This is a genomic window from Waterburya agarophytonicola KI4 (assembly GCF_020640915.1).
GTDB classification, from domain to species: domain Bacteria; phylum Cyanobacteriota; class Cyanobacteriia; order Cyanobacteriales; family Xenococcaceae; genus Waterburya; species Waterburya agarophytonicola.
Genome location: NZ_JADWDC010000033.1, coordinates 1 through 51,633, shown reverse-complemented (window position 1 = coordinate 51,633; position 51,633 = coordinate 1). Strand labels below are relative to the sequence as shown.

At 38.8% G+C, this 51,633-nt stretch carries 39 protein-coding genes; 22 read left to right on the top strand and 17 right to left on the bottom strand.

Annotation, left to right across the window (positions count from 1 at the left end):
* Window positions 1-38: 38 nt before the first annotated feature.
* On the bottom strand, window positions 39-704 hold the full coding sequence (locus I4641_RS13665) for a GntR family transcriptional regulator (RefSeq protein WP_229641092.1): 666 nt from the start codon (window positions 702-704) through the stop codon (window positions 39-41).
* A gap of 126 nt (window positions 705-830) precedes the next feature.
* Between I4641_RS13665 and I4641_RS13660 the strand changes: the two genes are divergently transcribed.
* Window positions 831-3,359 carry a sigma 54-interacting transcriptional regulator gene (locus I4641_RS13660; protein WP_369426789.1) on the top strand — a complete coding sequence of 843 codons (2,529 nt, stop codon included), beginning with the start codon at window positions 831-833 and terminating at the stop codon, window positions 3,357-3,359.
* A 9-nt stretch (window positions 3,360-3,368) separates the two neighbouring features.
* Here I4641_RS13660 and recG read toward each other — a convergent pair whose 3' ends face one another.
* Window positions 3,369-5,837, bottom strand: a complete 2,469-nt coding sequence (gene recG / locus I4641_RS13655; RefSeq protein ID WP_229641090.1) for an ATP-dependent DNA helicase RecG — start codon at window positions 5,835-5,837, stop codon at window positions 3,369-3,371.
* A 117-nt stretch (window positions 5,838-5,954) separates the two neighbouring features.
* Between recG and hemE the strand changes: the two genes are divergently transcribed.
* The 3 genes from hemE to I4641_RS13640 all read left to right on the top strand — a co-directional run bounded on the left by hemE (window position 5,955) and on the right by I4641_RS13640 (window position 9,260).
* The gene (gene hemE, locus I4641_RS13650) at window positions 5,955-7,001 is read left to right on the top strand and encodes a uroporphyrinogen decarboxylase (RefSeq protein ID WP_229641089.1); all 1,047 of its coding nucleotides are present in this window, start codon (window positions 5,955-5,957) and stop codon (window positions 6,999-7,001) included.
* A gap of 196 nt (window positions 7,002-7,197) precedes the next feature.
* Window positions 7,198-8,568, top strand: a complete 1,371-nt coding sequence (locus tag I4641_RS13645; protein ID WP_229641088.1) for a glycoside hydrolase 100 family protein — start codon at window positions 7,198-7,200, stop codon at window positions 8,566-8,568.
* 35 nt (window positions 8,569-8,603) lie between these two features.
* On the top strand, window positions 8,604-9,260 hold the full coding sequence (locus tag I4641_RS13640) for a Coq4 family protein (protein WP_229641087.1): 657 nt from the start codon (window positions 8,604-8,606) through the stop codon (window positions 9,258-9,260).
* A gap of 7 nt (window positions 9,261-9,267) precedes the next feature.
* Here the strand turns inward: I4641_RS13640 and I4641_RS13635 are convergent, their stop codons facing one another.
* On the bottom strand, window positions 9,268-9,930 hold the full coding sequence (locus I4641_RS13635; protein WP_229641086.1) for a lysozyme: 663 nt from the start codon (window positions 9,928-9,930) through the stop codon (window positions 9,268-9,270).
* Window positions 9,931-10,231: 301 nt separating this feature from the next.
* Between I4641_RS13635 and I4641_RS13630 the strand changes: the two genes are divergently transcribed.
* From I4641_RS13630 to I4641_RS13600, 8 genes are all read left to right on the top strand, one after another.
* Window positions 10,232-11,173: a bifunctional riboflavin kinase/FAD synthetase gene (locus I4641_RS13630; protein ID WP_229641085.1), complete on the top strand. Its 942-nt coding sequence runs from the start codon at window positions 10,232-10,234 to the stop codon at window positions 11,171-11,173.
* Between the two features lie 36 nt (window positions 11,174-11,209).
* On the top strand, window positions 11,210-12,142 hold the full coding sequence (locus I4641_RS13625) for an ATP adenylyltransferase family protein (protein ID WP_229641084.1): 933 nt from the start codon (window positions 11,210-11,212) through the stop codon (window positions 12,140-12,142).
* 62 nt (window positions 12,143-12,204) lie between these two features.
* Window positions 12,205-12,927: a hypothetical protein gene (locus tag I4641_RS13620; protein ID WP_229641083.1), complete on the top strand. Its 723-nt coding sequence runs from the start codon at window positions 12,205-12,207 to the stop codon at window positions 12,925-12,927.
* A gap of 39 nt (window positions 12,928-12,966) precedes the next feature.
* Window positions 12,967-13,200: a lipopolysaccharide assembly protein LapA domain-containing protein gene (locus I4641_RS13615; protein WP_229641082.1), complete on the top strand. Its 234-nt coding sequence runs from the start codon at window positions 12,967-12,969 to the stop codon at window positions 13,198-13,200.
* Window positions 13,201-13,307: 107 nt separating this feature from the next.
* Window positions 13,308-16,238 carry an excinuclease ABC subunit UvrA gene (gene uvrA / locus I4641_RS13610; protein WP_229641081.1) on the top strand — a complete coding sequence of 977 codons (2,931 nt, stop codon included), beginning with the start codon at window positions 13,308-13,310 and terminating at the stop codon, window positions 16,236-16,238.
* A gap of 12 nt (window positions 16,239-16,250) precedes the next feature.
* Window positions 16,251-16,385, top strand: coding sequence for a hypothetical protein (locus I4641_RS23825; RefSeq protein WP_263858230.1), 135 nt, complete (start codon window positions 16,251-16,253; stop codon window positions 16,383-16,385).
* A gap of 254 nt (window positions 16,386-16,639) precedes the next feature.
* On the top strand, window positions 16,640-18,079 hold the full coding sequence (locus I4641_RS13605) for an MBOAT family O-acyltransferase (protein ID WP_229641080.1): 1,440 nt from the start codon (window positions 16,640-16,642) through the stop codon (window positions 18,077-18,079).
* A gap of 2 nt (window positions 18,080-18,081) precedes the next feature.
* The gene (locus tag I4641_RS13600; RefSeq protein ID WP_229641079.1) at window positions 18,082-18,999 is read left to right on the top strand and encodes a hypothetical protein; all 918 of its coding nucleotides are present in this window, start codon (window positions 18,082-18,084) and stop codon (window positions 18,997-18,999) included.
* Window positions 19,000-19,115: 116 nt separating this feature from the next.
* Here I4641_RS13600 and ggpS read toward each other — a convergent pair whose 3' ends face one another.
* The gene (gene ggpS / locus I4641_RS13595; RefSeq protein ID WP_229641078.1) at window positions 19,116-20,606 is read right to left on the bottom strand and encodes a glucosylglycerol-phosphate synthase; all 1,491 of its coding nucleotides are present in this window, start codon (window positions 20,604-20,606) and stop codon (window positions 19,116-19,118) included.
* A 273-nt stretch (window positions 20,607-20,879) separates the two neighbouring features.
* Here ggpS and gghA point away from each other — a divergent pair, with 273 nt between their 5' ends.
* Window positions 20,880-23,330 carry a glucosylglycerol hydrolase gene (gghA, locus tag I4641_RS13590; RefSeq protein ID WP_229641077.1) on the top strand — a complete coding sequence of 817 codons (2,451 nt, stop codon included), beginning with the start codon at window positions 20,880-20,882 and terminating at the stop codon, window positions 23,328-23,330.
* Between the two features lie 187 nt (window positions 23,331-23,517).
* Here gghA and I4641_RS13585 read toward each other — a convergent pair whose 3' ends face one another.
* From I4641_RS13585 to I4641_RS13565, 5 genes are all read right to left on the bottom strand, one after another.
* Complete coding sequence (locus I4641_RS13585; protein ID WP_229641076.1) at window positions 23,518-24,252, bottom strand: J domain-containing protein; 735 nt, start codon at window positions 24,250-24,252, stop codon at window positions 23,518-23,520.
* Window positions 24,253-24,347: 95 nt separating this feature from the next.
* Window positions 24,348-25,445: a tetratricopeptide repeat protein gene (locus I4641_RS13580; RefSeq protein ID WP_229641075.1), complete on the bottom strand. Its 1,098-nt coding sequence runs from the start codon at window positions 25,443-25,445 to the stop codon at window positions 24,348-24,350.
* Window positions 25,446-25,531: 86 nt separating this feature from the next.
* Window positions 25,532-28,156: a CHAT domain-containing protein gene (locus I4641_RS13575; protein ID WP_229641074.1), complete on the bottom strand. Its 2,625-nt coding sequence runs from the start codon at window positions 28,154-28,156 to the stop codon at window positions 25,532-25,534.
* An 82-nt stretch (window positions 28,157-28,238) separates the two neighbouring features.
* Entirely contained in the window at window positions 28,239-28,787 is a 549-nt protein-coding gene (locus I4641_RS13570; RefSeq protein WP_229641073.1) for a rhodanese-like domain-containing protein, read from the bottom strand.
* Window positions 28,788-28,800: 13 nt separating this feature from the next.
* Window positions 28,801-31,329, bottom strand: coding sequence for an EAL domain-containing protein (locus I4641_RS13565; RefSeq protein WP_229641072.1), 2,529 nt, complete (start codon window positions 31,327-31,329; stop codon window positions 28,801-28,803).
* 194 nt (window positions 31,330-31,523) lie between these two features.
* Here I4641_RS13565 and I4641_RS13560 point away from each other — a divergent pair, with 194 nt between their 5' ends.
* Window positions 31,524-32,294, top strand: a complete 771-nt coding sequence (locus I4641_RS13560; protein WP_229641071.1) for a DUF928 domain-containing protein — start codon at window positions 31,524-31,526, stop codon at window positions 32,292-32,294.
* Between the two features lie 4 nt (window positions 32,295-32,298).
* On the opposite strand, the gene I4641_RS13555 is transcribed toward I4641_RS13560, so the two are convergent.
* On the bottom strand, window positions 32,299-33,054 hold the full coding sequence (locus tag I4641_RS13555) for a WecB/TagA/CpsF family glycosyltransferase (RefSeq protein ID WP_229641070.1): 756 nt from the start codon (window positions 33,052-33,054) through the stop codon (window positions 32,299-32,301).
* Window positions 33,055-33,102: 48 nt separating this feature from the next.
* Window positions 33,103-33,429 (bottom strand): YbjQ family protein, encoded by a 327-nt coding sequence (locus I4641_RS13550; protein ID WP_229641069.1) that lies wholly within the window; start codon window positions 33,427-33,429, stop codon window positions 33,103-33,105.
* Window positions 33,430-33,508: 79 nt separating this feature from the next.
* On the opposite strand from I4641_RS13550, the gene I4641_RS13545 reads away from it, so the two are divergent.
* Both I4641_RS13545 and I4641_RS13540 read left to right on the top strand, forming a co-directional pair.
* Window positions 33,509-34,486: a hypothetical protein gene (locus I4641_RS13545; RefSeq protein ID WP_229641068.1), complete on the top strand. Its 978-nt coding sequence runs from the start codon at window positions 33,509-33,511 to the stop codon at window positions 34,484-34,486.
* A 169-nt stretch (window positions 34,487-34,655) separates the two neighbouring features.
* Window positions 34,656-37,127 (top strand): HD family phosphohydrolase, encoded by a 2,472-nt coding sequence (locus tag I4641_RS13540; RefSeq protein ID WP_439655348.1) that lies wholly within the window; start codon window positions 34,656-34,658, stop codon window positions 37,125-37,127.
* A gap of 23 nt (window positions 37,128-37,150) precedes the next feature.
* Here I4641_RS13540 and hrcA read toward each other — a convergent pair whose 3' ends face one another.
* Window positions 37,151-38,233: a heat-inducible transcriptional repressor HrcA gene (gene hrcA / locus I4641_RS13535; RefSeq protein ID WP_229641066.1), complete on the bottom strand. Its 1,083-nt coding sequence runs from the start codon at window positions 38,231-38,233 to the stop codon at window positions 37,151-37,153.
* Window positions 38,234-38,319: 86 nt separating this feature from the next.
* On the bottom strand, window positions 38,320-38,670 hold the full coding sequence (locus I4641_RS13530; RefSeq protein WP_229641065.1) for a rhodanese-like domain-containing protein: 351 nt from the start codon (window positions 38,668-38,670) through the stop codon (window positions 38,320-38,322).
* A 136-nt stretch (window positions 38,671-38,806) separates the two neighbouring features.
* Between I4641_RS13530 and I4641_RS13525 the strand changes: the two genes are divergently transcribed.
* The gene (locus I4641_RS13525) at window positions 38,807-39,925 is read left to right on the top strand and encodes a DUF3352 domain-containing protein (protein WP_229641064.1); all 1,119 of its coding nucleotides are present in this window, start codon (window positions 38,807-38,809) and stop codon (window positions 39,923-39,925) included.
* A 3-nt stretch (window positions 39,926-39,928) separates the two neighbouring features.
* On the opposite strand, the gene I4641_RS13520 is transcribed toward I4641_RS13525, so the two are convergent.
* Window positions 39,929-40,915, bottom strand: coding sequence for a tyrosine-type recombinase/integrase (locus tag I4641_RS13520; protein ID WP_229641063.1), 987 nt, complete (start codon window positions 40,913-40,915; stop codon window positions 39,929-39,931).
* A 155-nt stretch (window positions 40,916-41,070) separates the two neighbouring features.
* On the bottom strand, window positions 41,071-42,882 hold the full coding sequence (lepA, locus tag I4641_RS13515) for a translation elongation factor 4 (RefSeq protein WP_229641062.1): 1,812 nt from the start codon (window positions 42,880-42,882) through the stop codon (window positions 41,071-41,073).
* A gap of 173 nt (window positions 42,883-43,055) precedes the next feature.
* Here lepA and I4641_RS13510 point away from each other — a divergent pair, with 173 nt between their 5' ends.
* Window positions 43,056-43,337 carry a hypothetical protein gene (locus tag I4641_RS13510; RefSeq protein WP_229641061.1) on the top strand — a complete coding sequence of 94 codons (282 nt, stop codon included), beginning with the start codon at window positions 43,056-43,058 and terminating at the stop codon, window positions 43,335-43,337.
* 199 nt (window positions 43,338-43,536) lie between these two features.
* Window positions 43,537-45,207: a sensor histidine kinase gene (locus I4641_RS13505; protein ID WP_229641060.1), complete on the top strand. Its 1,671-nt coding sequence runs from the start codon at window positions 43,537-43,539 to the stop codon at window positions 45,205-45,207.
* A gap of 105 nt (window positions 45,208-45,312) precedes the next feature.
* Here I4641_RS13505 and argS read toward each other — a convergent pair whose 3' ends face one another.
* Entirely contained in the window at window positions 45,313-47,070 is a 1,758-nt protein-coding gene (gene argS, locus I4641_RS13500) for an arginine--tRNA ligase (protein WP_229641059.1), read from the bottom strand.
* Between the two features lie 243 nt (window positions 47,071-47,313).
* On the opposite strand from argS, the gene phnC reads away from it, so the two are divergent.
* Genes phnC through phnE form a run of 3 tightly spaced genes read left to right on the top strand, consistent with a single transcriptional unit; the run spans window position 47,314 to window position 50,046 of the window.
* On the top strand, window positions 47,314-48,147 hold the full coding sequence (gene phnC / locus I4641_RS13495; protein ID WP_229641058.1) for a phosphonate ABC transporter ATP-binding protein: 834 nt from the start codon (window positions 47,314-47,316) through the stop codon (window positions 48,145-48,147).
* Between the two features lie 44 nt (window positions 48,148-48,191).
* Window positions 48,192-49,178, top strand: a complete 987-nt coding sequence (gene phnD / locus I4641_RS13490; protein WP_229641057.1) for a phosphonate ABC transporter substrate-binding protein — start codon at window positions 48,192-48,194, stop codon at window positions 49,176-49,178.
* Between the two features lie 34 nt (window positions 49,179-49,212).
* Entirely contained in the window at window positions 49,213-50,046 is an 834-nt protein-coding gene (phnE, locus tag I4641_RS13485; RefSeq protein WP_229641056.1) for a phosphonate ABC transporter, permease protein PhnE, read from the top strand.
* 1 nt (window position 50,047) lies between these two features.
* Here the strand turns inward: phnE and I4641_RS13480 are convergent, their stop codons facing one another.
* Window positions 50,048-51,580: a DUF6798 domain-containing protein gene (locus I4641_RS13480; RefSeq protein WP_229641055.1), complete on the bottom strand. Its 1,533-nt coding sequence runs from the start codon at window positions 51,578-51,580 to the stop codon at window positions 50,048-50,050.
* Window positions 51,581-51,633: the final 53 nt, after the last annotated feature.

Here is a 51,633-nt window from a genome sequence, read left to right as displayed (position 1 = left end):
TATTTTCAAAATAATCATCATTTTACTTTCTTCTGGGCTTAAACAAGAAGTATTGTCACCACTCTGGCTTTACTGGCAATTAAGTGTTCTCTGATAGTCGATCGGGCCAAATCTACATTTTTTAGAGCGATCGTCTGATAAACTTCTCTGTGTTCTAGACGAATTTCTAGAACTTGGGGATTGTGTTTTGTAGTCTGAACTCTGAGCAATGCCATCTTGTCAAAAACCTGTTCTAATAAAGCTAACAGCCATTGATTATTAGAACTTTCTGCTATTAAATGATGAAATTGATAATCTATTTCTAGAAGCTTTGAGCTATCAGATTCACTAGATTCTGATTTTACCGATTTTTCTGCCACCAGTACGCATTTTTCTAGCTGTTTTAGCTGTTTAGAGGTGATTTGTTCGCAGGCATCAGCAACAGAAAGCTGTTCTAAAGCTATACGGCAATCGTAAAGTTGAGCTGCATCAGCAACAGAAAGGGTAGCAACCCTAAAACCACCATTAGGCTTAGATACTATTAGTTGTTCCCGTTTCAACTGACCAATTGCTTCGCGAATAGGGGTACGACTAACCTGTAGCCATTCGGCTAATTTGGTTTCTACTACTCGCTCCCCCGAAGCTAAATCTCCTTTAAGAATAATTTGCTTTAAAGCTTGGTATACTTGCTGTCGTAAAGACTGACTTCTTTGAATAGAAATCATAGTTTTGAGTTTTGACTCACAAGAGACTTTTAAGAGTTGAAAACTTATTTCAACATTTTACAGTATACAGTATACGATATCAGTCTATAAACGCCATTTAAGCACTAATAACTCCAGTAATGCTAAATGATTAAAATGAATTTAGTTGCTTTCCTCCAACAAAAGACCTGCTTGAGCAATTTATCAACAGAAGTTTTACAGGCGATCGCATCTGCATTATCGGAACAAACTATTGCAGCAGATCGAGTTATTATTACTGAGGATAAAGAACCTGATGGTTTATATATAATTCATCAAGGAAAGTTATCTAGCAATAGCAAATTACAATTTGTTGAAAGTAGTTTGCTTTCGGGTACGGTATTAAATTTATATGCTTTATTATTAGAGAAACCAGTAGAATATACCGTAAAAACTCTTACTGAAACCAAAGTTTGGTTTGTTAATAGTTCCGATCTTAGAAAAATAATTAATCGTTATCCCGAAATAGCTCAATCTTTTGCCCGAGAATTAGCAACAGAAGTTAAAGAATTATCAGATGAACTAGAATTTGAACGAGAAAGGCAAATAATATTAAGACCTTATTTAGTTAGTAAGGCAAAACGAGGAGTAATCGGGAAAAGTCGCTACGCAACTAGATTGCGATCGCAAATCAAACAAGCTTCAGAAACCAGAGAATCGGTATTGTTATTTGGCGAACCAGGTCTAGAAAAGGATAATTTAGCAGCACTAATTCATTTTGGTTCGGCATACCGTCGGCAACCAATTATTCTAGTAGACTGTGCCAAATTACAGACAAGTGGAGCAGAATTATTCGGTCGTAGTGGTGGTAAGCCTGGTTTGATTGCTAGCTTGGACCAAGGTACTTTAATTTTAAATAATATTCATTTATTACCCCAGGAGTTGATTAAGGCGATCGCGAATTTAATTCAAAAGTCTGAATATATTCCTGTGATGCGTCTTGGGGGGGAATCGCCAAAAGTAAAAACATCTCAAGCCAGAATTATTTTAATTTCCGAGCAAACAATACATGGGATCAATTGTGTAGTTAAAAATTTAATTAAAGTTCCCCCATTAAGAGTTAGAAAAGCAGATCTAGACGAGCAAATTAATTATTATTTAAACCTAATTGGAAGAAATAAATGCTCCAACAAAACTAACATTACTCCCGAAGCAATTAGAAACTTACAAACTTATGATTTTCCCAATAATTTAAGAGAATTAGAAAGTATTGTCGAACGAGCCTTAACTCAACTACAGGGGTGCGATGATATTACCGAAGAAGTTGTTTGGCAAGGTCAAAGTAAAAAGAAACAATATCGCCTAAATCTACTCAATAAATATCCCCAGTTGCGCTATTTTTTACGTAGCGATCTATTTCCCGATAAAATAAATTATGGCTTTACGGTGATATTTTTTGCTTTCATAGTTTCAGTCCTATTTATTGCACCCCAAAACCGCGAATCCAACTTTGCCCTCAATTTATTTTGGGCTTGGTGGTGGCCCGCTGTTCTAATTTCTTTCCCCTTTGTTGGTCGATTGTGGTGTGCGGTATGTCCTTTTATGATCTATGGCGAAATAACTCAAAAACTGTCTTTAATCTTATTTCCTCGACAGCTTAAAAAATGGCCGAGAAATTCTGCCGACCAGTGGGGAGGTTGGTTTTTATTTGGTTTATTTACTTTAATTCTCCTTTGGGAAGAATTATGGAATTTAGAAAATACCGCTTATCTTTCCGCTTGCTTGCTATTATTAATTACCGCAGGAGCAATGATTTTCTCGACTATTTTTGAGCGTCGTTTTTGGTGTCGCTATTTATGTCCTATTGGAGGAATGAATGGCTTATTTGCCAAACTTTCCATGACAGAATTACGAGCGCAGCAAGGCACTTGTTCGGCAGAATGTACTACCTACCAATGTTATAAAGGCGGTGCAGCCAAGGGAGAAGGACAAGAGACCAATGGTTGTCCCCTCTATTCTCATCCCGCTCAGCTAACGGAAAACCGCGATTGCGTATTGTGCATGACTTGTTTAAAAGCCTGTCCTCATAGATCTGTTGAGTTTAACTTACGCCCACCTGGGATCGAACTATGGACGACTCATACTCCCCGCAGTTATGAAGTAGCTTTATTGTTTCTCTTATTAAACGTTGTCTTTCTCCATCGTTTGCCAGAAATATCAAATAAGTTGAATTTAGATTTGCATTTAGATAACTTCAATTATCATGCCTTAACATCTGCGATCGCTTTGAGTATACCGATCTTAATTCCAATTGTGGCTAATATTGCGATCACATTTCTCGGAAAAGTAAGTCAGCAATATAAACCCCGCCAATTTATCGAATTAGCTTACGGCTATTTACCCCTAGTTTTAGCAGGTAACTTATCCCACTATCTCCGTATGGGTTTAGGAGAAGGCGGTAAAATACTACCCGTGACTATGGCTACCTTCGGTTTAGATGGGGCGAATCTTCCTATATTAATCGCTCATCCTGCGGTCATTGCTTTTTTACAGGGTGCAACTCTGATGGTGGGGGTTTTATTATCGATTATCTTGACTCAAAAAATCGCTCGCCAGCGGGTTAAATATCTTCTACCCCAACATCTCGCTATTGTTACCTTGGCTGTAGGGATGTGGCAAGTTATTGTCGGATTTTAAAGACACGCCCTAATTTAAAATATCTCCCCCCATCAAACGGCGATAGCGAATCTCCAACTCTTGTTTTAAAGAAGGAGAATTATCCAACATTTTGTCCGCTGCAATAATCTTTTCTGCTGCTTCTCTAGCTAAAGTTAGCACTTCTTGGTCTTCTACCAAGCTTGCTAGGGCAAAATCGGGCAATCCCGACTGACGAGTCCCTAATACTGCACCAGGCCCCCGAAAGCGCATATCTGCTTCTGAGATAAAGAAACCATCTTGGGATTCTTCTAGTACTGCTAAACGCTGTCTGGCTTCGACATTTTTGCTGCTACTCATTAGAAAACAAAAAGAACTACTGCTACCCCTGCCTACTCGTCCTCGTAACTGGTGCAATTGCGACAAACCAAAGCGATCGGCGTGTTCGATAACCATTACCGTTGCATTGGGAACATCTACCCCTACTTCAATTACCGTAGTGGAAACAATAATCTGACATTTATTATCGCGGAAGGAATTTAAAGCTGCATCTTTTTCTGCCGAACTCATGCGACCATGTAATAAGGCAATTTGAAATTCAGGAAAGATTGATTCTGATAAACGTTTGTGTTCTTCTGTCGCCGCCTTTAAGTCTAGCTTTTCCGATTCTTCGACTAAGGGAAAAATAATATAAGCCTGTCTGCCTTGGGCAATTTCACGACGAATTAAGTCATAGACTTTTTTGCGATCTGCTTTACCCTTTTTCATCATAGTCTTAATCGGCTGTCTTCCTGGAGGTAGTTCGTCGATCTGACTGACATCAAGATCGCCGTGGAGGGTTAAAGCCAGGGTACGGGGAATAGGTGTTGCAGTCATGGTTAAGACATGGGGAGATTTACCTTTACCTAATAAACGCGCTCTTTGCTGCACCCCAAAGCGATGTTGTTCGTCGATTACCGCCAAACCTAGCTTATGAAATTGAACGGGGTCTTGAATTAAAGCATGAGTGCCGATTAAGAGGGGTAATTCGCCATTAGCTAATTGAGAATGTATATCTCTGCGTTTTGCTGTTTTAGTCGACCCCGTCAGCAACTCTACGGGGAGATGGAGGAGATTAAACCACTCAACCAATTTACGATAGTGTTGTTCTGCCAATACTTCCGTAGGTGCCATGAATGCAGCTTGATAGCCAGACTGAATGGCAGCAAGAATGGCATATACTGCCACAATGGTTTTACCCGAACCTACGTCTCCCTGGACTAAACGATTCATGGGAGTGTCAGCTTTACCTAAATCTCCGAATATTTCATTGACTACTCTTTGTTGGGCATTGGTGAGAGTAAAGGGCAGTATATTATTAAAACTCTCAATGATTTTACCTTCAGGTGCAAAACTTGCTCCTTTTTGCTTTTGTTTTAGCTCTTGGCGACGCTGCAAAAAACCTAGCTGAAGATAAAAGAATTCATCAAATACCAGTCTGCGTCTGGCGTGGGTGAGTTCCTCCCAATTCTCTGGATAATGAATACAGGCGATCGCATTTTTTAATTTGACTAAGCCATATTGATTGCGCAATTCCCTCGGCAAAGGATCTGCTAAATATTTAGCAGCGGGTAAAGCAGCAACTACCGACTTTCTCACAGTATCGGCGGGTACTCCTTCGGTTAGGGCATATACGGGCAACACTCGACCGATCTTAATCGATTCTATACTCGCACCTGCACCATCTAATACTTCGATTTCGGGCTTATCTAAAGTAATGCCATATTTATTTTGCTTGACCAACCCCGATGCAGCCACAATCGAACCGACAGGATACTGATTCCTATATCTAGCCTGGGAACCAGGATTGCCAAACCTCGCACCCATCAAAAACCGATTTAGCTTTAATCTTCCCGTAGGATCGGTTAAAACCAATTCAAAGATGGTCAGGTTTTTATTTTTGGGACTGCTAAAACATTTGCAACTTTTAACGGTACCTATTACAGTTACGGTTTCTCCTGCTTCGAGATGAGTAATTTGTACCTGACGGGCATAGTCTAAATGATCGCGGGGATAATAAAATAATAAGTCCCTGACGGTATATAAACCCAGTCGCTCTAAATAATTACTTCTACGTCCAATATCAATCACCTTACTTAAAGGCATATCTAAACTTATCTCTTGCTTAAAATATGTCTTAGCTTGAGAGCTATTTAAGGCTGCGGTGCGGGGAGTTTTGGGATTGGGTGGTGTGGAAGGGGTTTCGGTTAAAACCTTTTGCTTGTGCAGAAAATTGCGCGTACCAATCACTAATTGCTTTCTTTGGGAAGAACTTAAATTACTATAGTTGGCAAACTTTTGCGCTACATCATGCCACTGGATCTTATCTCCTGTTGAAATATTTTTCGGTGGTTTGCCCAAACTCAGACAGATAAACTCGCTAAAACGATATTGGTTGCCCATTATATCTATATAGCCTCTTTCTGCTTCTACAGACAGTGCTTTTTGCAACCTAATCCAATCTAACGTTTGTTCGTTCATGCCCACTTTTAGCAGTTATCGATCGCGAATTTATATTTTAGACGAGCATTCAAACTAATTACTAATTGGGTATAGATGATATGCTCAAAACTATTGAAATTTTATGACAGAGACTTTATGACAACATCAAGATCGACACCTTTGCTATTACAAGCTGCCCAGGGCAAAGCTGTTGCTCGTCCTCCTGTATGGATGATGCGCCAAGCAGGTAGATATATGAAAGCCTATCAAGATTTGAGCGAAAAGTATCCAGGATTTCGCGAACGTTCGGAAAATCAAGACTTAGCAATTGAAATCTCTTTGCAACCTTGGAAAGCTTTTCAACCCGATGGTGTGATTATGTTTTCTGATATTTTAACTCCCCTTCCTGGTATCGGTATTGATTTTGAAATTAGCGAAAGTCAAGGACCTTTATTTGAACATACAATTCGCACCGCCGAACAAGTCAATAATTTACACGACTTAGATCCCGAATCATCTCTGCCCTTTATTAAAACAATTCTTCAATCCTTGAGGACAGAAGTAGGGGACAAATCTACCGTACTCGGCTTTGTGGGTGCGCCTTGGACTCTGGCTACCTATGCTATTGAAGGCAAGACTTCCAAGACTTATTCCATCATCAAACAGATGGCATTTTCCGACCCCACTATATTACATCAGTTGTTGAGCAAGCTAGCAGATGCGATCGCAATTTATGCTCGCTATCAAATCGACTGTGGAGCGCAAGTTATCCAGTTATTTGACTCTTGGGCTGGTCAATTATGCCCCCAAGATTATGAAATATTTGCCCTCCCCTATCAACAGCAGGTAGTGCGTCAGGTAAAAGAAACTCATCCCGACACCCCTTTAATTCTTTATATCAATGGCAGTGCGGGGATCTTGAAGCAAATGAGCCAATCGGGAGTAGATATTATTAGTTTAGATTGGACGGTCGATATGGCAGAAGCCCGACAGAAATTAGGCAAAGATGTCAAAGTTCAGGGCAATATAGATCCTGGGGTGTTATTTGGCTCTCAAGAGCTAATTCGCGATCGCATTATCAATACTATCCATAAAGCTGGCAAGACGGGTCACATTCTCAATTTAGGACACGGCGTACTGGTGGGAACCCCAGAAGAAAATGTCGGTTACTTCTTTGACACAGTAAAACAGTTTTCTTGGTGAAACTAACATTAATTTTGCACTATTAAAAGCTACTGGGATGTTATTCTATGAGCTTTTAACATAATGCGATCGATTAGATCGAAACTTGGTAAACTTACGATAATAAACCAATCAGCCAGGTTTTTTCGTCCATATTTTAGGTTGAATATTGTGCGTAAAAACTAGCCAGATCGTAATTTACCAGGGGTTTAAAAAATTGACTGCCAAACAAAGTTATGTGGTTGCTGCCGAAGCATGGCAAGCCTTAGAATCGTCGATTATCTATTATCGAGGTCGCCCTATAGGGACATTAGCAGCTTGTGACTATAGTTCGCCTTCCTTAAATTACGATCAGTGTTTTGTCCGAGATTTTGTTCCCGCAGCCTTAATTTTTCTGATTCGGGGTCGAACTGAAATTGTCCAGAATTTTTTATTAGAGACTCTGCGGTTGCAAATTAAAGAAAAACAGCTAGATTTCTTAGAACCAGGACGGGGTTTGATGCCCGCTAGTTTCAAAGTACTTCATCAGGGAGATGAAGAATTTCTCAAGGCTGATTTTGGCGACCACGCCATTGGTAGAGTAACTCCTGTCGATTCTTGTTTGTGGTGGATGTTTGTTTTGCGGGCTTATGTTAGTGCTACGGGAGAAAGTTCTTTTGCCCATAGTCCTGAAATGCAAAAGGGTATTAGATTGATTATCGAGCTTTGCCTCTCAGCCAGATTCGATATGTATCCGACTCTCCTCGTGCCCGATGGAGCGTGTATGATCGATCGCCGTATGGGAATTAACGGACACCCTCTAGAGATTCAAGCTTTATTTCACACTACTCTACGGTGTGCCAAGGAATTGTTGCTAGACAATCAAGAAAACATCAAAATTATTCAAGCAATCAATAATCGTATTCCTCCTCTAACCAGCCACATTCGTCACAACTACTGGTTAGATCCAGAAAAGCTCAATGTTATTTATCGTTATGGTTCGGAAGAATATGGCGAGGACGCTTTAAACCAATTCAATATTTACTCCGAATCAATTCCCTATGCAGAATTAAGTGAATGGTTTCCCGAAGAAGGGGGTTATCTAGCAGGAAATTTAGGGCCATCTCATCTTGACTGTCGCTTTTTTGCCTTGGGTAACATGATGGCAATTTTATCTTCTTTGGTAATGCGTCAACAGGGGCAGATAATTATGCACACCATCGAGCAAAAATGGACAGATTTAATCGGGTGGATGCCGATGAAAATTTGCTTCCCTGCTTTGAAAAATCGCGACTGGGAAATACTTACAGGCTGCGATCCGAAAAATCGTCCTTGGTCTTACCATAATGGCGGTAATTGGCCTGTTTTGTTGTGTTTCTTTGTGGCAGCAGCTGTGAAAATGGATCGTTCTGATTTAGCTCGTCAAGCGATCGCGATCGCCGCTAAACGCTTACACAAAGACGAGTGGGCGGAATATTATGATGGAAAAAATGGTCGTTTGGTAGGAAAAGAAGCCAGAAAATTCCAAAACTGGACAATATCTAGTTTCTTACTCGCTCAGGAACTTATTGACCAGCCTAAGTATATCGATTGGATTTCTCACGATTGATTGGCAATATTCAGCAACAACATAAATTTTTGAGGATGCAAAACTTAACAGATGTAGACCAACAGTGGCAGGAACAGGCTCTGGAAAGCTTTTTTAATATGGTCAACGCACCCGATGGAAACTTTGAAGCGGTGGCTTATCTTTCCAAAACTCTCAATAATCCTGAAACCTTAGATATCATCATCGAGTTTCTGTCTCGCAATTCACAAGGAAGGCAAGCCTTTCTAAATCGCCCCCGCTTGGGTCATGTAGATCTGCCACAACTTCTTACTTTGCCCGAAGACACTCTGGGTTATGTTTACGCCAAGCAAATGATGAGAAATGGCGCGATGCCATTAGAAATGAGCAAAAGCAATAATGATTACCAGTTTTTTATTACTCACCTTCGGGAAACCCACGATATTTGGCACGTCGTTACGGGTTTTGATACGGATATCATCGGCGAAATTCAGCTAGAAGCATTTTATGTGGCACAACTTTATGCCTCTCGTTTTTGGTTGGCTTTGATTGCCAAAAATCTAGTTAAAGCAGTTGTTGATGACATTGAAACCGCAGGAGAATATCTAAATGCGATCTCTCAAGGATGGACAATGGCGCAGCAGGCAAAACCTTTATTTGGTATCCAATGGAATACATTGTGGTCGACTTCTTTAAAAGATCTGCGTGTTTCTTTGAATATTATCGATAGTTAAACAACAATCAACTATCTAGTAAAAATAACTGTCTTTCTGCTTGTCTTCTTCTAGTCAATCCAGGCAATTGTACCAATATACCTCTGACGTTGGCTTTATCCCATCGTAAAAATTCATCGGCTGCACCGTGATAGTCACCTGCATTAATTTTTCGGACTAAGCTACTTTTTTCAATAGAATCGACTCCCGCATTAAAAGCCAGAGATGCGATCGCACCTAATTGGCGATCGCTTAAATCTACGGAAATCGCTTTGTCTAATTTTTGTTGAATTACTTGTAGTTGAGCGTGGAGTGCAGCATCAGCTTCGTTAGAGTCAATGCGATCGCCTATTTGCACTGGTACGCCTCCTATAGCAGATAAACCATAACCAATCACAGGAGTACCATCAGTATCGATATAAGCTTGACTTTCAAATCCTTCAAATTCTTTGATCGTATTGATGGCAGCGATGGAGATCGGCTGAGGTGCGGGTTCAGGGGGAACAAGAGGTTCGACTTCTTTCAGACTCTTGATATTGGCTGCTAAAGAATTATCTAGTCTTTGTAATTGAAGATCCTTAACCGTGTCTGGTTGTTCGTAAGCAATTGTATCTTCTGCAAGGGTCAAGGTTGCCAAGCCTATAGAGCAAATACTGGTCAAGGCGATCGCGCTATCGAAATATTTATGCAAAATTTATTACCAAAGTTATTATTATTTTTGCTTCAACAGTTCTAATCGATACTTTTAAAATAAGCGACTAAATTAAGCTATTCTTTAAGAAATCTTTATATTTATTATTTAATTAATTTACTAATTGCGATCGAGATCACGACCATCATGAAAAACATAAGTGATATTAGAGAAGAGATAGAGCTATGCAACAGATATTATCTGTTACATGAATTTCCCCCAGTTTGGTACCTGGGGGCTTTTTTTTGCTTATTTTCCGTCTTTCTTGCGACATATCCCATTCCACGTCAAAATATAAAGCGTGTTAATAGTATCTTCTCCCGACCAAATTAAAACCCCCACAGCGATCGCTCTTGGTAATTTTGATGGTATTCATCAAGGGCATCAAATAGTGCTGCAACCAATTATTCAATCGTTCCAGGTTCAACCCCAGAATGATTTACAGCCTTCTGTTGTTAGTTTTACACCCCATCCCCGCGAATTTTTTTCAGGAGGGAAATTACAACTTTTGACTCCTATTCCCGAAAAAGCAGAGGAGTTATCAATTCTAGGGATAAAGCAATTAATTCTTCTAGCTTTCGATCGCAAGATGGCTTCTTTGAGTCCCCAAGAGTTTATCGAAGAGATAATTGTCAAGCAGCTACAAGCAAAAATCATTAGTGTTGGCGCGGATTTTCGCTTTGGCTATCAAAGAAAGGGTATGGCGGAAGATTTAAAAAATATTGCGGGTAATTTTGGCATTACAGTGCATCTGAATTCATTACACAAATATGAAGATCGCGATCGACAAGCAGTGCGAGTAAGTAGTTCTTTAATTCGACAAGCATTATCCAAGGGAGAAATCAAACAGGCTAATAAAATGTTGGGTAGACCCTATAGTCTGATGGGTAAAGTAGTTACAGGACAACAACTAGGCAGAACAATTGGCTTTCCCACCGCCAATTTAGCATTACCTCCTGAAAAGTTTTTACCCCGATATGGCGTATATGCAGTAGACGTCTTTTTGAACCAAAACCTAGAGCAGAATATCATTAAAGGAGTAATGAATGTTGGTTGTCGTCCTACGGTAGCTGGCGAGACTCCGACTATTGAAGTACATTTGCTAAATTGGTCGGGAGATTTATACGGTCGAGATCTCAAGGTTAATTTACTTCAGTTTTTGCGTCCCGAACAAAAGTTTGACTCGGTAGAGGCGTTGAAGCAACAAATTACCCAAGATTGTCAAGCGGTACTAAACAACTAATAATCAACGATGGATATATAGATCGCACCACAGACTATGGCAGAATCAGTAACAAACCCACCCCCAAGCTCTTTTTTAAAGCCAGGTACATTATGGTCAAAAACCCAGCAGCAAACTAAATTTGCCCGTGAATGTGGCGCACTCAAGTCGATTGAAACAGAATATCAATTAATCGAACAAGATGGTATTCCTTTTATAGTTCGTACCAAAGGCAACTTAAAACGCAAAGAGCAAGCCAGGAAACAGCAAAACCAACAAGAGCAAAAAACAGGCAAAAGATGCGATCCCTTTCAGCCTTACGAATCAGCCATGTTTGTCGGGGATATTTCCCCCAGTCACATTTGTCTGCTCAATAAGTTTAATGTGGTAGACCATCACTTGCTCATTGTGACTCGCGAGTTTGAATTACAAACAGAGTTGCTCAACATGAAAGATTTTATCGCTTTGTGGTGGTGTCTCCAAGAGATAGACGGATTGGCTTTTTTTAACGGGGGAAGAGCTGCGGGAGCTTCTCAGCCACACAAACATCTCCAGCTAATTCCTCTCCCTTTTATGGCTGATGTAGTTCATCTTCCCATTGAAAAAGCGATCGCAACTATTACTTTTCAAGACTCAATGGGAACAATTGCCAGTTTTCCTTTCCGTCATGGGGCGGCTAAGTTGGATTTATCGAGGGAACATTCTCCTACCGCAGCAGCAGAGATGATGTTGCAACAATATCATTTATTATTAGACCGAGTTGGCTTAAAGAGAGACAAAGATAGCCAACAAGTAGGAGCATATAATTTTCTCGCTACCAGAAACTGGATGCTGATTGTACCGCGATCGCAAGATTCTTTTGCCAATATTCCGATCAATTCCCTGGGTTTTGCTGGCTCTTTATTCGTTCGCGATCTAGATTCTTTAGAATTGCTCAAACAGATTACTCCCCTTCAATTATTAGCCAAGGTAGCTTTTCATAATTGCTGATGTTCTTGATTGAAGGCTTATAATGCAATTAAATTTAGAAGTGCTATTTAGATAAACAATCAATGAGAAGTAGAGCCAGACGCAGAAACAATCAAATAAATCAAAACCTAGATTCTTTTTTAGATGTTTTGACTAACACCGTTGGTGTATTGATGTTTATTAGTTTGTTTGTCACTCTCATTGCCACTGGGGGTAGTTCTAAAGCTAAGATAACTATTGAAACTCCTTTGTCTTCTGACACCGATAAAGAGTCATTGTGGTTCGAGATTAAAGACAATAAAGTCAGCCATTTAGATTTGCGTCAGGTAAGGGAAAAAGAACTCGAATTATCGGGCAATTTGCCCAACTGTAACAAACCTTTAAGCTCCATAGATTCTCCTGATTATGCTTTTCGTCAAGACAGCTATCAATCTTGTTTATTAAGTATTGTCGGTCGTCAAAGCAATTTTCGAGCTACTACTCAAAACTATAATGTAAGAACTGTAGACGAAGGAGTATCTTTGCTTTTTAATCCTATTTCAGAAGATGTGGGAGAAAACACCAGTCAGCTAATAGCAGCAGATTCTCAGTTTAAACAAGTTTTAGCTAAATATAATGCTCAAAAAGACTACTTGATTTTTATTGTTAGACCAGATAGTTTTGAAGCATTTCGCGAGGCGAGAAAACAAGCTTGGGCTGCGGGATACGAAGTAGGTTGGGAGCCTCATCCTCAAGACGCGCCGATTAAAATTCGCACCATATTAGGATCGGAACTTCCTGGCGGAAAGTCTATTGGCGTACAGTAATCTAGTCGAGGTTTAATTTAATTATTAATTATAATTATTATGAAAGCATTTGCAGGTCTATTTAATAGTTTAATTGTTGGTAGTTGGATTTTTGCGATCGCAATTTTTTCGATTCAAAATATTCAAAATGTCTCGGTCAAGTTTTTGATGTTTGAGTCTATTACTATTCCTGTAGGAATTTTACTGGCTCTTTGTAGTGCAATTGGTATGATTTTAGGCTGGTTATTGCCTTTGTTGTTTGCTAGAAAAAAAGCTAGTTCTCGCAATTATTAGCTTGCAGTTTTTATTAGGGTGTGATCGTTTAAAGCAATAGATGAACTCGATCGCTATATAACGTTAAAATAATTAAGAACTTTTAAGCACTGTTAAGCACCGTCTGTATGTCCCCCTCTGGCAATGGTACAAAATCCAACGACAAAACTAATCAACATTCACCATCTTCTGTCGAAGAAAATGTAATTCGGATTAAAGGTGCAAGGCAGCATAACTTAAAAAACATCAGTTTGGAATTACCCCGTAATAAGTTGATTGTATTTACTGGGGTATCAGGTTCGGGTAAATCTTCTTTGGCATTCGATACCATATTCGCCGAGGGACAAAGACGGTATGTAGAGTCCCTCAGTGCTTATGCCCGTCAGTTTTTGGGACAGTTGGATAAGCCCGATGTAGATGCTATTGAGGGATTGAGTCCAGCAATTTCCATCGATCAAAAATCCACTTCCCACAACCCTCGTTCGACAGTGGGTACGGTAACGGAGATCTACGACTACTTAAGACTATTGTTTGGTCGGGCTGGAGAACCCCATTGCCCCAAATGCGATCGCTCTATCGTACCCCAAACCATCGATCAAATGTGCGATCGCGTTATGGAATTGCCCGATAAAACTAAGTTCATGATTCTTGCTCCCGTAATGCGGAGTAAAAAAGGGACGCACAAACAATTATTGTCTAGTTTAGCTTCCCAAGGCTTTGTGAGGGTTAAAATAAATGGCGAAGTCAGACAGCTAGACGATAATATCGAGTTGGATAAAAACTACAAGCACAATATTGAAGTAGTAGTAGATCGTTTGGTTAAAAAATCAGGAATTACAGAACGTTTGGCTGATTCTCTAGGTACTTGTTTGCGTTTGACAGATGGTATTGCCGAGATTGATGTCATTCCCCCTACGGATGCCAAAGATAATCAGCAATCAGAAAAAATCGTCTTTTCCGAGAACTTTGCTTGTCCTAAACACGGTGCGGTAATTGAAGAATTATCACCCCGTTTGTTTTCTTTCAATTCCCCCTATGGTGCTTGTCCCAATTGTCATGGTTTGGGGAGTCATCGCACCTTTGCCCCTGAGTTGGTCGTACCAGATCCCACCCAACCAGTATATAGCGCGATCGCCCCTTGGTCGGATAAGGATAATTCATACTATCTCTCTTTACTACATGGAGTAGGCAAAGCTTTTGGTTTTGAAATTCAAACTAAATGGTCGGATTTAACCGCCCAACAGCAAAATATTATTCTTTTTGGCGCAAAAGACCCAGTATACTTTGAATCTGATAGTCGGGGAGGTGAACCAAAGGGTTATCATCGCCACTATTCGGGGGTGCTAAAAATGTTGCAACGCAACTATCGGGAAACTAATTCCGATTCGATTAAGAATAAGCTAGAACAGTATTTGATCGATCAACCCTGCGATACTTGTAATGGCAAACGCCTCCAGCCAGCTTCTTTATCAGTAAGCTTAGGACAATTCCGCATCAACGATCTAACTAGCGTACCCGTTCGTGAATGTTTAGATCGAGTCAATAACTTCAAGTTAACCAACCGTCAGGCGTTAATTGGAGAATTAGCCCTCAAGGAAATTAAAGCCCGTTTAAAATTTTTATTAGATGTAGGTTTAGACTATTTGACCCTAGATCGGGCAGCTATGACTCTATCTGGAGGAGAAGCCCAGCGTATTCGACTCGCCACTCAAATTGGTGCGGGATTGACGGGGGTATTATATGTTTTAGACGAACCCAGTATCGGTTTGCATCAACGAGATAACGATAAGTTATTGGGGACGCTGAAAAAACTGCGAGACTTGGGTAATACTTTGATTGTGGTAGAACACGATGAAGATACTATTCGTGCTGCGGATAGTTTGGTGGATATTGGACCTAAAGCAGGGGTACACGGCGGTGATATTGTAGTCCAAGGAGATTTAAAAGCCTTATTAGATTCGGAGACTTCTTTAACGGGGGCATATCTATCAGGAAAAAGAATCATTGCCACTCCCGACGCAAGAAGGCAAGGGAAAGCGTTTGGTTTGACCCTCAAAGACTGTCATAAAAATAATCTCAAGCATATAGATATCACTATTCCTCTAGGCAAGTTTGTCTGCATTACTGGGGTATCAGGTTCGGGAAAATCAACTTTGGTAAATGAATTATTGCGTCCTGCTTTAAAACATCACCTCAGTCGCAAAGTACCCTTCCCTAAAGATTTAGGAGAAGTCAAAGGATTAGGTGCGATCGATAAAGTCATTACAATCGATCAGTCTCCTATTGGTCGCACGCCTCGTTCTAATACAGCTACCTATACGGGAGTATTCGACGCTATTCGGGCTATCTTTGCCGAAACCATCGAAGCCAAAGCCAGAGGTTATAAAGCAGGACGATTTTCTTTTAACGTTAAAGGTGGTCGTTGTGAAGCCTGTAGCGGACAAGGGGTGAATGTAATTGAAATGAATTTCTTGCCCGATGTCTACGTTCAGTGTGATGTGTGCAAAGGTGCGAGATATAACCGCGAAACCCTCCAGGCTAAATATAAAAACTATTCGATCGCTGATGTTTTAGATATGACGGTAGAAGAAGCTTTAGAAAACTTCCAAAACATTCCCCGCGCTGCCAAAAAACTACAAACCCTAGTCGATGTCGGTTTGGGTTACGTCAAACTAGGACAACCAGCCCCTACCCTATCAGGAGGAGAAGCCCAACGAGTTAAACTAGCCTCAGAATTATCTCGTCGCGCTACGGGGAAGACTCTTTATCTAATCGACGAACCCACAACAGGCTTATCTTTCTATGATGTCCATCATTTGTTAAATGTGTTGCAGCGTTTGGTAGATAAAGGCAATTCTCTAATCGTAATCGAACATAACTTAGATGTGATTCGATGTTCCGACTGGATTATCGATCTTGGCCCAGAAGGTGGAGATAAAGGAGGGGAAATCATTGTGGTGGGTACACCTGAAGAGGTGGCGAAGCATAAAAAATCTTATACAGCCAAGTATTTAAAACAAGTATTGCAACGTTACCCCGTGACAGCAGATTTAAATTAGAACTCAATTGCAATGTCTCATAATTATCAATCTGCTCAAAGGTGTGGATTCGAGTTTTCTCAATTGGAATGTAATATTCTGGAGATTTTAATTATTGTTCCAACTTCTACTGATTTGGATGCTCGCATTCTTACTTTATCCTTTTAGAGCAGACATTTAGTAAATAACATACAAATATCAATTGTTAATTTCAAGGTAAGGTCGAAGTTGTAGAGCAATTTAATGGTAGTATGTTATCAATCTTTTAATATCTCCTTTGTAAAACTATGTTGGTTTGCTGAATGTAAATCACTTGTTTTAGAGCAGTTTTGACGCTAGTTTAAACACCTTTAATTAACAAACTTATTCCTATTGTAAAAATATTAGGTAAAAAAAAATTAATTTTAAATTAGTTTCAAACTATGTTTTTTAACTCAATTGATTTTGCTATATTTCTTCCTGTCGTATTTTGTCTATATTGGTTCTGCTTCAATAAAAGTCTTAAAATACAAAATCTATTATTATTAGCAGCTAGCTATCTATTTTATGGATGGTGGGATTGGCGTTTTTTGTCTTTAATAGTTTTTAGTTCTTGTGTAGATTTTTTTATTGGTATTAAATTAGCCGAAAGTACGAAAGATTATCAAAGAAAACTACTTTTGAGTGCAAGTATTATAGTCAATTTAGGTTTTCTCGGATTTTTCAAATACTTCAACTTTTTTGTCGATAGCTTTACCCAAGCTTTTACTCTTCTGGGAACTTCTACAGTCGATCCTATTCTTTTGAATATAGTACTTCCTGTAGGAATTAGCTTCTATACTTTTCAAACTCTCAGCTATTCAATCGATGTATACAAAGGAAAACTAGAACCAACTAAAGATATTATTGCCTTCTTTGCTTTCGTGAGCTTTTTCCCTCAATTAGTAGCAGGACCAATTGAAAGGGCCACTAACTTATTACCTCAATTTTATCGTCGTAGAACTTTTAATTATGCTCAATCTGTCGATGGTATGAGACAAATCCTTTGGGGTTTGTTTAAAAAGATGGTTATTGCTGATAATTGTGCTTTTTATGCCAATGACATTTTTGCCAACCATTCAAACTACTCTGGTAGCACTCTCTTGGTAGGTGCTTTTCTCTTTACATTACAAATTTATGGCGATTTTTCTGGTTATTCCGACGTTGCGATTGGAACTTCGAGATTATTTAGCTTTGAGTTAATGCAAAACTTTGCATTTCCTTATTTTTCGAGGGATGTAGCAGAATTCTGGCGTAGATGGCATATTTCTTTATCAACCTGGTTTAGAGACTATTTATATATACCTCTGGGCGGTAGTAAAGGAAACACTTGGATGAAAGTCAGAAATACATTCATCATTTTTGTTGTTAGTGGTTTTTGGCATGGTGCAAACTGGACTTTTATTATTTGGGGGGCATTAAACGCCCTTTATTTCCTACCTTTGCTGCTGTTGAAGCGCAATAGAAGTAATTTACAAGTAGTCGCTCAGGGTAAATATTTGCCTTCTTTAAAAGAATTCTTTAGTATTCTTATTACTTTTACTTTGACAGTGTTTGCTTGGATATTTTTTCGAGCTGAAAGTGTAACTCAAGCAGTTAGTTATGTTAACGGTATTTTTTCCCTATCCCTATTTAGTATTCCTGAAGTTTTTCCTATAAAAGTATTAAGCTTAATTGGTATTTTTACTTTAATAGAATGGCTGGGTCGAGAACAAAAGTATGCTATTGAAGATATTAAAAAAGTGTTTCCCAAGCCGATACGTTGGGCATTTTATTACTTAATAATTGTGGCAATATTTTCATTCACGGGTCAAGAGCAAGAATTTATTTATTTCCAGTTTTAATTATGAAGAAATTTTTATTAAATATTTTTATATTTACTTTTTTAAGTTTAATATTAGGAGAAGTAATTGTCAGAGCAAACCGTCTTAATCAAGAAGTTCCTCAAAGAACCGTTGATAACAATGGAATTCAGAAATTTATTCCCAATCAAAAAGGTTATTGGGCTACTGGAGAACATTCTTGGCAAGTAAATAAATTAGGTTGGTCGGGAGAGCTACCACAAAACTATGATAATTTAGTTTCAATTATTGGCGATTCTTATATTGCTAACTTTATGAATCCTGTAGAATGCCATCAGAATATTTTCTTAAAAAAACAGTTACCTGAATATAATTTTGTAGAGGCTGGCAGACCAGGAGTTACATTTATTGAAGCAGTGGAAATTAGTCAAAATTTAACTCCTTTAAAACCCAATTATCATATAATTTATGCTAGAAATAATGACTTTATTGAAAGTATTCAAGAAGTGAGAAACTATAGCGATCGCACTCAAATATCCCTCGAACGGGCTAAAATTATACCAGGGCAGTTAAAATATGCCCAAGCAAAAAAAATACTATATAATTGGAAGCTAGCCTTTTATTTTTTTAATCGACTAGCTACACCAGCAGCAGAAAATAAAGAATCAGAAATAAATTCAAAAGCACAAAAAAAGTTCAAACACTTAGCCAAAGTAGAAAAGCTACTAGAACTAACCAGCGATCGATACGATATTTCCAATATTATTTTAACTTTGCATCCCGATACCGCTCCAGCAATAGTGAAAAAGGCTCAGGAGGTAGGTTTCAAGACTATCTTGCTAGAAAAAAAAGAAGAAAACTGGAGTTTTGAACATGACAATCATTGGACTTGTTACGGTCATGAAAGAGTTTCAGTTCAGGTAGGTACTGGATTTAAAAAAGCATTTAATTCTGTCAATTAAATAGGATTGAATAGAATAAAAGCGATCGCGACATATCAAGATCTTAATCAATAAAAAAAAGGATAGAACTATTTCCATCCTTTCAAGCAATTAAATTAACTAAATAAAACTATTTTCTAGACAGAAACAGTTTCGTGTTTGAGACTATTGAACTTATCCAAAAGACGATCTGCCCAATACTTAACATCATAAGTAGTAACAGTTTTATACATCTTAGTCATTCGTTCTTTTTGTTCCTCTTCCGACATAACTAAAGCCTGTTCGATCGCTCGATCCATACCGTTGAGAGAATAAGGATTAGTTAAAATAGCTTCGGGCAATTCTACCGCTGCACCTACGAATTCAGAAAGAACTAATACGCCATCTTCCCCTTCATGAGCCACGATATATTCTTTTGCTACTAAATTTAGACCATCCCGTAGAGGAGTTGTCCAACAAATATCCGCAGCCTTATAATAAGCAATCAAATGAGGAATAGGTATGGGCTGAGTAAACAATCTAATCGGCATCCAGTCTAGTTTGCCGTAACGACCGTTAATTTGACCCACTAGTTGTTCGATAGTGCTTTGAGCCGTCTTATAAACTCGCATTCCTGGGGCTGACTGGACACAAGTCATCACAAAGCTAATTTTACCGTGTAGGTCGGGGCGACGCTCCAATAAACGACCATAAGCTGCTAATTTTTCTTCATTACCTTTAACATAATCTACTCGTCCTGCGGCAATGATTAATTTCTTCCCTGCAAGTTCTTCTTTGATTTGATAAAGCCTGTTTTTAGTTTCTGTCTTATCCAAAACCGATTTAATAAACTGAGGATTTGTTCCTACAGGAAAAGCATCAATATTAACTATCTGCCCTTCATAGCTTAACTGAGTTGTCATTTCAGGTTCGGCTAACGCTATACCGACAGGAGTCATATGTCCGTTGACTGCTTCTTGCTTGGTTATTTTGACGGGTTTGAGGCTGCGAGCAACATTAACAAAGTTCTCCGAATAACGCGGTACGTGGAAGCCGACAATATCACAACAAAGCAGACTTTCAACGATCGCATCCCGCCAGGGTAGGATGTTAAACACATCCACCGAAGGGAATGGAGTATGGTGGAAGAAGGCAATTCGAGCATTGGGTTTTAATTCTCGAATATATTGAGGTACTAACCAAAGATTGTAGTCGTGAACCCAGATTAAAGCATCATCAGCAGCTTCTTCACAAGCAGCTTCGGCGAACAAACGGTTGATATTTTTAAAGTTTTCCCATTCGGCAGTTTCTGAGGTGAAATGATAGGGAAAAGAATGAAGAATAGGCCAAAAAGCTTCTTTGGAAGTAATATGATAAAACTGTTTTACCTGTTCCTCATCTAAAGGAATACGCCGTACATTGTAGTTCGCTTCTCCTTCGATGTTGACTCGCTCTTCAAAACTATCTTTTTGTTCTTCGTTTACTTGTTTCCAAGCAATCCATGTTCCTTGATTGGCATCGGCAAAAAAACTTTTGAGGGTAGGAACAATTCCATTGGGGCTTTTCTTGGGTACGTAATGAATTTTGCCATCTTTGATTACTTCGTCATGTGGTTCGCGGTGATAGAGGATAACTAAAGATGATTTCATAATTTTTGGTTATTAAATTAAGTAGATAAACAAGCTATCTTCTCGCTAGCAAAAACTAGCTTAATATAATTGAATCCTACACCAATTACTGTCCCGAACCAAAATCGAGGGCGATCGCACCGACTTCCAAGTCAATCCCCCCTAAGGGTAATTGATAGTAGAACTTTATAGAACTTTAAAAAATTCTAGCAAAGAGTTGCCGTGTTTTCTATCATAGATCAGAATGAACTAAGGGAAAAATGCCAACTATCCATATAGAGCAGAGAGAATTGAGTGAAAGTAACAGCAAATACGTCCATTAGATTAGTCCCTGAAGCAACAGGAAAATTATTAGCTTGGGCATCGGGTTTAGAAGGTTCGAGTAATACTTATCTAGAACAAACCAAAGCCATTGCTCGTAAATTGGGGGCTTATTATCGACCCGACGGACTGACGGAGATTGGTTTTTGGGTACCAGGGTTGATTAGAGATGTACTGCACGAGAGAGAAATTTATTTAGAAGTTTTCACTCCCCTCGAATCAATTGATTGGCAAGAAAAAGAACAAACAATCAAATTCAAACGCGATCGCCTACACTTAGAACAACAAGGTGAATTTATTTGGGGTGTAATAGCGGGAATGCAACCAGGAAACCGCGAACGAGCTGGCTCATTTTATTGGTTGCGCTATATTGATCGAGCAGAGAAACTCCGTACAATTCGCGATCTAGTACCCAATTCACTCCCCTATGGTATTTTTGCCCCTGCCGAACTATACGACATGGATAGTCTCCAGGCTAGTAGAGCAGATTTAGATTATCTAGAACGTACTGCCAAATCTGATAATCCCAAGATTAAAATTCCCCGCGTTCAGAGTCCTCGAAATATTCTACAAATTCACGTGGGGACTGCTTCGGCTGAAGGCACAATTGCTGGGTTGACTCGCATTTATCAAGATATCGCTCAAAAAACTGAAACAGGAGAAACTCTAACTCCCAGAGAACAAAACTATCTTGGTTATGATGCGATCGAATTGTTACCTACCGAACCCACCATTGAATATCGCGACGAATATAGTCCTGAAAGCGAATTTTTTGGCTTTTTAGGAGAAGATGAAGATAGTGATGTTGTAGAAATCGAGCTATTTAAACCCAACACCCAAGATTGGGGCTACGATGTACCTATCCTCGGTTCTAGTACAACTAATCCCGCACTTCTGGGTACTTTACGCCCTGATGAAGTAGTTGATCTGATCGCAACCCTGCATACTTTTCCCTCTCAACCAATTCAGCTAATTTATGATTTGGTTTACGGACACGCAGATAATCAAAGCGAATTATTAATTACCCGTGAATTTCTCAAAGGACCTAATATGTATGGTCAAGACCTCAACCATCAGTTACCTATGGTAAGGGCAATCTTGCTGGAAATGCAGCGACGCAAGCTCGATACGGGGGCGGATGGTATACGTATTGATGGGGGACAAGATTTCCGTTTCTTCAACCCCCTCTCAGGGAAAGTAGAACAAGATGATGCTTATTTATTGGAAATGAGCAACATAGTTCAAGAAATAAAAGGTCACAAGCGACTGATGTTTACTATCTTTGAAGATGGTCGTCCTTGGCCAGAAGAGGGTTGGGAAGAAAAGTCTACCTATCGGGAATTGATCGAATTAAAGCCAGAATCTTATCAATGGGGACCTTTGATTTTTGCCCATAATACTCCTAGTATCAAAGGTTTTTGGGAGAAGAAATGGGGGCGAGTCATGGAAGTAATGACCATTGGCGACCATTGGATTACTGGTTGTGGCAATCATGACACTGTACGAAGAGGCAATCAGATCGATTCGGGGGAAGCAATCAACTGGCATTTGGGTAAGACTTTACCAGAAGTATTGCACAATGCTTACGATAATCCTGCGGTGACTATGTGGGTCAATTGCTTTAGTCCTGGGCTACCAATGGATTTTATTAATGCCACTATGCACGCTCCTTGGCTATTTTTTCGCAATACTGACGAACAATATGGAGTTAAGGTCGTTTCGGAAGAAGTAGGCTTTTTAGATTGGCAAATTAGCCCTGATTTATATCGTAAATCTTATTGTTTCCCTCGATTAAAAACTCTGGGCTTCAAGCAACTCAAACAATTAAAACAGTTTGGTCAGGCTTTACATTATGCAATGGTTCAGCAGGATTATAATTTGGCTGAAGTAGTAGAGGTATTACAGAGATGTACTAACCCCGACACCCACTGTATTGAAGATTTATTACCTTTGGTTGAATTGATGCGAGGGGGAATGGTACGTTTCCTCAAAAAGCTCGATGAGGATCGCCTTAAGAGTTTTGCTTTGATGTTTATGGAAGATTGCTATCAAGTTTGCAATGTTGCTAATTATGAGTCTCAAGTAAGTTCTTCCAGAGCTAAGTTTAATTTGACCACTAGAGAATTTCGCCATCAGCATCCTTGGTTGGCGAATAATCTCCTCGAACAAGATACTTTTGACAAAATCAGTGAAAAAGAAAAAACTGTTATTTATGGTGTTCGTCACAACCTTGACCTACAACCTGCCGTAGCAATCTTGGCTAATTTTGAAGGGGAAGCAACTAAGTTAAATGCAGCCGAAATTTTGGGTATCGATTTAGCGGAGTGGAAAATTGCGACCGCAACTCCCGATCTCAAAGTTAAGGATCTCAGTCAGATTACCTTGAACAATAGCCAAGGTTTATTATTGACGCGATCTGTTTGATTATTAGTTGATGGAACAAATATACAAATTGTATTTAGTTTTAGGTGATCGCTTTATTTTGTTATGAATGTATATTATACCTACGGGTTTAGAGTAGAAGATTTTCCCTTTACCCCTTAACCCTTTCCCAGCCTCTAGTATAAAATTAATTTTGCACGACTACTTATTAAACTTACTAATGGGTTTACTACAACATGGTATCTTCTTCATCAGAATCCCCCAGAAAATTCTGAGAAATAGACCAAGCCGTATTAATTAATTGCATTGCCATTTCCGAGCCATCAAGATCGGGATGATATTTAAAGCTCATTTTGCGATAAGAAGAGCGTCCAAAGGCAATAAAAGCTACGGCATACCAAACCAAATCTAAACCATCAATAATATAATTTTGATAGGTTTTATACTCTTCCAGATAGCCAGCTACAAGCTGTTGATAAATTTTTTCGGCATTGGGCAGAGCTTTTTTAATATCATCTATAGAAATAGAATAATCAGCATAATTGCTATTATCCTTAGGTTGGGAATTAGCTCGATCGCTGGGGGGAGATTCTGGCTTATCAATATAAATATCCGTAACCACAGGCTTTCTATTTTCTCCTGAGATATTAGATACAGAAGAATATAAAGTATTTAATAAATCTTGATTGTCTTGACATTCGGTGTGTAACTCTAAAAATTCTTTGGATAAGTTAGCAATTCGTTCTAATTTATCTAGCTTGGGTCTTAATTCTTCGGCTCTAGTATAAAGTTTAAGAGCTTCGCGATCCAATTGATTGCGTTGCTGATTTTGTTGTTGGAGTTCTTTTTCTAAATCGACTATGCGCTGATTAATTTTTGCTTGTTCTTTTTGATTAGTTTCTTCTTGTAACTCAATTTCTTTCAACTGAGACTTTATTTGAGCAATAGTCTCGATGATATCCATGTTTTTAATCAATTAATATAGATAATAAATATATTGGATAGAATAAATTCTCGATCGCCAGAGTTCTAATTATTTGGGCATGGCAATAATGATTTTTACTCCTCATTATCGATCTTGTCAATTAAGATCGCAACATTCTTGGCTTGCTTGTCATTACCTGCTTTTTTGTATAATCTTTGGGCTTTCTTTAAAGCGGCGATCGCTTCAGTATTTCTTCTTCTCGCTTTGAGAGCAAGACCTAGGTTGTGATGTCCCTGAGGATTATCAGGTTCAATTTCCGTTAGGTTGCGAAAAGCAATGACTGCTTTAAGATAGCTTTTTTGAGCCAGATAAATTTCACCTATTCCTGCAAATGCTTCTGAAGCGTCAGAATTAAGTTTGGTTGCTTGTTGATATTCTTTTAAAGCTGCATTTAATTTTCCTTGTTGATATAAAGCATTGCCAGTGTGAATATAAACTAAATAATTTTGAGGATTATTTTTCTTCGCCGTTGCTAATGTTTGCAAACCTTCTTCGATTTCTCCTTTAACAATTAGAGCATCGGCTAATTCTAGGTCTAAGTCGATTAATTGAGGATATTTTTGAATAACTGGTCTTAAAAGATTAATGGCTTCTTGATAACGTTTTTGTTCGATAAAAATACGAGAAAGAATACGATAAGCTTGTTCGTTATCGGGGTCTAAAGCCAAGACAACTTTATAAGCTCGAATAGCTCGATCATATTCTTTAGCTCTGACCAAAACCACCGCCAAGCCAATATGATTTTGAATATTTAAAGGTTCTAAATCGATCGCTTTTTGATAGGCTTTTGCTGCTGCTGAGTTATCTCCATTCGTACCCAAGCTATAACCGAGAGCATAATATAATTTGGGATTATCGGGGGTTAAGGCGATCGCTCGTTTATAAGCTTCTATTGCAGCATCATAATCTTGTTTGAGAATCTGCACGTAGCCAATTCCCGAAAAAATCTGAGAATTTGCCCCATCTAAGGCAGCAGCTTGTTCGTAAGTTGCCAGAGCTTGATCGTAATCTTCGGTCTCTACATATTGTCTTCCTTTGAGGAGTAAATTATTTAGCTCCAACTGATTTTCTTGAGCGATCGCGAAGCGATTGGTTTGGGTTAATACAGGCATTGGAGAAACCATCGAAGCTACGACAATTAGAGATACTAAGCTCAAAGGTTTTAAAAACATAAATTCTATTATCAACGATCTGTTATCAAATAATAGTCCTTATTTTAGTTTTTGCTTGGTAGATTGAAATTGATTATCTGATCGATTTATAACCAATTGCCCAACAATACATAAGGAGCCCAGTAGAAAGGATGTTCGTATCCAGGGCTATGTAGCAAAGATAGTTGAGCTTGACGCACGGCATCGGCTTTAGCTAGATGGTTGTCTGATAGCTCGTGGTAAAAATCACTCATCAATTTGGTAGTAGCGCGATCGTTAACCGACCAAAGAGTAGCTAAAGTGCTTCTCGCTCCCGCCCGCACTGCCATTCCAGCAAGTCCTAGGGCAGCTCGGTTATCGCCCGTAGCTGTTTCACAAGCACTTAAAACCAATAACTCGATCGCATTTTTTTGGTTGAGATTTCTGGTTTGAAGAATATTATCCAATTGATTGATATCAATGCGATCGTCCCAAGCCAACAAGAAGGTATCTTCAATGGAAGAACTAAACTGTCCATGAGTGGCAATATGTACGATAGGATAGTCGGAATGTTGGATTTCTTGCTTGAGGGCTTCGCTGGTAAATTCGCGATCGACTAAGATAACACTATCTACAGTATCGTTAATTTGTTCTAACTCCGAGTTAACAAAGTCTAAAGCAGAAAAGCCCTGTCTGCTTTGAGTCAAACCCACGGCAATAGTTTTTAGTTTTACTTGTTCTATGGGACGGGGTGCTAATAGCTGTAAGCCAGGAGTTAGAGCGACATTATAATTTTCAATCAGATATTGCTTACCATCGTATAAAGCACCTAAGGGAATATTGCGTAACGAACCATCGGGAACAAAGACTAAAGTTTCAATCTTATTTTTAGTTAGATCTTTTAATGCAGGACGAATTAATAAATCGTATAGTTGCTTGGCAGGATCGTAAAAATGTCGGCGACTACGAACTACGATACTTTGACGGAATTGATCGATTGTAGCTTCTAATTTATCTCGATCTATATCGGTGGCATAGTGTTGTAAGGGTCGATCGGGCAAACTTAAAATTACTTCTAAGCGATCGCCTAAGATAATCGGATAAATTACTGCTGCGCGGTTGTCTACACTATCTATATTCACGACTTGAGCATCCAAACAAGCCTCTCGAAAGAAATTATTTAATTCTGCTAATTGAAGAGATTCGATTACTTCTCTACCCCTTTCTAAATTGCCTTGAGGGATCTCTTTTCCAGATTCGGCAGTTAATAATAAACTAACCAACTGTCGATAAACAGGCTCGACTCCTTCGCGAAAAGAATACTGTACGTCAGGGTCAATGGCGACCAAATCTTGACTTAATGACTTTAATAACTCCACCCCACGGGAATAATGGGTTATTGCTTCTGGAAGCTCCCCTAAAGCTTTATTTATTCTGCCTAGCTGCCATTGCCACAAGTAGACAATTTCGGGTGCATTTAATCTTTGACCTAAAATCAAAGCCTGTTGAGTATACTTCTTCGCCAAGTCGAAAGATTGTAATTCTTCCTTAATTTGTCCCCGCAAACCCCAACTATAGGATTGAGCCTTTTGATAATCGATCGCTTTTGCTTGTTCGATGGTTTCTTTTAATAACTCATCGATAGCTGACAGGTTGGGAATATTTGTTTTGTGAGTTTTTTTAAGGGCAGATCTACGATTTAATTTCATTAGAGCATGGGCAAAGTTGACCTTACGATCAATATTGGCTCTATTGTTCGGCAAACGAGCAAATTCATCTTGAATAGGTGTAATTAACTTTTGACTGTCTTGCCATTGAGGACTATCCGACAATAAATTAATGGTTGCCAAATTAACTTGTAGAGATAAATCCTGTGCCAGACAGCCAGCATCTTGACTACAAGTTGCCAAACCACGATGATAAATCTCTAAAGCTTTTTGAGGATTGCTTGCCTTATAGGTATTGCCCAGTGCAATCGCAGTTTTGACTTCTTCGCTGGGATCGTCCAAATTTTTGACGATTTCAAGACTGTCTGTTAACATTTCTTGCGATCGCTTTACTTGACCTACCAAACGTAAAATATCTCCATAACTCCTCAATCCCGTAGCTTTGATTGAGGAATCTGGTTGTTGGGTTAAATCTTGTTCTACTTCCCTTAGAGTATTGACCGCACGATGATAAAACCCCAATTCCTTGAATGCACTGCTTTGATTAATTGAAGCTCGAATTACCCCTAGATCGTCTGCTACGAGTTGATAATTAACTTTTGCTCGCTGCCAAGATGCGATCGCTCGTTCTATTTCTCCCCGTTCAAATTCTAAAATGCCCCGATTATTCCAGACTTGAGCCAATACAGGGACTTTATCCCTAGGACTAAGACTAGAATCTCGATCTAACAACTCTAAGCTATCGGCTATACTTTGGGTTGCCTGTTGCCAATGGTTTAACTGGCTATAAGCCAAAGCCAAATTGCTTAAAACCCTTCCTTGACCGAGAATATCTTGAGATTGAAGATAGATTTGATACGCCTGTTGCCAAGAGTTGATCGCACGGTCGAATTGGGCGATCGAATAATAATATTTGCCTTGTTTTTCTAATTCTGTAGCGTCTAGAGTATTTTCTAGTCGATTAACGGAGATCTCTGTAGCTACCCCTGGGGAGATGCCATAAAGATTGGGAAATAAGCTAATCGATAACCCTAATAAAATAAAGACCAACCATAGCAAGCAACGTTGTCTGAATTTGTCAGGCATAACTACAATAAATACTCATAAAATCGGGACAATAGATCGCAGCCTTAGTTTGCCCAATTTTCAGTTTTACCTAACTTTATATTTACCAAACAGCTTGATAATTATCTGCCGTGAGTTGCCACTGATGTCCAAAAACATGAACTTTATTAGTAAAACCATTGCGATCGACTAGTTTTCCTTGAATATGACTCCAAGCTAAGAGACTCCCCTCCAGGTTGAAAATATTTATACCTTTTTGTCTCAACTTACTTGTATACTTCCCGCTACGATAACCAATGGTACAGTAAGCAACAATTATTGCCTTATCGTCGTTATATTGCTCCAAATTCTCTTCAAATTCTGCCAAAGCGATCGCCCCAGGAATCATTGAAACAGCTCTTTCTTTCGGCGTTCGCACATCAACCAAGATAATATTTTTACCTTGCTGTTGCCACTGTTGTAACTGCTCAACAGTAATACTTTCTATTTGAGGAAATTCTTCAGCATATTTCCGATACATGGTAGTAATCTGCGATCGCTTATCTATCTCTGACTGCGCCACTGTAGTTTGTCGGCAGCCAGCACTAGTCAGAATTATCAAAACCCCAACTACAGTAATCAAACCCTGCTTCAACAACAACTTATACTTCATTGTTCAATAAAAACTACCATTGAGCTTTGTTGACAAATAATTCTGTTGCATCATCTTGCTTGAGAGGTTTAGCAAAAAAATAGCCCTGAGCATATTCACAATTAAAACCTGCCAAAATCTCTTTTTCTTCCACCGTTTCAATTCCTTCTGCAATCACATCCATACCCAATTTGTGAGCCAAAATTACAATAGTATTGACAATTTCGATATTTTTAGACCCTTGACTCATATTACTCACAAAAGACCGATCTATTTTTAAAGTATCGGTAGGAAAGCGATGTAAATAACTAAAAGATGAAAACCCCGTACCAAAATCATCCAGGCTAATTTTTATATTCAATTCTTTCAGCTCATTAAGCAAAATAATCGTATTTTCAACATCATCCATCACCATACTTTCGGTAATTTCTAATTTAAGATTGGCTGGATCGAGTTCGGTTACAATCAAAGTCTCTTGAATCTGAGCCACTAGATCTGCTTGAGAAAACTGTCTGCTAGAAAGATTGACGCTCATCGTCACTTGTTCCGCTTCGGGAAATTGCGATCGCCACGACTGCATTTGACGACAAGCAGTTTCGAGAATCCATTTACCCATCGGTACGATCAAGCCAGTTTCTTCCGCAACAGGAATAAAATCCCCTGGGGAAATAAAACCTCGTGTGGGAGAAATCCAGCGTACTAAAGCTTCAAAACCAGTTATCTTTCCTGTAGTAAAAGAAATAATGGGTTGATAATAAAGTTCAAATTCTTCATTGGCAATTGCCTGGTTTAAGTCAGCTTCTAGTTGTAGTCTTTTTAATGCCTGTTCGTGCATTTTGGTGGCAAATACCTGATGTTGACTTTTGCCAGATACCTTAGCTTTATACATCGCCGTATGAGAAGCTTGTAATAACTCTTCTGGTTGAAAGTCTTCGCTCATACGATTGAGAGCCAAACCAATGCTGGCTGAAGTAAAAACTTCTTGTTCCTTTAATTGAAAAGGAATGGCTAATTCTCGATCCAATGTATTGGCAACAGAAATTGCCTCTCCCGTATCCTCGTTAGTTCTAAAAGCGATCGCAAATTCATCTGCTCCTACTCTAGCTAAAATAGCCTTAGAATCGAGATTGTCTTGTAAACGTTGAGCCGTGGCGATTAAAATGCGATCGCCAGCTTGATATCCCAAACCATCATTAATCAGTTTAAAACGGTCTAAATCCAAACAGAGAATGGCAATATAGCCTTCGGATTTTAAACGATTTCTCTGCTTGAGTTCTTTTAGTTGCTTGGCAAATAGAGTGCGATTGGGCAATCCTGTTAAAGAATCATAAAACAAATTATACAAAGACTTATAACCCAAAACACTTACAGCAGTAGCTGCTAAGGCGATCGCAGCAGGAACAAAAGGAATCCAGCCTGAAAAGGCAAAAACAATCAGACAAATACTCCATAAAGCAACGATACTGACTATTCCCAGCATCGCGATCAAAAGAGGATGTTTGAGTTTCCAGGCGATCGCTACCCCCAATAACGACCAAACCCAGATCCAGACACCTTCAACCCCCTCAGACCAAAACCAAATCAGGGTTGCATCGTCTAATACCACGCTCAAAATTTGACTAGTCATTTGAGCGTGAGCTATCACCCCAGGCATAAAGGTTTGCGAACCTCTATAGGGAGTAGGAATTATATCTTTGATACTCGGCGCGCTAGTACCAATCAAGACGATTTTATCTTTGATTAGATTGGGATCGACTTTTCCTGCTAATACTTCACCTAGAGTTACTGTTTTAGCAATATTAGGAGAGCGATAATCGATCAAAATTTGTTTTCCCGCAGTTTCGGAAGACTCCAAGCGATAACCGCCAGAATTTGCCTTTAGATCGGGAAATATTGTATTTCCAATCTGCAAAAAATCACGTTCGACTTGAAACCGAAGATTTTGCTCTCTTAAATATTTAAGACTCAACTGAAGAGAAAAAGAAGACATTTGTTCGTCTTCCCCATCGCCAAATTGGACGTACATTAAATTACGTCGCAAGACATCACCTTCGATATCTAAAACTACATCGTTAAAACCGATTTGCTTTCTTTTTACCCCAGGAGGTGCAGCAACGCTATTATCTCCGTTACCAATTAACTGAATTACAACTACATTATCTCGTTGCAATTCTTGTTGTAGGGCTTTTGTTCCTGGTGGATAAGGAACTTCTCGATAAAGATCGAAGCCAATTACTTTGGGTTGGTGTTTTTGAAGATTCTTAAGTACCTGAGCTATAGTTTCATCTGAAATTGGCCAACTATTTTGTTTTTGAATATCTTTATCTGTAATTTCTACTACTAGGAATCTAGAATCTATTTCATTCTTATTGTGTAAATTTACCATCCAATCATAAACTAGTAATTCTAGAACCTGAAGACTTCCAAAATATCTAGAAACCAAGACGATTGTCGTGATTAAGATAGTTAACAGAAACAAAGACAGAGTGTAAGTACCAAGTTTTTTCTTGACTTTTTTGAAACCCAAATCATTATATCTAGCGAATTTATTATAAGCTTTCATGATAAAAAAATACTGTATAGCTATTCGGTGAAAATACTAATATTTTATAAATATCTAAGTAAATATATCTAAAAAATAATCTAGAAAATATTGTTTTAAACAAGTATAGTTTTATTTTTCAATAGTGGACAATGAACATAAAATAAGACTACTATATTTAGTATGTTTATTATCTTTTTTTTCTTAAATTAATAATGTTGAATATTAAACTTAAAAAAAGCAAACCAATTAGTATATTTGGCTCGCTAATGATGCTAAATATGGTATTCGGAAGTCTGGCAAATCCAGTAAATGCAGAAAAAACGACTACACAAACGAGTAACTCCGATTATGGTTTACCCAGTCATCGTCGAGATGGAGGTAGCAGAAGCAGCAAAGGCAATTGTTTAGCTGATGCTGACAGTCGCAATTTAACTGCTTTGATTCCTGAAAAAACCGTTGGTGTTAATGTTTCTGCTACTCCCAAATTATTCTTTTACGTACCCAAAGTCAGCAAAGAAAAAACTTTAGAATTTGTACTCCGCAACCAACAAGACGAATTAATCTACGAAGCTTTTCTGACTACAGAAGGAAAAGGCATCATGAGTGTTGATCTTCCTGCCAACGTACAAAAAGATATCATCGAACAAGATAATAAGTATCATTGGTATCTTTCTATGATTTGCAATTCCGAAGAGCGATCGCGAGATATTGTCGTAGAAGGTTGGATGCGCCAGTCAACAGTTGATGTTGCTACCCAGCAAAAACTAGATCGAACTAATCCCGCACAACAAGCAGAACTTTATCGCGATCGAGGTTTTTGGTACGATGCTCTTTCTGTTTTAGCCGACAACCAGCAATCAGCAGAAGAACTGCCCATAATTAGAGCTAAATGGACAGAATTACTAGAGTCTGTTGGTTTAAAAGAAGTGGCTAACGCGCCATTTATTGAAAGCCAATTGATTGAATCTTCTATCAAAAAATAGTCAATTATCTTTTTGCTTTTAAGCTAACTAAAGAACGCCAAAAAAATTTGGGCAAAGATAACATCCTGCGCCAACGCCACGGTTCTTGATAAAGACGATAAGACCACTCTAAATTGTTATTTCTCAACCATTGAGGCGCGCGAGACTTGTTTCCCGCCCAAATATCAAAACTTCCTCCAACACCAACCCAAACAGCATTGGGACATAAATGACGATTCTCTCTAATCCAAAGTTCTTGTCTGGGTACTCCAATCCCAACAAAAATAATCTGAGGTTGTTTCTCTTGTAGAGTTTTTTTCCACTCAGTTTCTCGATCTCCAGAAATATATCCGTCCTGACTTAAAATATTTAAGCTGGGAAATTTTTCCTGCCAAGTTTGAAGTGCATTAGCAGCGGTTTCAGGAGTTCCACCAAAAAAAACCAGACAGTTGTCAGAATTAGCCTGCCCAGTTTTGGCAATCAAAGATTCAGCCAGTTCTATACCAGGACAGCGTTGGTGTTTGACCCCCCGCAAACGCATATAAATGATAATTCCCGCACCATCAGGAATAATCAATTCTGCCTCTTTTATAGCTTGGCTGAGAACAGGATTCTCTTCTGCCATCATGGTCATTTCGGCATTCAAAGTTACCACATGAGTCCCAATACCCTGTTTTAGTCTGGCTAACAGCCAATCTTGATAGTTTTCCAGGAGATGAACGTGAAGATTGAGAATAGGAAAGGTTGGGGGGGCAGGTAAATTACTCTCTTTAGTCAACATAATTTTTGATTCTGGTTATTGGTGGATAACCACACAAACGCGCTCTTTCTAGCTCAATTGAACGGCCGTTCCCGTAGCAGTAATTAAAAGTAACACTCCTTTATTATCCACACTAATTGTACCCGTATCTATTTCGATGCCAATCACTGCATCTGCATTTAACTTTTGGGCGCGTTGCTTGAGTTCTTCGATCGCTTTTTGCTGTCCCTTTTCAAAAACTCTTTCATAACTTCCCGTACGTCCCCCAATAGTGTCTCTGATCCCCGCAAAAAAATCTTTCAAAACATTTGTACCGTATACTACTTCGGCAGTAACTATCCCTAAATAGTTTTCAATAGACTGATTCTGAATCGTGTCGGTAGTAGTAACTAACATGGAGGAAAGATGATGATTGATAGGTTGTGAGTATCTTATCAGTTTATTTTGATAGATTTTTAAAAAATGCAGGAGATTGATGAATTATTCTACTTTTGACCGATTTGCAGGGGCTTGGTGGGGAAGCGCGATCGCAGGGGCTTTATCTCAGGATCTAAATTTTGGGGATCGAACTAAGATTCTACGGTATAAAAATCCCGATTGGATCGCCACCAGAAACAAAATCGGACAAATAATTGTCAAAGATGGAAGACTAGATCGAATTGATTCCCAGTTAGTTGAGTTATTATCTGATGATGCTACAAGTGTTTCGATCGATCCTATCGATCTTCCTTATCGTTTGATGTCACTTTTGTTACCCATCATTTTATTTGCCGAAGATAATAAATATATATGCAAAGGAATTATTACTCAATGTCATTTTAAATCAGACCAGACATCACAATTAAAGGAATATCTCTTAATATGGAGTTATATTTTAACTTTGGTATTAAATAACAAATTTCAATTTAAAGAGCCAAATGTTAGTAAGTCCATCGACTTACTCTTGGGTGGAGGAGAAATTAAGACGACTTCTTTGGTTGAGAAACTAGAGATGGTAAGCCAAGCTTGGTCAAATGGCTTAAGTCTAAGACAATTGAGCGACCAATTACGTCAACCAATAAATAAAGATCGAGATGAGGTAGAAACTGCCTCAATTGCGATCGCTTTATCTTGGTTCTGTTTTGCCTCTACCCCTAGAAATTTTATGCTTTCAGTCAAACGCGCCAGTCACATTAATAGTAGGTTATCCGTACCAACTGCAATACTAACAGCTACCATCTCAGGAGCATATAATGGTGTAGCTGGGATACCGAGGAGTTGGAGAGAAACAAGTAATAGCGATCGCGTTGAGGAAGAGACTAAAAACACTATCAAACAACTGTTTCAAACTTGGCTGGGCATACACCATAGTTTAGAAAGTAAAGATTTATTTTGTAACCCAGAAATTCATGCAGTTGCTATGCCTAAAATTATTCAACCTCGTCAAAATTTAAAAATTATTTCTCAAAAATAAAATCTGGGTTAAATTTGTCAACTGTATACAACTATATAGCAGGCATAAATTTAGTAAATATAAAACAATAATTAATTCGGCAAACGAAATTTCTTGTGTCAAAGTTGTTATATTATTCGGTCACAATTAGGCAAAATATTTCTATAGCTTCTATTGGTCTTCATATATGATGAAAAGCTGGCATTCACTAATAGAATATTTTCAGGGATGGCGAGACAAATATTTACATCATAGTTTTTTAGGCTGGATCAAAAACTCAAGTAAAGCTGCTCAATTTTCAGGACAATCTTCCTTAAGAAGATACAACAAAAACAGCAAAAACAGCCTGAGAGATTTTTTGGCGATGTTGTTGGTAAGTATTGTAGCGTTAACTAGTGTTGTGGGCTATCGCTTCTACAATCAGCCCCAATTAACCGTGGGTAAAATTTCGCCCCTGACGATTAAAGCTCCCTATTCAGAAAAATTTGAAGATAATAAAACCACTTTAGAGAAACGCAAAGAAATTCAAACCGGGATTGTACCCATATTAAAGCAAGATACATTTTTAACCGAAGAAATTCAAACTAAGCTGGCAGCATATTTAGATAGCGTAGATGAATTAAGAAAATTAACTGAGCCTTTTCCTTTTTTCAATCCCGAAGTACTTTCTCTGTCGAGTCAAAAATATATTCGTTTTTGTCCAGAAGAAGAGTTTAAATCAGTTTTGGCTTCTGTGGCTCAAAATTTTCGCGAAAAATCTGCCAACCCTCAACATAACGTGCCTTTAGAAAAAAGACCAGATTTTAATATCAAATTGCAACAAGTTGCTTCAGAATTAAAGGCATATCGCGAACAAACATCGGACACGGAGTTCAATACTTTAATTGCCCAAATTACCCTAACTCGTTATCGCTATGCTCAGGCTTGGAAAAAGTTAGCTCAGAAAAAAAATGTTCGCTTGGATGATAAAGAAATTGTTATTCTTCTCGATTTGACTGAAAAAGATTGGAAAACTACGAAAAATACGATTTCTTTGGCGATTGATCGCATTTTAACTCAAGGTATTCCCTTGGGGATGCCTTCTAGTCTTTTAGAGCAAGCCGTCTCGGCTCAACTCAATCCTGACATACCTGAAAATGCCGAATTTTTAGCTCACAATTTACTATTAGAAATACTCGAACCCAATCTAGAAGAAGATAAAGATGCTACGAGAAATATTGCTGAAAAGGCAGCTATGGCAATTAATACCGTCATAGTAGAAATCGAACAAGGAGAAGTGATTGTCGAGCAAGGAGCAAGAATAACTCAAGCAGATTTTGTGTTGTTAGATGGTTTCAAACTCAGTCAGCGAGGGACTAATTGGGACGGATTAAAGCTCTGTGCGACTTTTGTTAGTTTTGTTCTTGGCATCTTTTTGGTGATTCAAAGACGGGTATATACTTCAATCCGCAATCGCGATTATCTTTTACTGTGCCTATTAAGTTTGAGCGCGCCTTTATTAAGCGTGTTTAATTTTCCTCATACTAGTTTGCCAGCGATTGGTTTGTTGGTTAGTAGTTTTTATACTCCCAGTTTGGCTGTATACCAAGTGGCTTTAGTAGCAGCTTTAGTCATGTTTAGCAACCAAGCTATTGGATATTCTTATTTGCTTGCAGGATGTGCTGGAGGATTGATTGCAGCTATTTTTGCTGGTAGATTGCGATCACGAGAAGCGATCGCCAGATTGGGTATTATGGTGGGGATATCTCAAGCAGCAGTATATTTAATTAGTAATTTAATCGCCAGTGCTAGTCCTGCTACTATTTGGTCTGCCATTTTACCCGATGCTTCTATCTGCGGTCTGTTTGGGGTTGCTTGGAGTGTGGTGGCGATCGGAATTTCTCCTTATTTAGAAAGATTTTTTGATTTAGTTACCCCAATTCGGTTGGCAGAGTTATCGAACCCTAATTTACCCCTACTCAAGCGATTGGCTACTGAAGCACCAGGAACATTTCAACATACTATGTTTGTGGCTTCTCTAGCGGAAGCTGCTGCGAGGGAATTAAATTGCAATGTAGAGTTGATTAGGGCGGGTACTTTGTACCATGATGTGGGCAAAATGCACGACCCTCTAGGCTTTATTGAAAACCAAATGGGAGGACCTAACAAACACGATGAAATTGACGATCCTTGGCTGAGTGCGGAAATTATCAAAAAGCACGTCAGCGAAGGTTTAGCGATGGCGCGTCGATATGGTTTGCCCAAAGCTATCAGAGATTTTATTCCCGAACATCAGGGAACTTTATTGATTGCTTATTTTTACTATCAGGCAAAACAAAAAGCGGAGGAAGAGGGTGCTACGGTATTAGAATCTGATTTTCGCTATATTGGTCCAATTCCCCAGTCGAGAGAGGCAGGAATTATGATGTTGGCAGATGGTTGCGAAGCTGCTTTGCGATCCCTGAGAGACGCTACTCCCAAACAGGCTTTATCTACAGTACAAAAGATTTTCAAGTCCCGTTGGCAAGACGGTCAATTGCTCGATAGTGGTCTTAGTTATGATGAATTACCCATTGTGGCAGATGTTTTCATCCGAGTCTGGCAACAGTTCAATCATAAACGGATTGCCTATCCTAAAGGGGCATTAGATGTTAGTCTAAATCGGAACAGAACAAATAGCTGATTTTTCTGTATCCATCCCACGCCCTAAATTGACATTTTAAAGGGGTTAGAAAGATAGTTAGCCGTATTTTCGACTAAAGCGATCGCATTTTCATAGAGCATTCTTTTGGGCCCTAAAATGCCCACGCTACCCACAGGAGTACCATCTTGATAGTAGTTAGCTGAGATTAAAGTACAGCTTTGCATCGGTTCGAGGTAATTTTCTTCCCCGATGGTAATGCTAACCCGTTGGAGGGAATTTTTTACTTCAGGAAGGGTGAAAATAACTGGTAGTAACTGTTCTTGTTTTTCTTCTAGTAAAGATAAAAGAGTTTGAACTTGTTGGAGTTGAGAAAACTCTGGATGACGCAAAAATTCTGCTACGCCATGAATTAAGATCGGACTAGAATTATTGTCTTTAAAACTGGCTTTTAATTGGTCAAATAAGATGCTAAAAAAGTCGGTATATCGAGCAAAATTATCATCTATATTCGACCAATCATTAGTAGCAATTTCGGCTAACGATTTTCCTTTTAGTTCGGTATCTAAAAAGTTAGATAAAAGCTGCAATTGGCGATCTATATTTGATTCGTCTGGATCGTCATTTTGTAGGGGGGATTCAATCAAAATTGATTGGGTTTGAAAAGAATCTGTTACTACAATTAACATGACGCGATCGCTTCCTATTCTGACCAATTGTAAATGGCGCAAAGTACTATTAAGATTTTGGGGGAAAGTAATTAAAGCAATATAACCACTTAAGGTTGCTAAAATTTTGGCTGCTTTTTGTAATAGTGCTTCAAAGCTTGCTCTAGCTACTTTTAACTCGCGCTGTACTGATTTTTGGATAATTTGACTGACATCACCATTAGGGACAATAAGATGGTCTACATAGGTGCGATAACCCGAATCAGAAGGTACTCTTCCCGCAGATACGTGGGGTTGATAAAGTAGTCCAGCTTCTTCTAAACGCCCCATAACATTGCGAATGGTAGCAGAACTAACGTCAAAATCATACTCTTGTGCCAAAGTCTTGGAAGCTACTGGCTCGGCGGTAGCAATATAGTGTTTTATAGTAGCTTTTAATATATTTTGATGTCTCGCACTCAGATCGGGTTGGTGTGCCATTAAATATAATTATTGATAATTATTTGTAGGGTAAAGTCGAGAATTTTAGTCAAGTATAGCTTGTGATATTAGTACATAAAAGTACATTAATAACGATTAATGCGGTTATCTACGAAACGAGAATAAGCATCGATTCCCCCCTGCACATTCTGGACGTTACTAAATCCTCTCATAGCTAGCCACTGACAAAGTTGAGCCGATCGCATTCCATGATGACATATAACTATTGTTTCTGTCTCCGGCTCAAGATCGATCAGAATTTTTTCCGACCATTGTTCAAACTCGCTCAAAGGATATAGATTGAATTGCGGAATTTGAGCGATCGCAAATTCGGTTCTTTCTCTGACATCGATTAACTGAAGTGATTCTTCTACCTCGGCTAATCGTATTGCTAGCTGATTGACATCAATTTCGGGAATTGGGCTACTATAAAACACTTTTATTATTAATAAAATTTACTATGTTTTAATTTTCCCTCAGTTTCATCACGATTTATTGTTAATTTTTTTACTAACTCCCAAGATATATAATGTTACTTACAGCTACAATTGCTGTTTTTAAAATACTTGTTTAATGAAATTTCGTTCTTTTTTCTGGACTTTAACCGCAGGAGCAATCACTATCTTTTTGATCGCGGTAGTGGGCATGGGTTGGATCGCAAGCTCTAGCTCGATCGCGCTTTTGCCAGGAGGGGTAAATCGTTTTCCTCTGGCTGCGGCATTTATCCCCAAACAAGCTCCTGGGATGGTTTCTTTGCTCACTAATCCTGAAAAGCTCAATGCTATCTATCGGGTGACTTTGCCTCTTCAAGAGCGTCAAAGAGAACGCCTAGAATGGCAACAGTGGGAAACGGATTTGTTGGGCAAAATAGGTTTTAATTATCAACGAGACGTTAAACCCTGGTTGGGAGACGAGATTACTTTAGCCATAGCTAGTTTAGATAGCGATCGCAATCCGAAAAATGGAGCGCAACCAGGATATATTTTAGCCGCAGCAACGAAGAATAATGGTTTAGCAAAAGAGTCTTTACGCCAGTTTTATAGCACCAAAAATAATATTAGTATCGAGCCGTATAAAGGAACAAATATTATCTTTCCCAAGGGAATTTCTGATTTCTGGAGCAGTGTGGTGGTGGGAGATTTTGTCTTATTTGCCAATCAACCTCAAATTTTAAAAGAGGCGATCAATCAAGCCCAAGCGATCGAGCTTAATTTGGCACGAGCTGATAGTTATCAAAATGTTTTAAATAATATTCAACAACCTCACATAGGTATAGGTTACATTGATGTTTTTGGTTTATCTGCTTGGTTGGATAAATCGACAATCTCAACTCAAGCTAATAGTAAGCCAATTTTGGGTATTGCTCTATCAATTAAGGGAGCAGATTTAGCTGCTCGAACTTTATTAATCGAGGCGGATAAGACAACAGTAAATTCTTTGAATAATAAATCTTTTTTAGATAATCTGGAATTACAACAAATTTTAAATTCTTTACCCTTCAACGATCGCAATTTGGCTTATATAGAGATTAACAATGGCAAATCTTTATTGGAAGATCGCATTCCCCTCTATAAAGTAACCAAACTAGCCATACAATCATTATTTCCCCATCTCAAAGCGATCGCCATTCAAAATATAGGCAAACAGGATAATATCAGCCGTGCCAATATTTTGTTTAAATTAGATAGTTAATTATTAGAGGGAAGGTATATTAATATTTAACTTTAAGGCAGGATTGTTTTGCCAGCGATCGCCTACGTGAGCATAGATCGAGGTAGTGCGAGGATCTTTATGTCCTAATAGATCTTGTACCTGACGTAAATCTGCACCAGATCGCAAGGCTAATGTACCAGCAGTATGTCGAAGACTATGAGCAGAGATAGTTCGACCAGGAGTATGTTTTAATGATGCTTGTTGGAGGTATTTGTCGACAATGGCTCGAATACCGCGACGGGAAATTCTTTTTCCCCGTGAATTATTACCCGTAACGATAAATAATGGTCTGGTGGGTTTTAATACTTCTCCTGCGGTTTCTCTAATATGTAAATAATTAACCAGAAGATGGGCAATATCTGGGGTCAGAGGAACAACTCGAATGCTTCTTTTTCCCTCTACCCGAATGCCCAAATTTTGTCCCTGTCTGACCAAACTAGCAATATCAGCACGATGTAATTCTACCGTTCTCGTACCTTCTAAAGCCATAATCGCAATCATCGCCTTATCCCTGGCAGATATGATTGTGCCATCTTCGGGAATGATACCTAAAAGAGATTCTACTTCTGTTTGCTCTAAATAAGTAATTTTTTCGGCGGGATCTAGTTTTTCTCGTGGCGGTTTAACCCCCGCAGCAGGGTTGATAGAAATCATCCCTTTTTCTACCGCAGCTTGATAGAAACGACGCACGACAGCTAATTTCAAAGCGATAGTGGCTGGCTTATATTTCTTTTGTTCGATCATCCAACGACGATATTTTTTAATGTCGTTTTTAGTTATAGTAACGGGATTTAACAGACGGCAATCGCACCACTCTAGAAACTGATGTAGCTGGCGAATATAGGTTTTGAGGGTGTCTTTAGCAGCATCCCCCGCACTAACATCTAGATCCAAAAATTCAGCAAACACTACTAATAAGTTATTGGTGGTAATCTTATCAATCTGAGGGGAATTATGAGTAGCTAGCATTAATTCTATCGCTCAATTTGGCACAATCCTAGCATATTCATTCTTAACTAGTTCAGAAAAAAAGAACTAATTTCTATCCCCAGACAGCATCCACCTACAAGAGATCGCCTTTCTCTTTAAATCAAAAAAGCGATCGCTCTTTAATTACTTATTACTTATTCTTTACCTATTTTCAACACTGCCATGAAAGCCTCTTGAGGAACATCCACAGTACCAATAGATTTCATTCTTTTCTTACCTTTGGCTTGTTTTTGTAATAGTTTCTTTTTACGAGAAATATCACCGCCATAACATTTCGCCAATACATCCTTACGCAGTGCGGGAATATGTTCGCTGGCGATTATTTTGGCTCCAATAGCTGCCTGAATTGGTACTTTAAATTGATGGCGAGGAATCAATTCTTTGAGCTTTTCTGTTAATGCTCGACCGACATAATAAGCTTTATCTCGATGCACGATAGTTGATAAAGCATCGACAGGATCTTTATTAACCAAAATATCCAACTTCACCAAATGATCTTTGCGATAACCAAGCATTTGATATTCCATACTGGCATATCCTTTAGTGCGCGACTTCATTTGATCGAAAAAGTCAGTAACTACTTCGGCTAAAGGTAACTCGTAAATCAGACAGGTACGGTTTTGGGTGAAATATTTCATGTCTTTGAATATTCCCCGTCTAGTTTGGCACAAGTCCATTAAAGTACCAACATAGTTTTCAGGAGTAATAATTTCTACCTTAATAAAAGGCTCTTCAATTTTTTCCCGTTGCTGAGGATCGGGTAACAAACTAGGATTATCAATTTCCATCACTTCCCCGTCTATGGTGGTGACGCGATAAATTACTGAAGGTGCGGTGGTAATAAGTTCTAAATCATATTCCCTCTCTAGTCTTTCTTGAACGATTTCCATGTGGAGTAACCCAAGGAAACCACAACGAAAACCAAAACCCATTGCGCTAGAAGTTTCTGGCTCGTAAGATAGAGCAGCATCGTTAAGCTTGAGCTTATCTAAAGCATCTCGCAAATCGGGATACTGATCCGAGTCGGTGGGAAACAAACCACAGAATACCATTGGTTTCGCTTCAGTGTATCCAGGAAGGGGTTCGGGTGCGGGTTCGTCAACTAGAGTAATAGTATCGCCGACACGGGCATCTTCTACTGCTTTGATCGCAGCAGCAAAATAACCCACTTCCCCTGCGTGAAGTTCTTCTACTTCAACTTGGGTGGGAGAAAGAATACCAAGCTCGTCAATGACATATTCTTTACCCGATGCCATCAGACGCACGTTATCGCCTCTTTTAACCTTACCATCCATAACGCGGAAGTAGACTACTACCCCACGATAAGCATCGTAATAACTATCAAAAATCAAGGCTCTCAGGGGTCGATCCACCGTATCTGCTGGAGGCGGGACTTTTTGGACGATCGATTCTAGAATATCATCAATACCTAAACCAATTTTGGCTGAAGCTTGGATAATATCGCTACAATCTAGACCCACAACGTCTTCAATTTCTTGAGCAACGCGATCGCATTCTGCCCCAGGAAGATCTATCTTATTGAGTACGGGAATGATCTCCAGATCGTTTTCTAGTGCCAAATAAACATTAGCTAATGTTTGGGCTTCCACTCCTTGAGAAGAATCCACTACTAGCAACGCACCTTCACAAGCAGCTAGGGAGCGAGATACTTCGTAGGAGAAATCTACATGACCAGGAGTATCGATTAAGTTTAAAACATAATTCTGTCCATCTTTGGCAGTGTAATTCATTCTTGCTGCCTGTAGCTTGATGGTAATTCCTCGCTCTCGTTCCAAATCCATATTGTCGAGGAATTGTTCTTTCATCTGTCTTTGTGCCACAGTGCCAGTGTCTTGCAGCATTCGATCCGCTAAGGTAGATTTACCATGATCGATGTGAGCAATAATTGAGAAGTTACGGATACGAGAGACGGGAACGTCGGTCATAAAAATTTATTAGATTAAGAATCTTTAAAAGTTAGTATTTTAAACTATTGTAATGTTGATTTTTACTTATTTTCCATTATTGATCGCACATCATTACTTTAATTGTTTTGTTTTGCCCTTAAATAAGTCCAACGGGTATTATTAAAATAAAATAAACCAAACCAAGAACGGTTATGAATGACGATTTGACAAAATTAGAGTCTTCTAGTGAAGAAGAATCTTTCGCCAACAACCAATTACCTCGCGAGGGCATCAATCCCGAAAAAACACGAGTATCCATAGATTTAGATTCAGAAGTCTTAAATCGGATCAAACATTTAACTAACGATCCTAGTAAAATTATCGAAACCGCCATTAAGCAATGGCTCAATGGAGAACGAGATGGAGAAACAGATCTCACTCGTACCTTTAGGCGCAACCCTCCTGTACCACCCCAAGGGGAATGGAACGATTGATTGAGAGATAAAAAGATAAAAACGCAGCAATATGGGGAATATTAGGTAAACTCAGGGCTTTATTCCAACTTTTTTTATGTATCTATAGGTTATAGTTTCAGGGAAGAGCCATGTTTAAAACTTGATATTAGATTAAAGCCTAACTCCCTTGCCCATGCTCCCTAGATTTGATTCAGAACGATCTAACAGCAATACAACTATGTCAGCCAATGAAATAAAATGGCAGCAATTGGGAGCAGAATTGGTCTTTACTCAAGATATTGCGGGAAACTATCTTTCTTTTTGGTGGGCAAAAGCAGAGGAATATGGATTACCTGGGAACTTTGTCAATTCAAATAGTGATTGCTCTACCAGTTTATTTAATACAATTTTTGCCCCCGTAGATCCTCAAACCTACCTAGAGAAAATTAGACGGGCGATCGAGCGTCGTCTGCCAGAACAGTGCTATTGTTTGTTTAGATGCGGAGAAAGTTCTTGTTCTTTTGAACTGATCGTCAGTCCCATACTTTCTGCCAGCAGAAAGCCCCATGCTGTTTTGGTTATGGGACATTTGCTGAAGGAAGAAGAAATGTTTTCTTTTGCCCAAGATGAAGCTCCCGCACCTATTTATAGCTATCAAAAATTGTTAAATCAGGTGGTGCGCAAGATTCGTCGCAGCCTAGATTTGGAAACTATTTATCAACAGACAGTTAATAATATTGGTTCTACTTTTGCTGTTAGTCGCTGTTTAATTTTGACAAATCACAGCAATATCACCCAGCTATCAGTAGAAGCAGAATATTGTTCAGATCTATATGGTTCTATTACAGAACATCAAATTAATTGGCAAAACGAAACTCATCTACAACAGGCTTTGGTGTCGAACTATCCTTTAGCCGTAGATTTTATGGGGGTAGATATCCTCCAGCGTAAATCTAGCTTAGTGGTATCGACCAACTATAACAGTGAAGATAATGTATTAATCTGTTTGCAACAATGCGATCGCTACCGTCATTGGACAACAGCAGAAATGGAAATGCTCAAGGAGATAGCCGAACAAGTAGAAGCTGCAATTTCTCTAGCCAAACTATATCGGGAAGTAGAACAAGCCAGCATTCAAGCAGAAGAAGCAAACCGCCTCAAAAGTGATTTCTTAGCTAATACATCCCATGAATTGCGTACTCCCCTCAATGGTATTATTGGCTTCCTCAAGTTGCTTTTAGAGGGGATGGCAGATAATGCCGAAGAACAACATGAGTTTATTGAAGAAGCTTATAAGTCTTCGATTCATTTGTTGAATTTGATTAATGATATTTTAGATATTGCCAAAATTGAAGCTGGCAAAATGGATCTGGAATTAACAGAGATAGAATTGGATGAGTTGTTCCAAAATGTTGATAATCTGATTCGCACTCAAGCAGAACAAAAAAAACTAAACTTCCAGTTTAAATATCCCGCAACTATGACTCCCGTTACTTTATATGGAAATTATCAACGTTTGCTTCAGGTGATGTTGAATCTGGTGGGCAATGGAATTAAATTTACTAGAGAAGGAGGTATTGTTGTCAGTGCAGAGATCAATAATAAAAAAGTCGAATCTCAAGGTATTGAATTGCCAGGGATGGTGAAAATCAGCGTTGCCGATACAGGTATTGGGGTATCTTTAGAAAAGCAAAATAAGTTATTTGAAAATTTCTATCAGGTAGATGGTTCGCGGACAAAATCTTATGGTGGTACGGGTTTGGGTTTGGCGATTTCTCAAAAATTGGTAGAAGCTATGGGTGGAACTATATCTTTTTATAGTATGGGGGATGGATTAGGTTCGACTGTTACTTTTACCGTACCTTTAACTCATTTGCCTGTAATTAAAACAGCACAATCGGAACAGTAATTATGAACTTTTAAGAAATAAATTAATTTATTAGGAGTTAATAATTACTGTCAATAGTCTTTTTATTTTGTTCGTCTTCTCTTTAGGCAATTAGTAATTCAAGAATTACATTCTTTCTAATACTTCAATGCCTAACAAAGACAAGCCCAATTTAATAGTACGTGCGGTTAAGTCAGCTAAGATTAAACGAGAAGTTTTCTGAGGTTCTTCTGCATTTAAAACATTGCATTCTTCAAAGAATTGATTAAATTTTTGACTTAATTCAAAGAGATACAAACATATACGATTAGGTAATAAAGTAGACTCTACTTCTTTAATTATTTCTTCTAGTTGCAAGATATGTTTTGCTAAAGCCAATTCTTCCTTTTCTGCTAATACAATATTTGTCTTATTATCTAGTTTAGAAAAATCAATATTTCCTTTCCGACTAATACCTTGAGGACGTACATAAGCATATAGCAAATATGGTGCTGTATTTCCCTTAAGGTCGAGCATTTTATCATAATCAAATGTATAGTCTGATGTACGATTATGACTGAGATCGGCATATTTGACTGCACTTAGACCAACTACTTGAGCAACGCGATCAATAAATTCGGGAGTCTCTTTTCTTTCTTCATCTTTTAATCTAGTTTCTAGATCGTTTTTTGCTCGATTTATAGCTTCGTCTAATAAGTCTTTTAGTTTAACTGTTACTCCAGAACGAGTTTTTAATCTTTTACCATCTTTACCTAGTACCAAACCAAAAGGTACGTGAACTGTTTCCACAGACTCGGGTAATATTCCTGCTTTCTTTGCTACCTGAAATACCCCTGCAAAGTGATTAGCTTGTCCAGAGTCAGTAACGTAGATAATTCTAGTTGCTTTGTCTTCTTTTATTCGATATTTAATTGCTGCTAAATCGGTAGTGGCATAATTAAAACCACCATCAGTTTTCTGCACTATTAAAGGTAAAGGATCTCCTTCTTTATTAGTAAAGCTATCGAGAAAGACGCACATCGCACCTTCACTTTTTTCTAATAAACCTTTCTCATCCAATTCGCTAACAATGTCTGCTAAAAAAGGATTGTAAAAAGATTCTCCTCTCTCTTCTAATTTAATATCCAGTAAATCATAAATAACCTGAAACTCTCTGCGAGACTGATCGCACAATAGCTTCCAAGCCCGACGACTATCCTCTGCACCCGCTTGTAATTTGACTACTTCTTCTCTGGCGGTTTGCTTAAACTCTTCGTCTTCATCAAAACGCACCTTGGCTTTTTTATATAAGGATACCAAGTCGCCAATATCCAGGGCATCGGCAGTAGTTAAAGCTTCGGGATAGGCTTCCCGCAGATAAGCAATTAACATCCCAAACTGAGTACCCCAATCTCCTACGTGATTGAGACGCAGCACATCATAACCTCGAAATTCTAAAATACGCGCGATCGCATCGCCAATAATAGTCGATCGCAAGTGTCCTACGTGCATTTCTTTGGCAATATTAGGGCTGGAAAAATCTACGATAACTTTGTCTGCCGATTCAACTCTCTCGATTCCTAACCGTTCGTCTGGTTGAATTTTTTGCAGTAGACTCCCAACGTAGTCCGATTTTAGCATAAAGTTGATAAAACCAGGCCCCGCGATAGTGGGAGTTTCGCACATATCATCTATCTCAAGATTGTCGATAATCGATTGGGCGATCGCTCTAGGGTTTTGTTTTAATGGTTTGGCTAAAGATAAAGCCAAATTAGATTGATAATCCCCAAATTTGGGGTTATTAGTCGGTGCAACCAAAGGATCTTTATCTGCCATTTCTGCGCCGAAAGCAGCCACCAAAGCATTGCTAACAGAATCTTTAAGCTGTTCTAGTATAGAAGTCATAATAATTTATAATTTAGGAATTACCAAGATAAATTTATAAGAGTTAGAACATCAGCATTTGGAAGTAATAACCCTAATTTTTTAGCGATCGCATATCAGTAAAATCATACCTCGATTCAGCAACGCAAAAAGTATCAGCCAAAAACAACGCCCAAATCTTAATCGATTCATAAATTAAGCCTACTGTTGTCTTAATTCAAATCCTAGACACTATTAAACTAGTGTAGTTTTAGGTACTTAAGATTGACTATTGCTAAAGCAGTTAAGGTTGAAAATTTAAGCAAGAGTTTTAAAGGAAAATTAGCCTTGAATAAGGTTGGTTTGATAGCTAATGAGGGCGAAATGCTGGCTCTAGTTGGTGCTTCTGGCTCAGGTAAATCAACCTTGTTGCGAAATATAAATGGTTTACATCTTGCGGACAAAGGTACAGTCAGTATCTTTGATGCACCCCTTCAAAGTCAGGGCAAATACCATTCGCACATCCGTCGAATACGGAGTCAAATTGGCTTTATTTTTCAACAGTTTAATTTAGTCACTCGTTTGACTGTTGTAGAAAATGTCTTGATTGGTAATTTATCCCAGATCTCTCTATCGCGATCGCTTTTTCGTCAATTCTCTAAATCAGAAAAGACTCAAGCCCTAGCAGCTCTACAAAGAGTTGGCATCCTCGAACAAGCCTATCAGCGTGCTTCTACTTTATCTGGCGGACAACAGCAACGAGTAGCGATCGCCCGTTGTTTGGTTCAGGGGGCGAAAATTATTCTTGCCGATGAACCCATAGCCTCCCTCGATCCTGAGTCAGCCAGGAAAGTAATGGAATTGTTGTGCGAGCTTAATGATGAAGGCATCACTGTCATTACTTCTTTGCACCAAGTACAGATGGTACAACGCTATTTTAAACGAGCGATCGCTCTGCGGGATGGCAAAGTCATGTTTGATGGCGCAGTCAACGAACTAAACGAACAAAAGCTAACTAAAATCTATGGTTCAGCCGTTGAAGAGTTGGTCGTTCGCGGACATGGAGACTTTACCACAAGAGAGGATTTGTTAGTCAAGACTAAGACAGAAACACACTAATTAATTCTAATTAATTTTTATCTATCATAATCATTATCTAGACAATGAAAAGACGATCTTTTATCAGAAATACTTCAGTATTTGCTGGCTCACTAGCAGCAGCTAAATTATTCTCAAAATCCGCTCAAGCCCAAGATCTCAAAGAACTTAATTTTGGTATTATCTCCACTGAATCTCAAGCCAATCAAAAGCCAATCTGGGAACCGTTTATTGCTGCCATGTCGGAAGAGATTGGCATACCCGTCAAAGCTTTCTATGCCACCCAATATGCAGGGGTGATTGAGGCGATGCGTTTTGGACAGGTGCAGTTAGCTTGGTTGGGTGGAAAGTCTTATATCGAAGCGAATAAAATCGCTGATGCGGAAGTATTCGCCCAAACTGTTAATTCTGACGGTACGAAGGGTTATGTTTCTCATTTAATTATGAATAAAAATAATCCTAAGCTAGCTCAAGCAAAAGAAATGGGAGGAGACAAGTTTGTAGTTCAAAACGCTCCCGAACTTACATTTGCCTTTAACGAGACTAATTCAACTTCTGGCTATTTAGTTCCTAGCTACTACGTTTTTGCTCAAAATGGCGTTAATCCCAAGGATGCGTTTAAACGTTTGATATTTTCAGGAAACCACGAGGCAACTGCATTAGCGGTAGCAAATAATCAGGTAGATGTGGCTACCAACAACAGCGAGTCATTGAGTCGTTTAGGAACAACTAATCCCCAAGCCAGAGAAAATATTGAGGTTATTTGGACATCGGTACTAATTCCAAGCGATCCGATCGCTTGGCGTGCAGACTTATCTGAAGATCTTAAAACTAAGCTTAAAGACTTCTTTTACAATTACAAAGATTCAGCCGTACTCGAACCATTGGAATGGCAAGGCTTTGCTCCTGCTGCCGATAATGTTTGGAACCCCATCCGCGAACTAGATATCGGTGAGAAAATTCTAGCAATTCAAGCTAATGATAATTTATCCCAAACTGATAAAGACAAGCAGATTGCTGAACTTAACGAGCAACTAGCAACTATTAAGTAAATAAACCAAGGCAATAGGAGATTTTGGGAAAATTATGCGATCGCCGAATATATCTAATCATCATCATACTAAAGTTTCTTCTGAAGTAAGGCAAATGTTAGCTAAGGAAGATAAACAGGTAACTACGGTAAAAATTTTCTGGTTAATTATAGCGATCGCCTTACTAATTTTTTCTTATCACCAAAGTGAATTAAATCCTCCCGTATTGATTCAACGGGGAGGAAATATGGTGGAGTATATTAGCTCTTACTTTCCTCCTGATTTTTCCTACTGGAAAACCTATCTCGACGATACTTTGATTACTATCTCCATGGGAATTTGGGGTACTTTGCTAGCTGCGATCGCTGCCATTCCTCTATCCATCTTAGCCTCAGAAAATGTTTGTCCCCCTTGGATCGTTCAGCCTATTAGAAGAATCTTGGATGCAATGCGGGCGATTAATGAAATTGTTTTTGCCTTGGTGTTCGTAGTGGCGGTAGGTTTGGGCCCCTTTGCGGGAGTTATGGCATTATTTATTCATACTGCGGGGGCTTTGGGTAAATTATTCTCTGAGGCGGTTGAGGCGATCGAACCAGGGCAAGTTGAAGGGATAAGGGCTACAGGAGCGAGTAAGATCCAGGAGGTTATTTTTGGCATCATTCCCCAGGTAATTCCCTTATGGACTTCTTTTGCTTTGTACCGTTTTGAATCTAATGTGCGTTCTGCTTCGGTATTGGGAATTGTAGGTGCGGGAGGAATTGGAGTTTCTTTATATCAAAGCTTCCAGTCTTTTGACTATGGCAAAGTTTGCTCTATTTTAATCATTTTAATTTTAGCCACCACCATTATTGATACTATCTCTGCCAAGTTAAGAAACTGGCTCATTTAGATTAGTTTTCTAGGTCATTCGATTCCAACTGACTTTTATAAAGAATATAAGGTGCTTGAATATGAACAATAGGTAATTCTAACTGATGTTCGATCTCAGTTAAAAAGTACTCGCACTGATATTTTTTCATTAATTTGAGTACCTGGGAAGTGTTAAGGGCAGAAAATCCCGCGCTAATTGCCTTAACTGTTTTTACCTGGTCTAATTTTTCACTGCCAAAATAGATTTTAGCAAGATTACCACCACTTAGATCGTTCAGACGCTGGTAATATTCGACAATTCCATCTTTGGTTTGGGGAAACATTTTAAGCTTTACTACTGTAGCCCTTTGAGTCATCCAGGTGAAATTTGCCAAATACCAAGGATGGGAAATAAACACCGCATCTTGAGGAGTATTATTCTCGATCCAGTCACTCATTAGTTTCCATTGGGGATCTACATTCTGTTGTTGAGTCGGAAAATTTTGAGCAGCGATCGCACTTTGACTAAAAAATGTTATTTGGGTAAATAAGATACAGCCAATTAAGATAAAACAGATCGACCGATGTTTTTTTACAGAAAACTTGGTTTGTAAAGTACAGGCAGTTAACAAATAGGTAGCCAGGGGCAAGATCGTATCGCCGAAGCGAAAAGGATAATATTGCAGGAAACTTCCCTCACTGTCAAAAAAGGCGATCGCGATACCGATAACAAAGGGTACAAGACTAATTAAAGTAAACTCGGTTAATTCTAAACGGGCGTAGTCCACTGGCTGCCAGCCTTTAGCATCAGCAATATTTTTGAGTAGGCTTACACACCAGATCCAGATGCCAAGATAAATAGCCAATCTCAGCCACAATAAGGGATGCCAAGCAAAGGGGTTTAAGTGATGGGGAAGTCTCAAAAAAACATAGATAAAAGAAGGAGAAATGTTTCCTGGTGGAGTAGAAGCAACTAACTGCTGTAGGATTGGGGGAATGGCAAAAGCACTAGCAGCTAAGTATACTGCAAATAACAACCAAATATTTTGTCCTAGTTTCAATAAACGCGCTTTCGGTGGTAAACACAACCAGCCCAAGGTAGTGAGAAAAGCCCAACCGCCGACTAAAACATGAAAAGAGGTTGCTAATCCCAATAACATCATCATCCACAGATAGCGTCTGGATAACATTAAAGGAATCGCAATCAGAATTAGTCCATAAGCTACTGCCTTAGCTTCTAACCCCCCAACAAACCATTCTCCTGCGATCGCACCTTGAAGGTATCCTTGATAGGTAAGGGCGATGGTGGCGAGTAGAAGATAGGTTAAATTCAAGCCTAGTTTTTGTCCGAGTAATACTAATCCAGTAGCGACTAAGCCATAGCAAAATAAGCGTCCAATAATGGAAGTAGCCAAAAAACCCAGGTGAACTATTAACCAACCAAAGATAATTTGAAACAGATATCGATAGTTAGTTTCTAGATTAAGATACCAATCATTAGCGATCCAATCGTGATCGACAAATTGTTTGGCTAAAGGTAAAACATCCACTTCATTCCAAACCGAACCACTCATAAGTAGCTCCACCTAATTAAACAGCAAACGTTCAACTGAATAATTTCCTTGTT

Coding starts and splice junctions, on each gene's coding strand:
- I4641_RS13620 (WP_229641083.1), top strand. CDS start 12,205: ATGAGAAGTAGAGCCAGACGCAGAAACAATCAAATAAATCAAAACCTA.
- ggpS (WP_229641078.1), bottom strand. CDS start 20,606: ATGAAATCATCTTTAGTTATCCTCTATCACCGCGAACCACATGACGAA.
- I4641_RS13660 (WP_369426789.1), top strand. CDS start 831: ATGATTAAAATGAATTTAGTTGCTTTCCTCCAACAAAAGACCTGCTTG.
- lepA (WP_229641062.1), bottom strand. CDS start 42,882: ATGACCGACGTTCCCGTCTCTCGTATCCGTAACTTCTCAATTATTGCT.
- I4641_RS13600 (WP_229641079.1), top strand. CDS start 18,082: ATGAAGAAATTTTTATTAAATATTTTTATATTTACTTTTTTAAGTTTA.
- argS (WP_229641059.1), bottom strand. CDS start 47,070: ATGACTTCTATACTAGAACAGCTTAAAGATTCTGTTAGCAATGCTTTG.
- I4641_RS13625 (WP_229641084.1), top strand. CDS start 11,210: ATGGCAGAATCAGTAACAAACCCACCCCCAAGCTCTTTTTTAAAGCCA.
- I4641_RS13605 (WP_229641080.1), top strand. CDS start 16,640: ATGTTTTTTAACTCAATTGATTTTGCTATATTTCTTCCTGTCGTATTT.
- I4641_RS23825 (WP_263858230.1), top strand. CDS start 16,251: ATGTCTCATAATTATCAATCTGCTCAAAGGTGTGGATTCGAGTTTTCT.
- I4641_RS13520 (WP_229641063.1), bottom strand. CDS start 40,915: ATGCTAGCTACTCATAATTCCCCTCAGATTGATAAGATTACCACCAAT.
- I4641_RS13585 (WP_229641076.1), bottom strand. CDS start 24,252: ATGGATATCATCGAGACTATTGCTCAAATAAAGTCTCAGTTGAAAGAA.
- I4641_RS13570 (WP_229641073.1), bottom strand. CDS start 28,787: ATGAAGTATAAGTTGTTGTTGAAGCAGGGTTTGATTACTGTAGTTGGG.
- hrcA (WP_229641066.1), bottom strand. CDS start 38,233: ATGGCACACCAACCCGATCTGAGTGCGAGACATCAAAATATATTAAAA.
- hemE (WP_229641089.1), top strand. CDS start 5,955: ATGACAACATCAAGATCGACACCTTTGCTATTACAAGCTGCCCAGGGC.
- I4641_RS13555 (WP_229641070.1), bottom strand. CDS start 33,054: ATGTTGACTAAAGAGAGTAATTTACCTGCCCCCCCAACCTTTCCTATT.
- I4641_RS13580 (WP_229641075.1), bottom strand. CDS start 25,445: ATGTTTTTAAAACCTTTGAGCTTAGTATCTCTAATTGTCGTAGCTTCG.
- I4641_RS13550 (WP_229641069.1), bottom strand. CDS start 33,429: ATGTTAGTTACTACTACCGACACGATTCAGAATCAGTCTATTGAAAAC.
- I4641_RS13480 (WP_229641055.1), bottom strand. CDS start 51,580: ATGAGTGGTTCGGTTTGGAATGAAGTGGATGTTTTACCTTTAGCCAAA.
- recG (WP_229641090.1), bottom strand. CDS start 5,837: ATGAACGAACAAACGTTAGATTGGATTAGGTTGCAAAAAGCACTGTCT.
- I4641_RS13525 (WP_229641064.1), top strand. CDS start 38,807: ATGAAATTTCGTTCTTTTTTCTGGACTTTAACCGCAGGAGCAATCACT.
- I4641_RS13505 (WP_229641060.1), top strand. CDS start 43,537: ATGTCAGCCAATGAAATAAAATGGCAGCAATTGGGAGCAGAATTGGTC.
- I4641_RS13540 (WP_439655348.1), top strand. CDS start 34,656: ATGAAAAGCTGGCATTCACTAATAGAATATTTTCAGGGATGGCGAGAC.
- I4641_RS13560 (WP_229641071.1), top strand. CDS start 31,524: ATGTTGAATATTAAACTTAAAAAAAGCAAACCAATTAGTATATTTGGC.
- I4641_RS13665 (WP_229641092.1), bottom strand. CDS start 704: ATGATTTCTATTCAAAGAAGTCAGTCTTTACGACAGCAAGTATACCAA.
- I4641_RS13565 (WP_229641072.1), bottom strand. CDS start 31,329: ATGAAAGCTTATAATAAATTCGCTAGATATAATGATTTGGGTTTCAAA.
- I4641_RS13640 (WP_229641087.1), top strand. CDS start 8,604: ATGCAAAACTTAACAGATGTAGACCAACAGTGGCAGGAACAGGCTCTG.
- I4641_RS13510 (WP_229641061.1), top strand. CDS start 43,056: ATGAATGACGATTTGACAAAATTAGAGTCTTCTAGTGAAGAAGAATCT.
- I4641_RS13545 (WP_229641068.1), top strand. CDS start 33,509: ATGAATTATTCTACTTTTGACCGATTTGCAGGGGCTTGGTGGGGAAGC.
- uvrA (WP_229641081.1), top strand. CDS start 13,308: ATGTCCCCCTCTGGCAATGGTACAAAATCCAACGACAAAACTAATCAA.
- phnD (WP_229641057.1), top strand. CDS start 48,192: ATGAAAAGACGATCTTTTATCAGAAATACTTCAGTATTTGCTGGCTCA.
- I4641_RS13575 (WP_229641074.1), bottom strand. CDS start 28,156: ATGCCTGACAAATTCAGACAACGTTGCTTGCTATGGTTGGTCTTTATT.
- phnE (WP_229641056.1), top strand. CDS start 49,213: ATGCGATCGCCGAATATATCTAATCATCATCATACTAAAGTTTCTTCT.
- I4641_RS13615 (WP_229641082.1), top strand. CDS start 12,967: ATGAAAGCATTTGCAGGTCTATTTAATAGTTTAATTGTTGGTAGTTGG.